The following is a 57,671-nucleotide window of genomic DNA, read 5'->3' as shown; positions in this document are numbered from 1 at the left end:
TTATCAGCTCGCAAGTATCTCCTTAAAGTAGGGCAAATTTTTCAAAATGCGACCGATCAGTTTATCAACGTTTCCGTTGCGGATGAAATCAATTTAAGCAAAAAGCAACGAACCAATAATTATTTCACTGATGACAGGATAAATGAGGCTTTAGCCACCCTTAAGCTTGATTCACTGCTCGATCACGTGGTTTATTCATTATCTGGCGGGCAACAAAAGAAACTGCAAATTTTACTAATGTTGATCTCCGATCAGGATGTATTGCTAATTGATGAGCCCCTTAATGGGTTAGATGCGGACTCCGCTACCAAGGTGATGGCTTTATTAAAAGAAAGTCAGAAAGCACGCAGTCAAACGCTTTTAATTATTAGTCATGAACTAAGGAATCTGGCAGATTGGTGTGACTATCACCTCATCTTTAAAGACCAGCATTTAACCTATGTGAATAAATGAGGTGTGATCATGAATCCCAGTTTTAAATTTTTTCTAGCACTGATTATTTCGATAGAAATATCTCTTAAATCAAGCTTGTTAACCAATCTTTTAATCATCTTTTTTTCCATAATTTATCTAATCTACAAACACATCAAAGTAAAGAATCTGCTTTTAACTTTATTAATGCCTTTAATTGCTGCATTTACGGTTTTTGCTACTTTATATTGGTTTGCACCTCAGCCTAATTTGCAAAATGCACTGAGTTTATCCAGTCGTATTTACGTCTATACGCTGACTATCTACTGTGTAGCAATAGGAACTACTGCCACGGAATTAGCACGTTCTTTTGAGCAGAATTTTCATTTACCCAGTAAGTTTGCCTATGGAGTTTTAGCCGCCCTAAACATCGTCCCCAGAATGAAGGAAGCAGTTAAACAAATACGCACTGCCGGCATGATGAGGGGCGTTTACTTGAGCTTTTGGTCACCTGTTTTATACTTTAAAGCTATTCTTGTTGCGCTTAATTCGGCAGAAAACTTAGCTCAGGGCATGGCATCTCACGGCTACCGTGAGAGTGCCCAGCGCTCAATTATTGCACCCGTTCCTGTTCAAAAAAGTGATTGGCTTAAGTCGATTGTTATCCTGTTTTTAGTTAACCTGGCATTATTCACATTAAAATAAAAAAGTGGACCTCCTGTGTCCACTTTTTCTTTAGCCTAATTTATTTTGCCATAGTATAGCCTGTGACATTTATTTTGACTGACTGATCTGCATTGACGAAAATCTGAGGTTTTTCAGAAGTATAATACCGTTCTGAAAATACCAGCTCACCGTCATTTATGAAAAACTCAATTGAACTGGTATCAATAAATACCTGGATTTTCAAATTTGGCTTTGGTCTTAATCTACCATAACGTCGAGAATCATCTGCCGGCTTATCAGCTCGAGTTAAAACCACTTCGTTATTCCTTTTGTTCCAAGTGAGTGTTACCAAATTTTTCTGCTTATTTTTGAGTACAAAATTAATCTCACTGCCAGACCAATTTTCAGTTTCAGCTGTCAAAAGCAATTCCAGATGCTGCGAATCGGAAACATTAATCTGCTTTAACGCAGTAATTAGCTTTTCCTCAATTACTTTTTCTTGCCGCAGCTGTTTTAATTCTTCAATGGGTTTCATATACAGCTGATTGTTCTTTAAAGTTAATTCTCTGGGCACGGTTAAAGCACCACACCAACCATCAGCCTGTTCGGGAAAATCTGCGTGCCACATATCAAGCCAGCCCAAGACAATGCGCCTATTATCATGCGTTAACATGGTTTGCGCTGCGTAAAAGTCGTGGCCATGATCAAGTTCTTGAAACGCTCCGTGTTCAAACTGGTTTTGGTGATAATCCATCTTGCCGATGAAATATCCCGTTTGGTAAAGATTAAGATACTTTTTACCTTTTGCTGCAATTCCCTGCGGTGAACATAACAGAACATCTTGCCCATTTAGTGAAAAAAGATCCGGACACTCCCAGGTATATCCTTCATTATCTCTTTCCTGAGAAACCGCAATTGGTCCTAAATATTCCCAGTGCAATAAATCAGTTGATTTATAAGTAATTGCACGACCCAAACCTGCCTTATCTTGACTGCCAACAATAATATAATATGAATCCCCATGTTGCCATACTTTCGGATCACGAAAGTGCTGTGAGTTATCAGCCGGTGGTACGGCAATCACTGGATTACCACTGTATTTTGTAAAATGAATACCATCATCACTATATGCAACATTTTGCGTTTGGCAAAAACGGCTGTGATCATTCACATCATAATAATGATTACCAGTATAGATCAGATATAAACGGCCATCTTTTGCAATCGCACTGCCGGAATAACAGCCATTGTCATCTTCAGGGCTGTCTGGTGTCAGCGCAATTGGTAGTTCTTCCCAGTGAATCAAATCTTGACTGCGATAGTGTCCCCAATGCATTGGTCCTCTTTCAGATGAATAGGGATAATACTGGTAAAAAATATGGTAGTAGCCTTGATAATACGAAAAGCCATTAGGATCATTCATCCATCCGGAAGGCGTTGAAACGTGATAATTAAGGCGATAACGCTCGTTGGTAATTTTTGCTGGAACCCGCATTTTTGTTTCTTCCTTATATTTATAAATTTCAGTTCACTTACTTGTTTAATTGCAAAATTAAATTGCCGTGATTTACTTCTGTATCCTTGTTCTTGATGGCAAAGCCATTTTTATATTCGGGGAATAATACCATGACGGTAGTTTGTTTACCAGCTGCTTGAATAGCTTTTAAATCCATCTTAGCCAAGGGATCGCCTGCTGCAATTTCTTGACCATCTTTTACTAAAATTGTGAAACCTTTGCCACCTAAATCAACAGTATCAATCCCCATATGCAATAATATTTGTACACCATTTTCACTCTTTAAGGTAATTGCATGCTTAGTCGGGAAAACAGATACTACTTTTCCATTAACGGGTGCAAAAATGTCACCGGTAGTCGGCTGAATAGCAAAACCATCTCCAACTAATTTTTGGGAAAAAGTTTCATCATTAACTTTTTCAAGGGGTAAATACTCACCATCAACAGGTGCTAAGACAGAATTATCATCAGTAGCAACTAGTATTTTGCTTTCTTTGTGGTCCACTCTTCTTTTGTTTTCCGGTAATATCGGTTTAAATTTATTCCAAACCAGAATAAAAATAATTGGCAAAACAAATGCAATGAGGTTACCAATAACATACGGTCCAATCGGTCTGGCAACCGTTAAACCGGGAAGTACAGTAAGACCCTGTGCTAAACCTTTAACATTTAACAACTTCATGTAAACTCCGCCAAATCCAGCTCCCAGAAACGAACATACGAAAGGCACAATACTGTATTTAAGATTAACAGCAAAGATAGCGGGCTCAGTAATTCCGACTAACGTAGGGATAAAACTGGAAATAGCAATATCACGATCTTTGGATTTTTGCTTTAAAATTAAGTACATCCCAATACAGCCACCACCTTGGGCAATAATGGAAACTGACCAAATAGGTTGAATATAATCAAATCCTGTCTGTACAATTAAATTAGCTTCAATTCCCTGGATAGCTTGATGCGTTCCAGTTACCACTAACGGTTGCAAACCTGCAGCAAAGACAAAGGCACCAAAAGCACTCATTTTCATATAAAGGAAATTAATAATGCCGCCTAAAATATTCCCAATCCAGAGACCAAGAGGTCCAAAAATTAGAAATAGTGATAAATTGGCCGCCAGCAAAGTAACAGCAGGCACGAGTATATACGAAACAACCTGAGGTATATATTTAGTAGCTATTTTTTCAACCTTGGCCTGAAACCACGCAGTTAAAATTGCCGCAAAGACACCGCCTTGAAAACCGACAGCAGCTATTTTTAGACCAAACAAATTCCAGTATGCTGGATGAACTTGTCCCAAGACAAAAGCATTTCTATCGGCCAAATCAGGTGAAATCATGACAAAGCCGACTAGTATCCCCAAAATTGGATTACCACCAAAGCGCTTAGTGGCTGAATACATTACTAAAACGGGCAAAATTTTAAATGTAGTGGCAATAACATTTAAAAATTTACAAAAATCGCCCACATACGCACTCTGCTGGGCCAGTGACTTGGTTATACCAAACATGCCCGGAGTAGCAAGCAGTGATCTTAAGCCTAAGATCATAGCAGCGCCAATAAAAGCTGGAATTATAGGAATAAAGATATCGCCAAAAACTTTAAATGCTTGCTGAAATTTATTTTTGTTTTTGATACCTTCATCTTTAATTTGATCGACTGATACTTCTTTAGTCCCAGAGATTTTTACAAAAGCATCATAAGCTTGTTCTACTGCTCCCGGACCAAATACTATTTGCAGTTGCCCGCTGTTGTATATTACTCCTTTAGTGCCCTCAATGTTATTAAGGGCATCTTGGTCGGCCTTATTAACATCTTTTAAAACTAGCCTTAACCTGGTAACGCAGTGGGTTGCACTAACTACATTATCTGCACCACCAACATTTTTTAAAACTTCTTGTGCAATTTTATTATAATCTGCCATTTATTTTGTTCCTCTTTTATCATTTACGATAATCATTGGAAAATTCAATTTGTTCAAGTCGAAGCGTTCCGTTAGTTACGGTCACACTTAAAGTATGACCGAACTTGTGGTAAACGCGAGCATTTAACGCAGTACCATTTAGATAAATCGTTAGGATATTATCATCCACAATTACTTTTAGATCATATACTTTACCAGCCTTTAAATCGATTGGTCTGTTAAGTCCTTTATTCATCATTTGGTACCATCTGTAACAAGGATTTTTATCCAAAGTTAAGTAGTTCTCATCCAAATTAAATCTAAACTCATAAGATTCATCTGTTACAGGATTTCGGTAAAGTCGAATAGAAAAATCACTAACAGATTTGCTAAAACTGATTTTAGTATGGAGATAAAAGTGTTCTCCCGTATCTTCAATAAGTTCTTTTTCTTCAAGAGTGTCTTTGGTTTGCAATTGCTGCGACGCAATTGCTGTTTTATTTGCAAAAGCTGCACAAATTTCTGCAACAGGACGCACACCCAGCGTATTATCCGCACGTTGGTAAATTTCTTGCGGTACAAAAGTACCGCCCCATTCATAATTGTTCATATCATTCAGGCCAACTTTAGTGGGAACCCAGCCAAAGAGTACTCGGCGCTTGCCGTCAAAAGCTGTTCTGGCAGCATAATAAGCTCGACCGTCAAAAGCTTCATCTTTAGGTTTGAGCCACGGACCATTCAGGCTTTTACTCATCCTGTAAAAGACCTTGTTTTTGACGCTATATTCTGAATAAAGCAGATACCACCAGTCACCCATTTTAAAAAGCTGCGGCATTTCAAACATGGTATATAAATTTGGAGCCCAGAAGTCACCCTCAAAGTGCCAATTTTCGAGGTCTTTTGAAGTATATTTGACAAGTCTTCCAGTCAACTGATGCTTATCTTGACCTTTACGCGCTCCTAAAATCAACAGGTATTCCTTTTTGGTATCATCATAAATGACTGATGGATCACGCCAATTACGGTTATCATAGCCGGGTTGTGGCTCAAGCTTTAAAGCATTCTTTGATTTCGTCCAGTGAATAAAGTCTTTGCTGGTGGCGTGCAGTAAGATTTGCGATGTCTTTCCTTCTTTTAAAAATTCCTTATTAAAACCTGTATAAAAGGCATGAATAGTATCTTTAGCTTTAAAAACAGACCCAGCATAAACAAATTGGTCCCAGTCTTGATTGCTGCCCCGCTTTAATACTTCCCCATAATCTTGGTAGTGCACAAAGTCTGTGGTGGTTGCCAGCGACCAGCCAAACGGATCAGTAATTGGGCCATGAATCCGTTTATCTCGTTGATGGTAAATATAAAACTTACCATCCTGAGCGTAAGGCATAATATCTCCCACCCAAACGTCTTTAGGTTGATAATAAATTTGTTGATTATTAGTCGACTTTAAATCCATCGTTTCCTCCTTGTTAGCACTTACATTTACTATTGAATATACTGCAACCCGTTACATATGTCAACCGGTTACATATATAAAATAAAAAAACCAGTTAAAAAAACTGGCTATTATTACACTGTGTGGCCTATATAAAGGCTTACAGGAAGGTCAAGGCAATCTGATTCTTTTTTACCGTTAATTTTATTTATTAATTTTTCCGTTGCTACTTGTGCTATTTGACCAATTGGTTGTCTGATTGTTGTTAATCTGGGATTATATAATAAAGTTTGCTTTGCCCCATCAAAGCCGATAACTTTGACATCTTCCGGTACTCTTTTACCATGCATCTCTAGATAAAAAATAGCTAGTGAAGCTAATAAGTCATCTCCAGCAAAAATGCCATCGATTTGGGGATGTTTCTGCAAATAATTTTCAATAGTTTCTTTCTTTTTAGCAGCACTCCACACAAATGGGACTTCCAGAACATTTTCAGGTAAATTATTCTTTTTCATCAAATCTAAATATGCAGTTGAGCGATCGTTAGCCGGCAATTTGACCGAACTATCGCCCCTAATATCCAGTATTTGCTTACACCCATGGTCAATTAACAATTGCACCGCCATTTTGCCACCAGCATAATTATCACAGGCAACAGTTGTAGTATTTTCTCCCAAGTCACGATCAATAGCAACTATGGGCAATTTAGAATTTTGATAGCCGGAAACATGCTTATTATGCGTGCCAACAATAATGCCGTCTACTTGATTTTTACGGAGCATTGTCAAATAAGCAATTTCTTTTTGGGGATTATTTAGACTGTTGCAAAGAAGCATTTTGTAGCCCTTTTGAGACAACAAATATTCAATATCCTGTATTAATTCAGCTTGAAAAGGATGAACATTTGACGGAAAAATGACACCGACTGTATATGTTCTTTTTTGATAAAGCGCACGAGCCAAATCGTTGGGATAATACTCTAATTTTTTCATAGCTGCCTGGACTTTATCACGAGTTTCTTTACTAATATAGCCCCTATTATTTAAAACTCGCGAAACCGTGGCAGTAGAAACTTGTGCTTCTTCAGCAACTTCGCGGATTCCAATTTTTTTCATACTAAAATTCCATCCTAAATATAATTTTAAAAATTAATCCTATGCACTTTATAAAATGCCACTTAGTTTACTTATGATAAGGACTGCCACTATTAATCATAAAGCCGCGATAAATTTGTTCAATTAAAACGACCCGCATTAACTGATGTGGCAAAGTCAACTTGCCAAAACTCAGCAGATCATTGGCCCGCTGGTTTACTGCTGGACTAGTACCTAAGCTGCCACCAATTACAAAAGTTAAATCAGAATGCCCATAAGTTGCCAAATCCCTTAGTTCACGAGCAAACTCTTCACTACTGCGCTGTTTACCCTTAATTGCAGTTACAAAAACGTATTCTTTGTCTTTAATTTTATTCAGGATCCTTTGCCCTTCGACTTCTTTGACATTATCCTGTTCTGCTTGACTAAACTTTTCCGGTGTCTTCTCATCGGCCACTTCAACCACCTGCACTTTGGCAAATCTACTCAGCCTTTTTTGGTATTCAGCAATCGCATCTTTAAAATATTTTTCTTTTAACTTGCCTACGCAAACAATTTTAATATTCATAATAGCTATTTTATCCCCCAATTCCCAAAGTTTCCACCTACTTTTTCCACAGCTGTGTAAAGTTCAAAACTACATTTTGTGGTTTTGACCTTTAGTAAGCGAACAAATTGTGTTTTGCAAATTTTTTGGTATTTATCATCCTTAACTTACCCACATACAGATTTTTCATAGTAGCTTTTCACAAACTTTTGGACCTCAAATACTGCTGTTAAGCCTTGAACAACTGTTTGTACTAATTAAATTTCACTATTATTTACACACAATTCACAGGTTGTCCACAATAAGTCCCAACCGTTTTTGCGCAGTTTATGCACAATCCACAAAGTTATCCACAGTTGTCAACAAAATTTTTAGCTATGTTTTTTGCTTGACAGCATTAAATTGCGAACTTTTTTATGTTTCCCATTATTAATGTTAATAAAAAGGCTACACTTATGTTTAGAATCGCATAGTATAGCCTTTTTATCACTTAATTCTAGAATATTATTTGCTTAATCAGATTGTAATTTTACGCGTAAATTAATCTCTTTACCGTTACGGTTAATGGTCAAATTGATGGTATCTCCGACTTTGTGATTATACAAAATGCTGTGTAACGAAGCCACATCTGACACAGACTTGTTGTCAACTTTGATAATCACATCACCAGTTTTAATTCCTGCCGCAGATGCTGCACTGTGCTTAGAAACCGAAGCAATGTAAATGCCATTTTTCAAATTAGACTTAATGTTAAGTTGCTTTCTGTTGCTAGAAGGTATGCCTTGCAAAGCAATCACTTTAACACCTAGCTGCGGACGGACAATCTTGCCTTTTTTAACCAGTTGATTAACTATAGTTACCACTTCATTTGATGGAATAGCAAAGCCCATGCCTTCAACCGATGTGCCGTCACTTGATTGTGAAAGCTTCATTGAGTTGATGCCAATGACTTGGCCTGCAGAATTGACTAGGGCACCACCCGAATTACCCGGATTAATAGCGGCATCCGTTTGAATAACTGTCTGCTGATTAGCAGAAGAAGTAGTGATACTCCGTGCCGGAGCCGAAACTATTCCTTGAGTAACCGTAGAAGCGTATTCGCTACCAAGAGGAGAACCAACTGCAATTACCGTTTGACCGGCCTGTAAACTCTTAGAATCGCCAAATTCAGCTGTTTGGGTTACATAGCTGCTATCAATGGAAAGAACAGCTAAGTCTGTTGTAGCATCCGTACCTACAATACGTGCATTAACTGTTTTGCCATTGGACAGCATGACTTGCACTTTGTCACTGCCAGAAACAACGTGATTATTAGTTACAATATAGCCTTTATTGCCAGATCTCTGGTAGATTACGCCTGAGCCCTCGCTATAGGTCTGCAATTTTCCCTTGCCTTTATTGTCATTATCGTCATCGCCAAAAATATCGAAAATCGAGTTGCTGCTGCTTGATTGCCGTTTCATATTAATAACTGAAACCACAGCACCTTTGACATCATTATAAGCTGGCGTCATTGTTCCGCTGGTTTTGGCACTATTTCTGGAAGTCTTGGCACTATTTGAACTAATACTAGTTTCAGCATTATTATTCATATTAGCGTTATTAATTTGATCTAAGGCCACATATGAAGCACCACCACCGATTAATCCGGCAACAACACCAACAATAGCAGTTTTCATAAAACCATGCTGCTGATGACCAGAGTTTTGATTATTCATCATTTAATCTCCTTTACACATCTTTTTACTATACTAACAAATCTTGAAAAAAGATAAAAAGTTTCCTTAAATTTGTACTAAATTAGTTGGCTGGATCGGATCGGTCAGAACAATTTTAACATCACTCGGCAAGTTAGCATCCCCGTCAACCATTATTTTTTTAGCAGCATTATAAGCCAATTTTGCTGTATTATTATGCTGACTTCTATGTGCTAAAAAAATGTGTTCGGTTTTACTTGTCACTACATCGAGCAAAGCCTGACCGGCATCATCATTTGATAAGTGACCAACATCTGACAGAATACGTTGCTTTAAGCCCCAGGAATACGGGCCATTACGCAACATCATGTCGTCATAATTAAATTCCATGAGATAGGCATCCGCATCCTCGATCACGCTTTTTACTTTACGAGAGACATAGCCGGTATCTGTCAAAAAAGCGATGCGCTTACCACCACTGGTGAAAACGTAATATTGCGGCTGGGCCGCATCGTGACTAGTCGCAAATGCTGTCACATCCAAATCGCCAAAAGTCTTGGTTTGCCCCGGCTCAATAATATTAATTTGTTCAACCGGTATTTGCCCAATTTTTTGTGTTTCAGTTAAATATTCCCAAGTACCACTGTTGGCAAAAGCCGCAATTTGAGGGTAGCGACGCATTAAAACTCCCAGTCCTTTGCTGTGATCTGAATGATCATGACTTAAAAAGACCATATCAATGTCTTTAATGTCAACGCCAACTTCACTCAATAAAGTCTTAATTTTTTTACCTGATAAACCTGCATCCATTAAAATTTTATGCTGACCAGTTTCAATTAAGCTGGTGTTACCAGTCGAACCGCTGGCTAAAACAGAAACTTGCACCGCATTATCCCTTCCTAATTTTTCTGTACATTAACATTATATGAGCTGCCCTGCAAGATTTGTGCTGTAAATGCATTAACTCTTTTAACAGTGATGTTCTTAGTAGTTTTATTTTCAACTTGAATTAACCATGTAGGTAATAAAATTGTGCTGCCACGAACATCTGTCAATCTAGAATAGCCTAAACTAACCCGCATTACCCGTGAATTGTTGGCAATTTCCCTGTCAGTATACATGGCCTTAACAGCATGCCACGCACTGATAATTAACTGCGGTTCTCGAACTGCTTTAATAGGGCCCATATAAGAAATAGTATAGTTAGTAATTTGATTATCGCGCACATTAATTGTTAATTGCGCGTCACTGTCATAAATGCGACCGTAATCGGTATTTTGCACATAACAATAGGTATTGTCACCAGACATGCTGGGTTCAAACTTAAATGTTTTACCATAAGGAACATTTTTAGGATCATTTTTAAAATCCTCCAGCTGCTGCATATTATTTTTACGATTGCCACTGAGCAAAATCATGGATTTGGGTGTACCAGTCAAAGAATTGTCACTTTTGGAATAATGTGTAGTAACTTGTGTGAGACCACTGCTTTTACCAGAAAGATAGTCACGATTTTTAACGGCTAAATAATAGCCGGACTGTTGTTTATGTGAAATATGCAATGGCACATCAATACCATCAGCACGCATCTCAGCACGAATGCTCGTTGCAGTAGAACCGGCAGTATTGCTCAAACTAATAGGCGAACGCCAAATTTCAATTCCTAAATAAATATCGATTAACAAGAAAACAATGAAAAACAACCATTCTATTCTTTTACGGTCCATCTTACTTCCCTTCTTCCGTTAATGTCTGCCTATATTTATTCAGGGCAAGAAAATCTACTTTCTCCCATTCGGCTAAACTCTTCCACTCATCATATGCTTTAACATAATATCCTGGTACTAGGTTAACCAGGTGGTCATGTGATTTGTCCTTTTCAACATTAAAGGCTACTATTATACGTTGAATTTCATTTTTTCTCATACCAGCATTTACTAATCTTTGCATCACTGCTGCGCTTGTCGGCAAAGTTTTCGTCTGCCCATCAAAAGGTATTGGAATTTGCAAATCTGTATTATTAAAATCAACTTTTACTGCATCTTCCGTGAAAGTTGTTGCAACCTGTGGACTGCTTTTATCCCAAAAGACTGGTATGCCTTCAATATAGTTAATGTAGCTTATAGAATCATTTATAGTATCAAAGTAACGCAAATCCTGCTCGCTTAAACCTAGTTTATGAACAAAATCTACGCTCTCTAGAAGCTGATCATTAAGTGATATGTCTTTGCGTTTCTCATAACGAGTATAGTGAAAATCGTGTCGTTCAGTTTTAGCCTTAGGGACACGCAAATTGGTATAGTAATTTAGCGAGTATGTAGTCCAACCCTTTTTATTGGAGCGGGTTGTCACGTTAGTAGTACCAAGGAGCCGAGATACAAAATATGAATCAGTTTGGGTATTAGTAAGGTAGCTGTATATTTTCCAATGGTCTTGCTTAGTAAAGAACACTTCATAACAATTTTTTAAACGTACAAACTCCACCGGAACTCTGCCTTGAGCCCTGCTGGCATAATTGCGTAGTTTAGAAAAATTGCCTTTAATTAAATGAACCCGGTAAACGGTGAAAGTCTTATCGTTTCCTAGATAAAGGTAATTATTGCTGTCTGTCACAAAAACGCGTCGAAATTGCACATCATCCTTTTTTACGTTTTTCCTAGTAAACAAGTTGATGCTAACCTCTTTAGGAAAGCTTAACTGAATACAATTTTCATCATGCAGCATTTTTTCATACTGCGTTTTACCCGTACTGATTTTATTAATACTGCGATATTTTACCCCTTTTACTTCTTTGACAAACTCCAGTGGCAAATTCTTTTTAGCATCATATAAACGATATAGCTGACCATTTCTAAAGCCATAAGAATTAGTAGGGATATACAGATTGGAAACAATGCGGTCACGCTTATTTTTTGCCTGTTCAGTTACTCTGCCCGTTTGATTAATATGATTAAAATACTGGTCATTAGTCATGATAAAAATCCAAAGAACAATTGAGAGAACGAAAACTGCTAACGTTCCCAGTAAAAGCAGCGCGTCACCGAGCTTAAATTTAGACTTCATCCCACTCATCCCCTTCGCTCATCGGTTCATAAGGCAGTGCAATATAAAAAGTAGAGCCATTGCCTTCACTACTATTTGCCCAAATATGACCATGATGTTCTTCCACAATTTCTTTAGCAATCGCAAGACCTAAACCGGTGCCTCCTTGAGCCCTTGAACGGGCTTTGTCAACACGGTAAAAGCGATCAAATATTTTAGTCAGATCTTCACGAGGAATACCTAGACCTTGATCAGCAATACTGAGAACAATCTGCTTTTGTTCAGAATGAAGTTTAACTGTGATTGTCCCACCATTAGGTGAATACTTAATTGCATTATTCATAATATTATCAATTACTTGAGCAAACTTATCAGTATCGATTTCTACCCACAATGCCTGCGTACCTAGTTCACGCTTAATAGTGTACTTTTTGTTTTCTTTTTTATCCGTTTTGACAATCATGTCAAAACGATCAAGGATATGAGCTACAAAGTCATTAAAATTAACCCATTCCACATCAACTTTAGAAACTCCTCTGTCCATGCGCGACAAGCTGAGCAGCTCGCTAATCATTCTAATCATGCGCTCGGTTTCTTCTTGTGTAACTTGCAAAAATTTAGGAGCAACATTGGGATCTTTCCAGGCCCCTTCATTTAAAGTTTCAATATAAGCATGCAGACTGGTAAGCGGGGTACGCAACTCGTGGGAGACATTAGAAACAAATTGCTTTTGCGAATTTTCATTTTTCTGTTGTTCGGTAATATCGTGCAAAACGCAAACACTACCGGAAACAAAGCCTGTCACCCTTTTAATAAGAGAAAAACTGGCATGTAAAATGACCTCGTCACGTGTTCCCTGGCCAATTGTAATCACAATTCCCTTTTGGCTGCCAATCAGATCCTGCGAGGATTCTTTCAAACCTAAAACTTCAGCAATTGGCTTATTAATAATTTCTTCTTCTGTTTGGTTTAAAAAGTTGAGCGCCATTTGGTTGACAACGTTAACATTGCCGTGCCTGTCAGTGGCAAGGACCCCATCACTCATATGGGACAGGACGCTGTCTAGTCTGCGCTGTTCACTTTCAGATTCTTCTTGCGAGCGTTCAATTCTGACAGACAATGTGTTAAAAGCCTGTCCCAATTGACCCAGCTCATCATTTGAATAGATTTTTACTTGACTTGAATAGTCACCGTCAGCAATACTAAGAGCCTGCCTTTGCATTTCCTCAATCGGTTTAGTAATCGCATGGGAGACAACTAGCGACAAAATGGCACCCATTACCGCCGCAATTAAAGAAGTAACCAAGAACATCAGTGAAATATTACGCAAATCATTGAAAACTCCCTGCATTGACGCTCGTACGTATATTGCGCCAACTATATTAGCAGAACCATTACCGGCACTTAATGGGGTAACCTGCACCATGTAGTCTCCATGATCATTAATTACTTTAGTTGCCTGTCTGCCGGTGGAAGTTACCTGCTTCACTAAAGTATTATTAACTCGTTGGCCAATACGATTTTTATCATTTAAATTTGATACTGCACGAATAATATCTTTATTATCCACCACAATAATTTCACTAATTGTGCCAATACCACTGCTATAATCGTTAACAATTCTGCTCAAGTTGCTGTCAGTATGTTTATTATCCTTTACTAACTGTGTCGACAACTGATTAGATACAATAGGCAAAACCTGAATCGAAGATTGAAAATTGTCAATACTGTTTTGCTCTAATTGACGGGTAAAATAGGCACCGATAACTTCAATTGTGGCAATAATCATCGCCATAAACACGATAGCTAAAGTGGTATTAATAGAAATAGTTAAATGTTTAAACTTATTCTTGATTTTTTTCATAGCTTTACAAAATTAAATAAAAAGAAAGCCGCGCTTGTTAAACATTGCGGGGCTTTCTTTGCTAGTCTTCATTAGGCTGTTTCACATAATAGCCAACACCGCGCCGAGTTACTAAAATCTGCGGCTGGATTGGATTATCTTCAATTTTTTCACGCAAACGGTGTACAGTAACATCGACTGTCCGGACATCGCCAAAATAGTCATAACCCCAAACAGTCTGCAAAAGATGCTCTCTGGTCATCACTTGGTCCATGTGCTGGGCTAAATAATAGAGCAACTCAAATTCACGGTGAGTCAGTTCGATTTTTTTGCCCTCTTTTTCGACAATATAAGCATCTGGCATAATGACTAAATTGCCAATAGTAATGTTTTTAGTTGAACTATCTTCACTGGCACTTTCATCTTTTTTAACGATATTGCGCCGACGCAAATTAGCCTTTACCCGCGCTACTAATTCACGGTTAGAAAAAGGCTTAGTCACATAATCATCTGCGCCCATTTCCAGACCCAAAACTTTATCAATTTCAGTATCTTTTGCTGTCACCATAATGATAGGCATATCATGAGTTTGCCTTACTTCACGTGCTACATCCAAACCGTCTTTTTTGGGTAGCATCAAGTCTAAAATCATTAAGTCAGGATTATATTCGTCAACTTTTTTGATAGCTTCTTCGCCATCATACGCAGTGTCGACGTCAAACCCTTCTTTTGTCAAATTAAATTTAATAATATCAGAAATTGGTTTTTCATCATCAACAACGAGAATTCTCTTTGACATCGAAAAGCCCCCTTTTGTGATCATTATACTGGTTTTTAGTTTATTAGCCAAAAAAGTCACCAAAATTTAATAAAAAAACTTGCATTTCAGTGAAAATAATAGCATAATAGTCTCCGTTGGTTATTTGTAATAACGCTTATGGGTGGCTAGCTCAGCTGGCAGAGCAACGGACTCTTAATCCGTGGGTCCAGGGTTCGAACCCCTGGCCACCCATTGATAATTAAAGGTAGTAATCACTTGGTTGCTACCTTTTTTGTTTGTCAAAAGACATTAAACCTTTATATAATATCAGATCATTTTTAGTTGTCAATTCGTGTTGATTTACTTTTGTTGCTGTTGAATAGTTTGATGATTTTCAATAGAAATACTGCCTTAACAGTATTTTAACTACTTATTTTATTTTGGGCTTACTTTTGCAAAATTTCAGGAAATTAGCATACAAAAGGGCAAGACTATAGCCTCTTAACCGCAAACTTTGCTTTAAGCAAAAGCTGAGTAGAATTCTTTATACTTTTTTATCCAAAAGCCTTGTCAAAAGCCAAATTAATTGTTATTATAATTAACTGTCAACAGAAATGGTGACGGGTGGCTAGCTCAGTTGGCAGAGCAACGGACTCTTAATCCGTGGGTCCAGGGTTCGAGCCCCTGGCCACCCACCATAATAAAAATAGCACTGCAAGTAGTCGGTGCTTTTTTTATTGCTTTTAAGGAGACTTTCTAGTCTCCTTTTTTGTTTTCATAATCTGCAATATCCGTCAAAATCTGTTCTGCCAGATCTTTAACACTAGCATTGGTCAGCTTGCGTTCCTGTTCACCAAGTGTATCCTGTTCAAGCCACCATTTTTCGAGATTAGCAAGTGAAAAGGGTTTTTCCTTTTCTTCATTATATTTTACGGTTTGCGCGAAAGGAACATCTAAGTAATAAACAAATGCTCCTGCACCAAATTCATGAATTATTTTAGTTAAAGCCGCGCCATAAATTCTTTTAGGCAAGATCCCTTCCAATATAATTATAGGATAGTATTGTTTGCCCCACTCAACCATTAATTCTATCAGACTGGCAGTTGGTGCCGTCTTTTTTTCCTTAACATGCAAAATATCAAGACGCAATAAGTCTTCATGCAAAAGTAAACATCTCTGGCGGCCGAAATGATTTTGCAAATAATTGGCTAAGACAGTTTTGCCACTGCCTGAATTTCCTCTAATTAAAATCAATATTGGTGTCATTGAATCTTTTTCCTTTCAATACTGGTGCTTAAAAGCTAACGCTATTATTTAAATTATATTATTAAGCTTTTACGTTTTTAATATTAGAATAATATATATAAGATATAATTAATACATCAAATTATCAAAGTAGGCAATATTAATGAAGAAAAAATGGTTAATAGGATTAAGCAGCATTTTTGTTTTATTATTAATAATAACCGTTCTGTTTCATACTTATGAACAAAAAAATTCGCATACGGCTACGGAAGAAGTCAGTTCTGGTAACATGAAAAAAACTCATTTTATAGCTACGCCTACCATTTATTTGCATGGCTATGGTGCTGGTGCTCATTCAAGTGCCGGGATGATCGCTTATGCCGAACGCCATAATGGTGCACACAAAGTTTTAACAGCTAAAATTTCCCCTGCCGGTAAGGTTGAATTACAGGGAAATTGGCCCCGTAAAACTAAAAGACCGCTTATCCAGGTAATTTTGCAAGATAACAAAAACAGTAACTATTATACAACGCGAGAGTGGTTTCACAACCTGATATTATGTTTAAAACAAAAATACCATATTAAGCAATATAATACCGTAGCTCATTCTATGGGAAATATCATGACTCTTTCTTATCAACTAAAATACGGGCAGGAGCGCAATTTGCCTCGACTAAAAAAGCAGGTCAATCTTGGTGCACCATTTAATGGTATTATTGGTTTAGATGAAAAGCCTAATCATAATTACCTGCTTAAAAATGGCAAACCAAAATACATGACCCAATCCTACCGGTATTTTTTAGCGCATCGTCATAACTTTCCAAACAATGTATCAGTATTAAATATCTTTGGCAATAAAGAAAATGGTACTAATTCTGATGATGACGTCAGTTGCGTTTCAGCCCAATCTTTACGATACTTGTTGCGCGGTAAAGTAAATTACCATGAAGTTGAAATTAAAGGTGCAGGTGGACAACACAGCAAGTTGCATGACAACTACAAAGTAGATCAGATTATTGGTCAATTTCTATGGCCTAAATAGTTGTTAATTCTATAAATAATTTTAATATTTTTTTCATAAATTATAGCGTATAATAAAAAGAAAAAGGATATATTTTAGTGACAGGAGAAACACGATGACTCCATTAATCGAAAATTTCATCTCCAAATTGGCTCTGAACTTGACATCTTTATCTCCATCAGAACAAAAATCTACGCTTGATTTCTACCGTGATTTTCTGCTCGACGGTGATTTTCAAACAAAAGAAGAAATAGTTAGAGAACTAGGAACCCCAGATGATTTGGCAAAAGAAATCAAGCAGGATTATGTTAAATTCCTAACAGCAGTTACTGCCTCTGCTAATGACCCTAATGCCAGTGATAATTATTTTAATGGATTGTGGGTTAAAAGATACCCTCGCAGAAAACGTACTATTACCCTAGAAAACTTTAATCAAGTAAAGCTGGCTGTTCACAACACCGATGTCGTCATCTATCAAGGCAGTCAGTTTCAAATAACAGTAGCAGACTACAGCAGCAGACCTGTAGAGGTAAATTTAGTCAAGCAAACGTTAGTTGTTAAAGAGGCTCCTGTTGAGGAAAAAAGCCATGTGATCATGTTCAACAGGCTCACTAATGCCAGTCGCGTGGAAATTACTGTTCCTAAAATAGATTCTTTAACTAAAATTAGCGGACATAACCACAATGGCAATATTATGTTGCAAAATCTAAGACTTAAAAGTATCGTACTTAATCTCCATAATGGTGACATATATATCAATAATGTTAGTGTCTCAGATGAATTTATTTTTTCCAGCAAAAATGCTGACTGCTTTGTTACTCAGTCAAAAATTGCTCAATTATCCAGTAAAGTTCAAAACGGAGATGGCAGTTTTAAACGCAGTATCCTTAAGCAAATAATTGCCCAAACAGATGATGGGGACATAGAAATTAACCAGTGCCATGCTAACATCAGTCTACAAGCACAAAATGGAGATATTCTGATCAGGAAAAGCCAGCTAACCGGTCAAAATAATGTTAAAAGTACGAATGGTGACTTGAAGTTAAGTCAACTTGCCCACGACATTAGCGTGCAGCTAAAGGCCAATGAAGGCGACATTATTTATCGCAATTCCAGTATTGGCAGTAGTTTTAATAGTCAAAGCATGCAAAGCGACTCGTTAAAAGCAACTCTAAGAGATGGGGATATAATCATCAAATAAAAATAAGACTCCACGGTGAGTCTTATTTTTTTGTATTATTCATCAAAAATTTTCACTTTAAGACTTGCTAATATTTTAAAGCTAAATTAAAATATTATATATCATATAATATTAGGGGAGGCAAAGCATGGCAATCCAAATACCAACTCGTTTGTTAGACGGTGCGGTTTTAGCTTTTCTAAAGCAAGAAGATCTGTATGGCTACGCTTTGACACAAAATGTGCAAAAGATTTTTTCTATCTCCGAGTCAACTATCTATCCTGTTTTACGCAGATTAAAAAAGAATAACTGCTTAACAACTTATGATGAGCCTTATCAAGGACGTAACCGGCGCTATTATCACATTACTGACGAAGGGATAAGGTTGCTAAATACAATTCAAGATGAATGGCAAGATTTTAGTGCAAGAGTTAATCAAGTATTAGGAGGGCAAAATGACCAAAGTAATTGATGATTATATTTCCGAACTAGAACAAAACTTAGCTGATTTACCTGCCAAAGATCGCGAAGATGTTGTCGAATTTTACCACGAATTTTTATTGGACGGCGACTTCATCAGACGTTCTACCATCGAAGCTGAACTAGGAACACCTAAACAATTAGCAATCAATATATTAGCCGATTATTCAAGCAAAGATGATTCTATTTCTCTAGCAAAGGAGACTCCGAAGTCAAACCTAAAGGCCAGCTGGTACATTTTATTAGGAATTTGTGCTGCTCCAATTGGCATCCCGCTCGCTTTAGCAATTTTATTCGTGCTCTTCTTTATACTAGCAGTTTTCTTTGGCTTATTTTTTACGATAATAGCCTTTTTGTTTAAATTCTTTGTCGGTGGTGGCTTAAACTTTCTTAAGTCATTAACCCTGCTATTCACTCACAACTGGCCAGTCGGCTGTCTTTATTTGGGTAAATCCTTAATTTGCATTGGCATTATTCTTTTATTACTCCCATTTATTATCAAATTAGGGAAAATTTTAATTGCCAAGTGTACCCAGTTTATGCGTAACCTTGGTAAAAATATTTTAAAGAAAAATTATTTTCAAACTAATACCGGAAAAAATACAGATAAGGAAAAATAAAAATGAAAAAGTTTTATAAAATTTGTGGACTAATCTTTGGACTGGTAGTGCTTATCGGGCTGATTCTACTAGTCGTATTTAGATTAAACGATAACCCATCACATGATTATAATGGTAAACACGCTCATTATAATGAAAGCAAGACTTTTTACGTGAATAAGTTCGACAATATTAAGTTAGCCTGTTACAGACCCGATATCCGAATTTCACTTAAGGATATTAACAAGTTTAAAGTGGTGGTTAGAGGTGGTCACGGAGCAGACATCAAAAAAATAAAAACTAATGTCTCTAACAATCAGCTCACTATTTCGGATCAGCCAGAACATCATTATAACGATGGTTATTATAGCGTTGATGTATATGTTCCTGCTAAAAGCGCCATAAAAAAGATAACTGGTTTCTGTGAAGAAGGCGATTTTTATATCAACAGTTTAATTGTTCCCCACATCAATTTGACAATAGAAGATGGCGACGTTTTGCTTAATAAGCTTACTGCGAAAAGCCTTGACCTAAAATCAAATGACGGTGACCTCAAAGTAAATCAGTCGACTTTTTCACGTAGTTCACTTAGCTTAAACGATGGCGATGCCAAAATTAGCGACTCACAAATACTAGGTAACAGCTCGGTTATGTTGAATGACGGTGACTTTTTAATGTCAAACGCCCCTAAAATCAACTATGTATTGACAAACCATTCGGATGATAAAATCATGTTTAAAGGCTCTCACCATTCGAATCATTTTGCAAAAAAAGTTAAAAATAAACCCGTACTAAAAGTTACCAGCATGGATGGCGATATTCTAATTAATTAGTAGGTAATAAAATTTTACTTAGATGTTTTCTTGGTTAGTAATACCCATTTTAAAATTAAAAACTTATCTAAAATAAGGAGATTCAAAATGAAAAAGTTTTACCTAATCAGTATTGCCATCATTACTATCGGTATAATTTTGCTTGGTATTGGTGAAACAAATGGCGGCAGAGAAGATATCAATAATATCCATTCAGGCATAACAACCAATATTGAAAACTTTTTTAATCGTAATCAAACTCACGCAGACTCACATCATGTACCAGCAAAATCCCGTACCTTCAATGTAGGCAAATTCTCTAAAATTAATATTGACGCTGAAGAACCCAACATCCAAATTGCTAAAGGAGACAACTTCCAAGTTAAAGTTAGCGGTCCTAATGTAAAAAAGATCAGTGCCAAGGTTCATGATGAGAAACTGACCATTTCAGACAATGGTGCTTATGAGGATGGTAATTATAAGGTAATTGTCACTGTTCCAGAAGCAAGCTCGCTAAAAGAAATAACTGGATCATCTTCTGAGGGCAATGTTCATTTAGCTGATTTGACAGTTACTGACCTCGACTTGCAGGTTGAAGACGGTAATGTCAGTGCTGAAAACGTTACAACTCACAAAGCCAATTTTGACCTGGTAAACGGTGACTTAAAAATTACTAATTCAACTTTAACAAGTGGTATCTTGAACTTGAGTGAAGGTAATTTAACTGTTACAAATAGTCAATTTAAAATTAAGGCAACTTTGGGTGACGGTGATGTCAGAGTCAATGATTCAAAATTACTGGCTGACAGTTCCTTTAATTTGAGTGAAGGAGATTTCCAAATGAGCAGGTCTCCCAAGATCAGTTACCAGCTTTCAACCGCTTCAGATGATGATCTTGTCTTTCATGGCAATAATCATCGCAAACACTTTTCTAAAAAATTAAAGGGTTTGCCTTTGCTTAAAGTTACAAGCGGGGATGGGGATATAGTTATTAATTAAAAATTCCAAAAGACTTGAGTTGGGAAGCTTTTGTCACATTAAAATAAATATAAGAATAAAAAAGGCATTATTTTTTATTTCTATATTGTCTAAATCAAGTTGTGGTGCTAATATTTACTAAATATAATATTAGATCTAGATTAAAGAAAGAAAATTACAATGAAAATTCATTTTAACGGGTCGCTTGACTTTCAAAATAAACCGGATCCTGAACCACATGAAATTGACCTATCTTCATTTACCAACATCATAACGGATCTTTATGCCTTTAGCATTGATATTCATTCTGGAACAAATTATCATGTAACAATTTGTGGTAATGACAAAGACTATGTAACTGCTGAAGTTAAAGAGCAAACTTTATTTATTCGTGAAAAAGGACATAATTCTCATAGTTTTACTTTTGATACTTCTTTCAAAATAAATAAAATAATAGTTACTGTTCCAGAGGATGCACCGCTTAACACACTGCAAGCAAACGAACATGCTGGAAGCGTTTTTTTATCTGGCCTTAATCTGCGACAGTTTAAATTAAAAAATGAAGCCGGTTCAACCAAATTGCTCAACGTTACTATAACTGAAGAGGCAAAACTTAATTTAGAAGCAGGCAGTTTGTCAATCAGCCACTGCAGTATAAACCTAAAAGCAAAACTTTCTGCTGGTTCGGTTAAAATTGATAATTTGCAAGGAAAAAGTCAATTTATACTCTCTAGCGGATCATTTAAAATGAATGACAACAATAATACTAAGACTGGTTATGATTTATCTGCTAATATCGGGACAATATATTTTCATGGTAATAGAGAAGGCCAGAGCTTTTATTGCCCAGGGGATGAGCAAAACCAAGTGACTGTTCAATGCGAAGTGGGCTCAATCAAAATTATATAAAAAGTCTTACCCTAACCTATTCAGGCAAAGGTAAGACTTTTTTGATACCAAAATTAGCGCTGGACATCAATGACAAACGAATTAATATCACCGCGGTATTCCGCAATTGAATATTCAATAGGTCGTTCATCGGCAGTTAGGCCTTGAGTATGAAAGTAAAAGATCGGCTTGTTAACTGCAATGTTAAGCAAGTTAGCAGTAGTTTCATCTGCTTGCATTACTTCCAGCTTTCTAATTACCCGTGTGACTTTTAAATGGTATTTTTCTAGAGTACTATATAAAGAATCCTGGGCAAAATTATAATTGATTAATTCCGGTATCCGCTGCTTGGGCACATAGGTTGCAACCAAAACAATCGGTTGGTCATTAGCATAGCGCAATCGTACCAACTTAAAGACCGGTGCTTTTTCAGGCAACTTTAAATTCTTGCTCACTTCAGGCGTGGCTTTTTCTTCATCAAAATAAAGCAAATTAGTTTTAGGGTATATTCCCTTGGCACTCATTTCTTCGCTATAACTTTCAATCAAATGAGTGAATTCTTGCTCAATTTTAACCTTTTTAACTAATGTCCCTCGTTTACGTCGACGTTCCAGATAGCCTTGATTAACTAACAATGAGATTGCTTGTCGCATTGTTGGCCTGCTCACTTGATATTTATCCGCTAATTCAGTTTCTGCTGGAATAATAGTATTTTGCGGATAAAAACCAGTTTGTATTTTGTTCAAAAGATCACTGGCAATTACTTGGTATTTAGGGAGTTCTTTTTCTGCCAATTAACCCCACCACTTTCATTCTGTTAATTATACCATTATAAAAATACTATACCATGCAAAAAATCAGTGTAAAGATCTGCAATCTACTACTTTACACTGACTTTTTATTTACGCTTAAATTTCAATTGCACTGATACCGTCTTTTTCAAACCTTTGCTTAAAGGTTTCAATGATTTTGACGCCAGAGCTTGTGCCTATCCGTTCGGCCCCAGCTGCAATCATTGCCAGGAAATCATCAGTATTACGGATTCCTCCTGCTGCTTTGACTTTAACATTCGGGCCAACATTTTCCTTCATCAGCTTAACATCTTCTACTTTTGCACCAGCAGTACCAAAGCCAGTTGAAGTCTTGACAAAATCAGGCTTCACCTCTTTTGCAATTACAGCTAGCTGCTTAATTTCAGCTTTAGTTAAGTAACAGGTCTCAAAAATAACCTTACATGGTACATCGTGATCATGGCAAAGCTTAACCATTTGAGTCATTTCATCTTCAATATAAGACCAATTATGAGCCCTCACTTGCGTTAAGTTAACAACATAATCAATCTCATTAGCACCATTTTGTAACGCATCTTTAGTTTCTGCCAATTTGCAGGCTACCGTTGTTTGACCCAAAGGGAAACTAATTGCAGCTCCGGTATCAATATCAGTCCCCTTTAACTGTTGGGCGCAAAATTCTGACTGGACCTCATTAATTGCTACCATCTTGAAATGATATTTTTTAGCTTCATCGCACAACTTTTTCATGTCGTCTTCAGTAGCATCCGCATGTAAGTTAGTATGATCAATTAATCGTGCAAAGTCATCTATTGTATATTTCATTGTTATTCTCCTTTTTGTAATTACATAAACTGATTTTAACCACAGAAATTTATAATGTCAACCGCCTGATTTTTTTATAAAAAATAGTGTTTGACTTATATAAAGCGATTACATATAATTGTGTTGTAAATTAATATGTATTTACAAAAGGAGTGATTTTAGTGAAAATATTATTAACTTCACATGGACATCTAGCACAAGGCATCGCTTCTGGTTTTGAATTTATTGCCGGCAAATCAGACCATATCATGACACTTGAATTAGATGAAAGAGGAATTGGCTCATACCGTGATCGTCTGCAAGAGCTGCTTGACAATGAAACAGAGTTAGTCTTAATTCTGGCAGATTTAAAAGGTGGAACTCCATACAATGAATCCTTTAAGTACTACTTAGCTCATACAGAAAGAATACGAGTAGTCAGTGGGTTAAATTTACCAATGCTTTTAGAACTTATCCCTCAGCTTTCTGACAACACAACGCTTGATGAAGCCGTGCAGACAGTTTTGCAGGCAGGAACCAATGGCATTGAAGTTGCTCAAGACCAGCAAGATGATGATGACGAGATTGAATTTTAAGTAAATAAGAAAGGTGTATTAATAATGAGTATTTCAGTAGTAAGAATTGATGATCGGGTAATTCACGGTCAAACTATGACCCGGTGGACAAAGGCACGTCCAGTGAATGGCATCTTAGTTGTCGGTGATAATATTGCCCACGACAAGCTGCGCCGCAAGGTCTTAAAAGCAGCTGCTAACGATTTAAAAGTTGGAATTTACACGGTTGCTGAGGCTGGCGACAAAATTAAAAAAGGAATTGAGTCTAAGAAGAAATTTTTCTTAATCAGTGACTCTCCCAAGACTTTTGCCCAAATGGCAGACATGGGAATTGATTTTGGCAAAGTATTAAATGTTGGTCCGATGAATACCCGTCCAGGAACTAAGGTGCTCGGACGAACCGTAGCTATTGATCAAGATGACTATAACGCTTTTGAAGATATTGCCAAGCATGGCATTGATATTCAATTTCAGCTATTACCTGATGATGAAATTAAGCCTTGGTCAACCATGAAAAAGAAATATGATTCTATGTCCTAATTTTTGGAGGCAATAAAAATGAATAATTTATTTTTTCCCGCACTTTTAACAGGAATTTTCTGTTACCTGGGAGCGATTGAAACACCTTGGCTATTTGGTATGTCCGGAGGTTTCTACATTGTTGGTAGGCCCTTGGTAGCCGGTTTACTAGTCGGCCTGGCCTTTGGTGACATTAAAAATGGTATTTTGTGCGGCTTAGCTGTCCAAGCGGTTTTCATTGCCAACCTGTCAACTGGAGGCGCCACTAACAGTGAAATTACTTATGCAGCTTATGGTGGCATTGGCTTAGCTATGGCGACCACTAAAAATCCTGCAATCGCTGTTACCTTAGCCATTCTTATTGGTCAGACATTTGGCTTAATTTTCTATAACGGCAGAATGGCTCTCTACTCTTTCTGGAATACCCGCGCAGAAAACGCTGCTCATAATAATGATGATCGCGGTATTGTTCTGAACCATCTAGTTTATCCACAAATCACTACCTTCCTTTTACGTGCTGTACCAGTTTTTCTGGCAATTTATTATGGCAAGGGTTTAGTCAATTGGTTAATTGACAGCATTCCCGCTATTGTAACCCACATTATTCAGGTTTTGGGCGGTGTTTTACCAGCCTTAGGTATTGCCATGTTAATGAGCATAGTAATCAAAAACAAATCACACTTTATTTTCTTCTTTGTCGGCTTTGTTTTACTTGCTTTTGCCAAATTAAGCATGATTGCAATTGTCTTTATTTCTGCTTTAGTCGCATATCTGTATTACATGTCAACTGGTAAAAGCAGTACTCCGACTGCTACCAGCTCTGCCAATAATGCAGAACAGGCGGTTGATAATGATGACGAATATGAAGATGAAGATCTATTTTAATGAGAGGTGTTAAAGATGGCTACAAAAGAAAATAATACTGAACCACAAAAGCTACTATCAAAGCATGAACTTAATCAAATTTGGTACCGGTGGGGGTTTACACACCTCAGTTCAATGAGTTATGAAAAGTTGCAGGGACATGCTTGGGCATATTCTTATTTACCATTTGCGCGCAAATATTATAAAAATGATCCTGAGAAAAAAAGACGCTTGCTTGAGCGTCATTCCATGTTTTACAATACCGAACCGCAAACAGGTCAAATTATTAATGGGATTGTTGCTTCCCTTGAAGAACAAATTGCTTTGGGTAACGATGTTTCTGAAGAAATGCCCGTTAACATTAAAGCCACTTTAATGGGTCCTTTAGCTGGCATTGGGGATTCAATTATTCAAGGCATTATCGTTCCTATTTTGTTATCAATTGCAATGAGCTTGGCTAAAGGCGGCAGTCCCGTCGGACCATTATTTTACATTATTGCTTATGGCATAATTGGGCCTACAATTTCCTACATTGCTTTTCACAGTGGCTATAAATTAGGTGTTGGCGCAATTGACACTATTGTAGGTGAAAATTCCAAGAGAATTACTGATGCGTTTAACATCTTAGGCGTAATGGTTGTAGGAGCCTTAGCCGCAAATACAATTGTCTTAAAAACTGTGGCTAAAATTCCTTTAGGAGGCAAATCACAGCCTTTACAAACAGTCCTTGACGGTATTTTCCCTGGACTCTTACCATTAGCTATGGTTATTTTAGGCTGGTGGCTTGTTTCCAGTAAACAAATGACAGCTACTAAAGTAATTATCATCATGGTTGTGATTGTAACTATCGGTTGTTTGATTGGGTTATTTTAATAAAAGTTCATTTTTACACTGCTTTTTGGCAGATAATAGAGTACACTTTGATTAGTGTGCTCTTTTTATATATAATATTTAAAATTACAAAAAATATTTTTTATTTCTATATATGTTGATAGATTAAATGGTAGTTTAAACTGGTTTAGCAATCTTTTTAATCTTGGACAATTCATGATAAAATTACTTAATGGCGTTATTGAAAGAAGGGTTCGATGGGCAAGCGAAAATTCTTCTATCATCATTTAACAGATGATTTGGTAGTTAGCCTGAACCAAGATTATCATTTACCAAATAGTTATGCTATTTTTCCGAAATCATTAGGTGGAAAAGTTTGGTCTAAGATTGTACGTCCTTTAGGACATCTAATTAGTATAGTCTATATTAATTTGATCCTAAGAGTACGAATAGTTGGCAAAGAAAAATTGCAAGCTATAAATGATCAGGGATTTTTTATCTATGGTAATCATACCCAAACTTTTGGTGATGTGGTTTTGCCACTCAGTATTGTTCCTGCAAAAAACTATTACGCTATTGCAGCACAATCCAATTGGGGTATTCCTATTTTAGGAAAACTAGTTTTACCATATTTTGGACTTCCTGTTGGTCAAAACATAGAACAATCTGCCAAATTGATTAAAGCAATCACTGCGGTTATTAAAGCCAAAAAGGTAGTTGTCATTTATCCTGAATCACATGTTTGGCCTTATTACACTAAAATCAGGCCCTTTCCAGTGAACAGCATGCATTTTCCTGTTGCACTTGATTCTGCCAGCTTTACTATGACTACAACTTATTCTAAGCCCAGATGGGGTAAGAAACCGCAGATAACTGTCTATATCGACGGACCCTTCTATCCAGATAAACGTCTTACTAAAAAGCAGGCGCAAGAAAAGCTGCATCAGCAGGTTTATCAGACAATGCAAAAACGAGCCTTAACAAGTGATTTCGAATATTGCATGTATCAAAAAATAAATTAAGGAGTTCTCAATGAATATTCTTTTTTGCGGTGATCATAACGCCGAAGATGGCATTCTTATCGCTACACTTTCATTAATAAAAAATAGCAGTGCAAAGGAACTCCATATCTATATCCTAACAATGTACACTCAAAGCTATCACAAGAAATTTAAGCCTTTCAGCAAGCATGCTGCCGACTATTTAAAAGAACTTTTGGTAAAACAAAATCCGCACAATACGTTAAAATTAATGGACTGCACGGGACTATTCGTCAGAGAGCCGCTAATAGCTAACATGAGTACCCATTTTACTCCTTATGCTATGCTCAGGCTCTTCGCTGACGAAATACCCCAGTTGCCAAATAAAATACTGTACCTCGACGCTGATGTAATAGTCAGGCGAAGTCTCGTTAGTTTTTACCAACAAGATCTAACTAATTATGAATTTGCTGGTGTTCTTGATTACTGGGGACGGTTCTTTTTCCACAATCTGCACGAGCATAAAGTATTTGACTACATTAATTCCGGCGTCTTGCTGCTTAATCTCCCAGAAATTAGAAAAACTAAATTATTCGCTAGAATCAGGCATCTTCTGCAAACCCGAACCGTATTAATGCCTGATCAAACTGCAATTAACCGTTATGCCAGAAATAAGAAAATTGCCCCGCGTCGTTATAATGAACAGTATAAATTACAGTCGGACACCGTAATTCAGCATTTTACTACCAGTTTCCGTTTCTGGCCCGTTTTTCATACTCTGACTGTTAAGCCCTGGGATGTTAAGCGGGTACATACAGTACTAAAATTGCACGAATATGATGACATTCTGAATTACTATCTCAATGTGAAAAGCAATTTAGTACAAAAATAATGTTTGGAGAAAATAAATATATGACAATTCCAGTTTTTTATGCAATTAGTGATGATTTTACAAAATACGCAGCAGTTTCGCTGAACTCTTTAGTAAAGAATGCTGCTGAGGATAAAGATTATACTATCTATTTTTTAAGTCAGGACTTATCAGCGCAGCACAAACAAGATCTATTAGAAATAGGTTCTTCTAATGTTCATGTTAAATTCTTTAAGATTAACGATGAAATAGTTGCACCAATTCAAAATCGTACCGAAAACTATTTACGGGCTGACTTCTTTACAATGTCAATTTTTTACCGCTTATTTATTCCTGATCTGTTTCCCCAATATGATAAGGCAATTTATATCGACAGTGACACAATCGTAAATGACGATATTGGTAAATTGTATGATACAGAACTTGGCAATAACCTCTTTGCAGCTTGTACCGATTCCTCCATTCAATTTGTAACAAAAATGGTTGCCTATATTAAAGAAGTATTAGTTCTTGATCCTAAAAAATACATTAATTCCGGCATGCTGGTTTTAAACTGTAAAGCCTTTCGCGATGAGAATTTCATTGATCATTTCATGCGTTTACTCAGTAAATATCATTTTGACTGTATTGCCCCAGATCAAGATTATTTAAACGAAATTGGCGATAAAAGAATTTTACACTTAGATCCCAAATGGGATGCCATGCCAAATGATAATACTGAGCCCTTAACTAATCCCAGTTTGATCCACTACAACCTCTTCTTTAAACCATGGCATTTTAAAAATGTTCAATATGAAGAATATTTCTGGAAGAGCGCAAAAGAAACAAAGTTTTATAATGAATTGCTAACTGGACTAAATAATTATACTGATAAGCAACGTGATGAAGATCGGCATAAATTAGATCACATGCTGGCTAAAGAAGATAAAACTATTAATGACCCACACAACTGGGCTAATGTGAAAAAGCAAGGACCTGTCAGTTTATGATTATTGGCGACAATCGTGAACAAGTTATTCAAAATATTAAAGAAGCCGTTAATAACGGCAAATGGGATGCTAAAGTCGAAGTTGGTGATCCTGTTCTTTCTATAAAGGAAAGTAAAAAACTAGTCAATGCTTTTTGGCAAGAGCAAAAAACTATTAAGGGAAAAGTTAACAATCGGATTGGTCATTTACTTTTCAATTCTTTGATGCACATTCTCACATCGTCCACGACATTTACCGGACTGGAAAATTTGGCTAATTTGCCACAAGGCGGAGCAATTATTACTGCTAATCATTTTAATCAAATTGATTCCCTACCTATTAAGCACCTAGCAAATAAAACCCACCATTCTTTAACTATTGCTATTGAAGATACCAACTTAAAATTGCCAGGTATATTATGTTACCTAATGAACTACGTTGGCACAATTCCTTTAATAGAAACTCCCAGCTATATCGGTAACGAATTTCCGCGTCACCTGCATGATGCGCTAGAACAAAACAGTTGGGTTTTAATTTATCCTGAACAAGAAATGTGGTGGAATTACCGCAAGCCCCGCGAATTAAAACGAGGCGCCTATTACTTTGCTGCCAAGCAAAATGTGCCGGTTATTTCAACTTTTATTGAAATTCAAACAACTGACAAATTAGAAAAGGACCACCCTAATTTTTACCAAACTAAATATGTAGTTCACGTTTTGCCACCTATCTTTCCTGATGTTAAACTGAATGCCAATGAAAATTCCAAGCTAATGATGAAGCGCGATTACCAACAAAAAGTAGCAGCCTATGAAAAGGCTTACCAGCGTAAGTTAGATTCAGCTTTTACCCCCTGGGATATTGCTGGCTGGCGTTTTAACTATAAAAAAAAATCAAAGTAAAAGTTAGACTTGTTGATTCTTTGAGCTATAATATAGGTGACAATAAGTAAGTGTATTTGGAAAGGGGATATCTCCAATGGAGAAGTTTACAAAAGAATCTTTAGCAAAATATGATGGTAAAAATGGTAATCCAGCTTATGTTGCTATTAAAGGTGTTGTTTATGATGTCACTGGTAATCCACACTGGACTAATGGTGAACACCATGGTAACTTGGCAGGACGCGATTTGACTGTTGCAATAGGACAATCACCTCATGGTGAAAGTGTCTTAGGCAACCTGAAAAAGGTCGGTACCTACGAAGATTAATTAGATAATATAAATAAAAAAACAGGCACATCAATGTGATGATATGCCTGTTTTTTTGATAATTAATAATTTAAGTCTTTTTCTGATAAATTATTGCCGTTACTTTGGATCACCCTCTTGTACCAATAAAATGATTTCTTTTTTAACCTTTTGCATGAGCCACTGCCATCATCATGCAGATCAACATAAATAAGCCCGTATCGTTTACTCATTTCTCCTGTTGATGAACTTACTAGATCAATGCAGCCCCAAGGGGTATAACCAATTACTTGGGCACCATCATAAATAGCACCACTAATTGCTTCAATATGCTTTTTGAGATAATCGATTCTGTAATCGTCATAAATTTTATTTAGGGCAGTTATTTTATCTTTAGCTCCGACACCATTTTCAACGATAAAGAGCGGTTTTTGGTACCGGTCATATAATTTGTCTAAAATTACGCGCAAGCCTATTGGATCTATTTGCCAGCCCCATTGAGTAACAGTTAAAAACGGGTTTTTAACACTTTGGGTTAGATTTCCTGGCACAATTTCTCGCTTGTTAATCTTATCGATAGTATTAGACTGGTAGTAGCTTAAAGAAATAAAATCAACAGTCCCCTCAGCAATTTCTTTAAATTCGGCTTTTGTCCAGTCAATACTTTTCTCTGTCAAACCATAATCCTGTAAAAACCTGTGCGTATAACTAGGATAATACCCTCTTACCTGAACATCTGAACAAAAGAAATTAAAATCTTGCTCTCTGTGTAAAGTTGCCAGCTGATTTTCTGGATTGCAGTCATAAGAATAATTGGCCGTAGAAAGAATCATGCAGCCCATTTTAATTTCTGGAGCCAATTGGTGCGCAAACTTAACTATTCTGGCACTTGCGACAAATTGATTATGCCATGCTTGAAAAACATTCTTAAAGTTTTTAGACCCAGTGCGAGGTATTAAAGCCTGAGAAAGAACTGGAAAATGCAATGCAGAATTAATTTCATTAAATGTAATAAAATACTTTACTTTATTTGCATACCTAGACAAAATCACCTGTGCGAACTTGACAAAATAGTCAATCATCTTTTTGTTTGCCCAGCTATTTAACTTCTTAATCAAATTTAAAGGAACCTCATAATGAGAAAGTGTAATAACCGGCTCAATCTGATATTTTAAACATTCATCTATTAAATTATCATAAAACTGCAACCCTGCATTATTAGGTTTTTCTTCATCACCATTAGGAAAAACGCGACTCCATGAAATAGAAAAACGGTAACATTTAAAGCCCATTTCTTTAAATAAACGAATGTCTTCTTGATATCTGTGATAGTGGTCAATACCAAAATGATTGGGATATTGATACTTCTTTTCATCTATTTGCCAGTTAAAATCGTTACGATTAACTATTTTTAATCTATCTTTTCCTCCAGGCATTGCATCAACCGTTGAAGGCTTTCTACCGTCCTCTAAATATGCACCTTCAATCTGAGATGCTGCAGTAGCACCGCCCCAAAGAAAGTTTTCAGGAAAGTTGTCATAATTCATTATCTTTATACTCCGTTTGTTGATTCAAAAAATTATATAATCCTCCATATAAGTTAGCATCGCTCAAAAAAGTGGTAGTTACGATTTCCGGTAGTTCGATGTTTTTAGCGATTTTGGGAGATTTTTCAACAGCAGTGAATAATTCCAATTTTATTTGCCTAAGCAAAACTGGCTGATTACTAATACCTCCACCAATTGCTACTCTTTGAATATCAATCACACTATGTATATTTAAGATGGTAGTCGCAATGGCCGCACAATAGTCTTTAAATATTGTCCAAATCGCTGGATCCTCGTTATTGATAGCCTCAAAAACTTTTTTACCATCATCAATATTGGATAAATTTTTATGTTTTGCACATTTTTCAATCATATTTAAAGCAGAACATAACTTACCGACAATATTATTTTGGTCAATAGTTTTTCCTAAAGTGATAAAACTAATTTCTCCAGCCTGATCATGAAAGCCACGCAAAATTTTACCATTTACTATTATTCCGCCACCTACGCCAGTGCCTAGAATAATTACTGCACCATTAGCAATATTATGCATACTACCGCGCCATATTTCAGCTAAAGTTGCAGCTCGACCATCGTTTTCTACTTCAACTGGAACATGATATTTATTTCCTAATATGTGTTTAAAATTAAATTGATCAAGATAGTGTAGCGAGCCCCCGTGATATACAATTCCAGTTTTAGAATCAACTTTACCTGGGACACTGACGGCAATTCCTTTTATATTAACCAAATATTTTTTTACGATCTTATCAATCGTTTTGCCAAAATCAGAAATATTATTAGGTGTGCTAGTATAATCTTTTGTTATTAAGTTTCCTGACTTATCAAATAAGCCAAATTTAATATTCGTGCCGCCTATATCTATACTAAGATATTTACACATATTACCTTTCCCATCTTTTATCTTACTTATAATACTTCTTTAACAAGTAAATTGGTGTGCAACTCCATGCATGACAATAACTATTTATTGCTAAATTATTATATGGCGAAAAGTCTAGATCATCTGGCTTAAAGGCTTCCCAAAAAGTATCAGCACCTAAGTCAAGCATACTTCCCCAATATTTTTTAATTAATTTTATAGCCAGCTCATTATTACCCGATTCAAAAAGCGCTGCGGCAATATGATGATACATATATGGTGTAGTAATATCTTTAAACGGATAAAACTTTTTCATACTTACAGCCATAAGTTGCTGATTTTCTTCATCTGTTAAAATGTGGGCTAACACCATCCAAACTTGGCTTGCTACGTTAATTTCTTTGCTTTTTCCACTAACAAAAAAGCCAGTTTTTTTATCATATAAATTATTAAGAGCAGCTTCTACGATATCTTGTAATTTATTAGTATAGTCTGTCATATCTTCATTAACAACCTGACCCAAAGAAATGAACTGCTTAAGTGCATAAATTAAAATAGCAGTTGCACATGTTGATTTATCAAAGTTATTACCAGAATCAACATATATTGGCCAATCCGATTTTAGCTCAACTAAATTTTGCTTATTTAAGTAAAGCAGTGCTTGTGCCAATTCTCGTTTAGCCGGAAGAAACAAATCTTTTACAGTCTCTTTGTCATGGTATTGTTGATAATAATCATACAAAGTTGAAATGAAAAATAAACCATAATCATATAAGAAAGTATCATCAGGAATAGGTTCTGAACCTGTAAATAAATTGCTGGTAATTCTGCCACTACTGGTCGGCAAAGCTCCAAATAAATATAAACACCGCTTTACTAAGTTCTGATCGTTAAAGGAAGCATAATTTGCTAATGCCTGCAAGCGCAAATCACCTAGCCACAGTCTTCGATCTCTTTTTGGCCCATCTTCAAAAACATCTTGCATACAGTCCTGCAAAGTTTTTGCACTTACTGCAATAATTTTATTTAATTGATCATCATCTGTTTTAAAAGTTGTTACATTGGCTAACGAAACTGCACTCTTAGCTTCAAAAGTGGGATTATGGAATACAACTTTCCATTTAGGCGAAGTATCGATTACTTCTAGTTTGATGTACCTGCATGAATATCTTCTATTTAATTTTAAAACTGTAGGGAGTTGGTCAACATGGACGTAGTCTTCTTGAAGCCAAGACTTACTGAGTGCGCCATCATATGGTTCTGTTATTTTTACAAACTCAACTGGTTGTTCAGCAAAAACCAAATGTAAAAATAAAGGTGCATCCATTGGCGAGCCTACAGAAGAAATTTCGACACTAAAATAGCCCACATGATGATTGCCTAAATCTAAAATAATAGAATCGCCTTTACCCAATTTAATGTGACTAAGGTTCTCCAACTTTTGATTTGAAGCTTTAATGGTTATATCGTCTATTCCCTTGCCTTTAGTAACGGTTACCAGTTTTTGCGGCACCACTGTTTCTGTTAACAAAGGTTTTTGTGCATCTTTAGCTTTTTCCAAAAACTTGTTATTTCTGACAAAATCTATTTTTTTACCTGTTTGAAAATGCATGAAATTACCTCCTTATACTTAATTTACAGTTTTTACTTTTCTAAAAGCTGCTACTAATGTAATTACTGCCAAAATAACTAAAATTATTCCAGCGTTAATAATAGCAAACTTGCCAGTTTTACCAATGAAACTACCGGCATATGGCGAAATGAATGAGCCAAAATTAGATCCAACTAAAGCTAAGGATGTATAAAATGGCGCATTTTGTGGTAAAGCAACTTCACTTATACGGTTAAAAATATACGGAGTTACATTAGAAGCAGCAAAACCAGTTAAAATATTTAACAAATAAATTATGCCCATTACCTTAGTAAAACCAATCATTATGAAACCTAGTCCTACTAATGCTAAACCGGCTGGTAATAAATATTGCCTTAAATGTTTGTATAAATAGCCAAAACACATTCCACCTAATAATCCGGCTAAATTATGGATACTCCAAGCTGTTGCTGCTTGAGGAGCAGTACCAATTTTGTTTTGAACTAGAAAAGTTGGTAATTTGACTGAAAGAATCATAAAGCAAACCATTGCCATAAACATGAGGAACATTAAAGTAATAAGTAGCCCTTTCCCTGTTTGACTTTGACCTGATTTCTTACCATCTGTTTCAGTATTACTTTCTTCATCTATGTAACCTTCCTTTTCAGGAACAGGTACGAAAATGACAAACAGAATAACGGCTGGAATAAACAATAAATAAACTAAATACGAAGCATGCCAACTAATTTTTAACAATTGTCCAGCAAAATAAGTCATAAGAGAGGTACCGACACCGGCAACGGCTGAACGCCAGCCCATTAGTTTTGCTCGTTCATCACCTTTGAAAAAGGTCCCGATTAAACTAATTGCTAAAGGGTTAGCTAAACCAATACCTATACCCAAAACTGCACGAGAAATTAAAACTACCATGTATGAATCAGAAAAAGCAGGAACAATTGAGCTCACGGCTGCTATTACCATCCCTAACAGAGCTGTTTGCTTTTGCCCTATTTTTTTAACAATTACTCCACTGACTAGTACAAATACTGTTACAAACATTGAGACAATAGTCGTTAACATTTCTACATTTGTTAGAGAAACATTACTAAAAGTCTTCGCCATGCCTGGTATAGTAGCAGTAATAACACTAGCTGCCTGTTCAACAATATTTAAAAACAATAATGCAATAATCAACATTATTTTTCTTGTTTTACTCAATATCTTCACCTTCCTATAAATATTAATTCTGATCAATCCCAGTGCACTTAGATTCTGCAATAACTATAGTCAAAATTTCACAGAAATATTTGCTCAATATTAATATTTTTTGTATTATATTATTATTAAAGAAGGCGCTTTCAAAAAATGGATGATTTAAAGTACGTATTAAAGCATTTTAGTTCAGCTTTTAAACTGCCAATACTCTTATTTGACAATAAAAAACATATCATTAAAAAATTTCAAAATAGTTTGACTCCAGTTTTTCCGAGATTATATTTGAATCGCATTAATCCGTTAGGTCAAACAAATACTATTTATTTATATGTTACACAAGAGCAGGACAGCTTCAGCGTCATTTATCTAGATAATCCCCAAAATGATATCATTGTGCTTTGGTCTAGTTCTCACAACTTGAACAACATGAAAACACCGATCTCTAATTTCACGGAAGTAAATATCGAATTGTTGATCGAGTATAGTACAATACTTTATTTTAGTATTTATCAGAAGAAGCCTATTATTAACCAGCCAATAAGCATCTTGAAACATGCATATCTTAGTAGTAATAAAAACAATAAAATAGTGCAAAATGAAATTAATACTGATCATGGAAATTATTTAAAAGAGCAGTCAATGATGAATGCTATTAAACTGGGCAATCCTGCTTTATTTGAAAGACAATTAAAAACTTTTATTCCGAGCGGATCACCTGGAAAAATGATTAAAGGTAATGATTTACGAGAAAAGAAAGACCTATTGATAGTATCAATAACTCTTTTTACCAGAGCTGCAATTCACGGAGGGATGCGCCCTGAAGCCGCATATGACTTAAGTGACTTATGTATTCAAAAAGTAGAGGCTTTAAGTACAATTGGAAATCATTATGAAATAATGCTTGATATAGGTAAACTTTTTATCAAACATATTAGAATTAACCAAGGCTATCCGCACTTTAAGCTAATCTACAGCATTCAAGACTTTGTATACCATCATTTAAATTCCAGAACCAACTTAACTGACTTGGCCCTACAATTAAATTATTCCAAAAATTATTTATGTGCGACTTTTAAAAAAGAAACTGGTAAAACCATTGTTCAATACATAAACGAATTAAGAATCACTGAAGCACAAAATCAGATTATTTTTTCGAAAAAGAACTTATCTGATATTGCTAATTCATTAGGTTTTACCAGTGAAAGCTATTTTTCTAAAACATTTAAAAAATATACGCACTTATCTCCTAAACAATACCGCAGTAAATTTCAAGCATAAAAAAACTCCGAAATATATTTAAGAGCATTCCGTATATTTCAATATTATACAAATTACAAAATCCTATACTCTAAAAACTAGTTAGTGTCTCTACTATAAAGTAGTGAGAAATTAAAAAACAACATTATTGTTTATACTGTAAATTTTTAGAAAAATAATGTACAATATTTGTCAAAGGAAGTGATGCTCATGTTACAAATTCGACCTGTTTCAGAATTAAGAAATTACAATAAAGTCCTTGATAAAGTTAAAAAAGATAATCCAGTTTTTCTTACCAAAAACGGCTATGGCAAATTTGCGCTCATAGATATTGAGGACTATGATGAATTTACTACTGCTCTTGAGCTGGTAACTAAGCTGAAAAAAGCTGAAAAATCAAAGCATTATAATTTTGATGAAATTAAAGGAAAACTATTCAGCTAATGTTCTCATTAAAATTATCTAGCCCTTCTAAAGAATATTTTGAAAACCTAAAAACATACTTATTGGCTAAGTTTGGTGAAAAAGTAAAAAAAGAAGTTTTGGCTAGGGAAGAAGAAAAACTGGAGAATTTAAAGTCATTTCCATATCTGGGCATTAAAGCTGCTAAGTTTTCTGAATTACTTAATGGTTATTATGTTCTAATTGATAAATATGAATATATCTTCTACCGTGTAGATGAAAAAGAGAAAATAATTTATATCGAACTTATATTAAGTACCAAAGAAGACCTCATTAAAAAAATCCAAAATTACTTTCATTAATTAAGGCGCATCCTAAATGGATGCGCCTCTTTTGTAGTGTTAAACCACAATATTCCAATTTTTATTATTTCTCAGCCAATTTTGCTGCCGCTGCAATATTTTGCTGTGCGGGCAAGGGGATCCTTCCTAAACCATCAAGCCCAATATTTAATAAATAATTGATTCCTAAGCTGTTTAAATATTTACGGTTGTAATAAATAGTTTCAGGGGATTTCCAATTTTGATCACGGTAAGAAAAGCCCCAAGAATCATTGGTGGTACCGGCTGACTCATATAACCCATATGGTGAAGGTTTAAGGCCATTGAGTGAGTTAAAATTATTATTTTTAGTTACCTTTTCTTTTTCACTTGGAATTTCATTATCGCCAAGGGAAACATAATCATATTTGCCGTTACCAAGACGTGAATTTATTAGGCAATTTGGTTGCAATTTTTTCACTGCCTCATAAATTTCCTGACTTTGGCTTGCAGTTAATGTCATCGGCACATCAAACCAAGCAGCAGCTATCTCCCCAAAATCACTCATTATTTCTTTAATCTGGGGCAGAATTTTGTCTGTAAAGCATTGATCATAATTCTTATTTTTCTGCGGAAAATCCCAGCTATTGTCCCAAGTAGTGCCAGAGGATTCAATATCATTTGAAAGGTAGCCTCCCCCATTTGGTTCATGCCAATCTAAATCTTGGGAATAATAAAGGCCCAGCTTTAAGCCGAATTTTTGGCAAGCTGTTGCAAATTCACCGATTACATCCCGCTGAAATGGTGTTGCATCATACACATTATATGAATCTACTTGTGAATGGTACATTGCAAAGCCATCATGGTGTTTAGTTGTAACTACCAGATATTTCATACCACATTTTTTAGCAAAAGATACGATTTTGTCAGCATCAAAATATATGGGGTTAAAAGCGGTAGCAAGCTGGCGGTACTTTGCAACAGGTATTTGCAGTTTAGACTGAATCCATTCAGCGTAATTGCTTGCAGATTTTCCTTCATATTCACCAGCAAGAAGTGAATATAAACCCCAGTGAATCATCATGCCGTATTTAGCATTTTTAAACCATTCAATATTCTCGTTTGCAGTCATACATTTCTCCATTACTAAAGTTACCCTAGAAATACATAGTGTTGTCATTAAAAGTTTAACACGTATTTTTCGTATAAATTTGATTTCATCAAAAAAGAGTTAGTCTCAATACTTAAAGCTAACTCAAAATATCTATTATCTTAATAAAATTTACTGTAATGCTAAGTAGTTTTCCGCATTACGCAGATCCTCAATTGATAACTGACCGGGTGCAGAAGTTTGACCAACAGCGCCAAAGGACAGACTTGAGCCGAAAACCTGGCCTGCTACTCTAGTGACTTTACCGATATCGCCCATAGCCATAGTAATCAAGGGATTAGCAATCTCTTTGTTCATTTCTGTCGTTGCTGTTAAAAGAGTTAAAACGTCAGAGGCACTTTGAGGCATGCAAGCTAACTTTGGCACATCAGCACCAAGTTGTGCCATTTTTCGTAAGCGAAATTCAATTACATCTTTAGCTGGCACCTTTTCAAAATCATGGTTACTCATAATTACAACAACATTGTAGTTATGAGCTAAAGTCACCAAAGACTTTATTCTTTTTTCATCATGAAAAAGTTCAATATCAACAGCATCACCCAGCCTGTTAATAATTACATATTCTACTAAATTTAAATACTGGTCCTCGTCGAGCTGACAAACTCCACCTTCATTTTTGGTACGAAAAGTAACTAAAACGGGTAACTCGCCGACTTCTTGGCGCAATTTCTTGGCTGTAGTATTTAATATATTAAAATCCTTAATCCCTGCAGCATAATAATCAATACGCCATTCCATTAAATCTGGTTTGGCAGCCTTAATCTTCTTAGCTGAAGCCATAATCTCTTTTTCAGTTGAACCGACATTTGGCACAGCAATCTTAGGCAGACCTTCACCTAAAACAATATTTCTAATCTTGACAGTAGCCATTATTTAATACCTCAACTAATTATTGTCTGAAAACATAATTTCACGAATATAATCAGTTGGCATCTCTTTACCGGTCCACAGCTTAAAGGAGGCTGCACCCTGATCAATCATCATGCCAATACCATCAAAAACATGCTTAACTCCAGCTTTTTGAGCCACTTTCATTAATTTGGTAGTTCTAGGAGCATAAACTGTGTCAAACACCACCATATCTTGATGGAACCAGGAAGGATCTGAAACTAGTGTCTTATCCTCAAGTGGCTTCATACCAACGCTTGTCGCATCACAATAAATATCACTTTCTGCAATTGATTGTTTAAATGCTTCCTGATCAGTCAATTCAGTTAAAGAAACTTGGCAATCAGTTTTTTCTTGAATAGTTTTGACGTTCTTTTCAGCCTGAGCCCACTTATCATCTTTAATGTTAAAAATTCTGATTTCTTTAGCACCATCTAAAGCCGATTGAACAGCTATCGGGGTTGCGGCACCGCCCGCACCAGTTAAAGTCATCACTTTGCCTTTAATGTCAATGCCTTCATCCTTAAGCGACTGGACAAAGCCGATGCCGTCGGTAGTGTAGCCCGTCAAAACGCCATGGTCGTTCACAATAGTATTAACCGCATCACACATTTCAGAAGCTGGCGACAATTTATCAAGGTACTGGATTACCTCTTTTTTATTAGGCATCGAAACGTTGGAGCCCCGCATATCTAAAGTGCGGATAGCGTCAACTGCACCTTTTAATTTATCATTGCCAATTTCAAAACAGAGATAAGTATAATTCAAGCCCAATTTAGCAAAAGCATTATTGTGCATTGTAGGTGACATTGAATGCCGAATAGGATATGCCATTAAGCCAATTAAGTAGGTATGACCATCTAGCCAGCCAGTAATCGGACCATTAACACCAGTAATTTTATTAGCCATCATTTTTCTCCTTTATTAAATTTAAAAATAAAATAATTAATCAACATTAATTTTTAGAAGCACCAGACACTGTATCAGTTGAATTGGACGCAGTTTTTGCCAGCTTTTGATAGTTAGCATTATCAGCAGCCTCTGTTCCGGCCACAAAACCTGAAGCATAGGACCAAGAATTCATCATACTTGGCATTGAATCATGACCATTAGCACCGCCAACAATCTCACCAGCGGCATAGAAATTGTCTAGTGCTTCAAAGTTTTGGTCTAAAAGCTGCATATGCCGGTTAGTCTCATAGCCACCAAGAGTAGTACAAAAGCGTAATTTCTGTTCAATCACAAAGTAGTTATCACCTTCATATTTATGCATAAACTGAGAAGGGCGACCAAACTCAGGATCATTACCTGAGGCAACATATTTTTCGTAGTCAGTTAAAGTCTTCTTTAGGTTTTCATAATCAATGCCAGCTTTTTGAGCCACTGTTTGCAAATCTCCGCTTACTAAAATCGGACTCTTCTTGCCGTCAAGATCAAAGAAACCTTGAACTTCATCTTTGGTAAAACCATATTTAAGAAGCAATTCATAGAATCTGTTCCATGTTCTTTCATCCATTACTACAAAAGCAATTTTATCCTTTTGCTCAGCAATAGCATCCCGAAAATGAGTGTATGGGGCAGATTCATTTACAATTCGCTTACCACTGGTATTGACAAAAATAGCACCCATGTCTGTAGCTTCTTTTGTTGAATAGGTGGTTAGTTTGGCGATACCAGGTTCAACTTCTAAACCATGAGGGTATACTTTATACCAGTCAAGATTGCGTGTAGCCAGATTCATATTTTTAGCAAAATCGAAATAATCACCAGTAGAAGTCATCGGACCGTAATAAGGAATATTAGTCTTATGCTGCCGATAATCACGAGCGCCCCAGCCACCAGCTGCCATAACTAGGGACTTAAAGTTTACAGTAACAGTTTCGTGCTTACCTTCAGCAACTAATGAAACAAGCTGACCCTGTTTGTTTTTATTAAGTTGTTCCACCCGAGTTTCAAGTAAAATTTTGCCACCCTTTTTGGTAAAGGCATTTGCCACTTTAGAAACTACTTCATAAGAACTCTCTGAGGGCATTTCAATTTGCCTGTCAACAGAATGCTCAATAGTCTGTGTTTCAGCTTTTTGATAAGTAAGGTCTGCAAATTCAGTGATAAAATCAACTGCTTTACCAATATTTTGAGCAAGTATATTTGAAAGTAGTGGATAATTAGTCCCCCGACATTCACGAACAATATCTTGAACCAGGAGCTGTGGAGAATCTTTTTTAGCTTCCTTGCCAAATAAAGCAGCTGCTAGTTTTGAACCAGTACCAACCACATTGGAACCATTAAGAATTGTAGCTCCACCGAGATAGCCATTCTTTTCAATTAAAAGAACGTTTTTACCCATTGATAGTGCCCGAGAAGCTGCCATCAAGCCTGCCATACCTGAACCAATTACAGCTACATCCACATCATAAGTTACATCTTGATGCGACTTATCACTAGACTTAGCAACAATATCTACACCATTTGCTTTTAACGCTTTCTTTCCAGAATCAAGCATGGCTTGTGTCATAATCGAAGCACCAGAAATGGCATCGACATTGAAACTTTGACTATTAATAATATTCTTTTTTAATTTACCTACAACCTGATTGAAGATACCCGGGGTTTCTGCAGTTTTGGTTACATTAATATCTGCAATTTGATTATTTTCAACTTTGATGTCAAAGTCAATTTGACCATTTCTTCCTTCTGCCGTTGCTTTAATTATTTTTTCTGTCATAACTTCACCTTCTACTTTATATTAATTTTTGATGTTGAAATTTTTACCACGACTAATTAAGACAACACACAGAACTACAGAAATAATCGTTATCACTGTAGTTATCCAAAATACCATGAGTGTACTTGCAGCATTGGCCTTTAATACAAATGCAGCTACAAGTGGTGCTACGAAGTAAACTACTGCTGGTGCAAAACTGTAGTATGATGTAATCTTTCCGTGACTTTGGGGGAAATAAGAAGTTAAAACTGAAAGTCCAACTTGCCATACTCCTCCTGCAGTAAAGAAACCAACAGCTAATGCGCCTATTTCCCCAGCTAATAGGGATGGCTTTAAGACCATAAACAGCAGACCAAGAGCAGTAATAGCTGAATAAACCATAATTAAATTCAATCTCTTTACCTTAGTAACTAGAGCTGATGTAACAAATACAGATATTAAGGAAGCAATTGAATACCATGATACAAGCTGATTGGCATTAGCAGCAGATTCATTTAAAACATACTGTCCGTAATAAGGAGCATAGAGTGAAAAAATATAAAATGTGAAGCAAAGCGTAAAGCCCAACCCAATGATCATTAGACCATCAACGGCTAACTTAGGTTGGTTTTGACTACTTAAACTGGTTTCTTTTTCTTCTTCTGTTTCAGTAGTCTCTTTTGCCTCAGCTTGGGGAGCAAAGGCAGTCTTCATTGTAAATACAACATCCAATAAAATAATAATAACTAAAATAAATGCTGTAATCTTTGGATTTTTAATTAGTTTCACACAAAAAGGAAACAGCATCTGCATCACTTGCATTGCAGCCTTAACAAATGAGTTCATTGTAGCTGTTTTATCTGGAAAAGCGTCTGCAAGTGCAGGGTAACCTGCTGTATCACCAAATGAATTAGTTGCCCCGAAAAACATAGCCGCTAGGCCAGCAACCCAGATATTGTTAGCAAAAACAGCGCCGAGAAGGAAAACTGCGTCACTGAGCAATGCAATTAACAAAGTTCTTTTCCGGCCTATCTTATCTGAAATAGCGCCGGCAAATAAAATTGTAATAATTCTGCCTAAGCCCACCATTGCGATTACTAGCGAGACTTGGGTTTCATTGGCATTCCAAGAGTGTGCCAGGATTTCTCTATATTGACTAATAAATAAGGTAGCTGCTCCAACAACCGCAAAATGGATGTACACAGAGGCAGCAACGCCAACATAATTTTTTTCTTTTTTCATAGCTTTACCTTTCAAAATTAAGATTTGCTAATAATTTCATAAATAAATATATCTTATTACAAAGAATATGAATAATTATTTATGATTACCAAATTATAAAAAATAACTATAACCACAAGCATTGGTATATCAATGCTTTCTTGCTTTATCAAAAAGTTAGTGTCTTGAATTTGGTGTTTATTGGGTAATTAATCGCTATAACTTGGTCCATAATTTATTAAATAATTTAATACTTAAATAGTTATAATTAATAGTTTTACTAATAAACAAATTAAACCAGGACCTCAACTCAAAATGACTCTATTTAATGCCAAATCTCTTTTTGACTGATTCAATATATTCTTTTTCTTCTGCATCAGTAACATGGTATTGCTCAATAGAACCTGAGATCGGCTCCAAGTTTGCATTAACTGCAACATAGGTAAATACCGCTTCACCGATTAATTCCGAACATGAATTATCAAGAGAAATTCTGTTCACTTCCGCATAAATAGTCATTGTTTTTGCTGTCGTTTTTAATAAAGTTACGCAAAAGCAAATATGATCACCAGCATAACTTTTTTTATGAAAAATAAATTTATCTATTCGACCAGTTAACGTACGCTTATGGCAATATGAATTTGCAAACAAGCCCATTGCTGAGTCTGCATTATCTAAGAGCGTTCCACCATGAGTAATTTCCATATGGTTAAGCATCCTTGGAGTTACAAAATAATCTGCCATTTGACGTTTAAAAAATTTATTCTTCATTTACTTTTTTACCTTCCAGCCAATTTTTTAAAAGATACTTCTTTATTTTGCCATTTGACGTTTTTGGTAATGAATCAACAACCCATAGCTTTTCAGGCCATAATTTTTTATCAACATGCTGCTTTTTTAATTCTGAAATTAACTCAGCTTTGGTTAATACTTTTTGGCCATGATTTAGAACAATAAAGGCACCAATTCTCTGTCCTAAACGGACGTCTGGGACTCCTAAAACTGCTACTTCCTCAATATTTTGGCAGCCCTTAATCTTATCTTCAACCATATGAGCGGAAATATTTTCACCACCACGAATAATTTTATCGCTATTGCGGCCATCTATTTCCAATAAGTTATCTTCATTATAGTGACCAACATCTCCAGTAACAAACCAGTCACCGTCAAATGCTTTAGCCGTTTTTTCAGGATCATCCAAGTAACATTTAAAAATGATCGGTCCAGCAACTTCAATTTGACCTTGTTTATTACTATCTGTAATTATATTTTTGTTCTTCACAAGTCTGACTTTAATATTGGCCATTGGCTTGACTGCCGTGGTCATTGCACCTTTACTTAAATAATAATCTTGAGGAGTATAACTAAATGGCACTGCTTCTGTCAGACCATAACAGTTGTAAAGGGGAATATTTCTTTTTTTAGCTTGAACCAAAATGCTTTCTTTAATTTTGTCACCTCCACAAATGAGCATCCGTAGCTTACCCAAATTTTGAACTTTAAATAGCAGATCATACATAATTGTAGGCAAACTATCAATATATGTAATTGGTTCTTCTTCAAGCATTTTTACCACTTGTTCAATATTATAATGTTTAATTATTGCCAAATGACTTCCTGCCATAATCGTTGAAATTAAGCCATGATGAAATCCAATTGCATGATACATCCCCGAAAGAATTAAAGTCATGTCATCTTTAGTGATGCCAAAAGCGTCGTTATATGCACTTTCTGCACTAATAATATTTTTATTGGTTAAAACTACGCCTTTATAAAGTCCACTAGTACCCGAAGTATTGAGAACCAGTGCAGGAGTATCTGATCCGTCACCTCCAATAAATTCAGATGGTAAATGCTTTTTTCTGGTAAATAATACCAGGTCCGCTATTTTTTTAGTCTGATAATTATCTAAATTAGCAATATTACTAAGAGTGTCACGACCACGCACGGATTTTTGCGAAATGATAGCATATGGCTTAAACCTGTTAATCATGCTATTAATCTCATCAATATCAAAATGCGGATTTAATGGATTAATAACCACTCCCATTTTGATACAGGCAATAATCGTTACAATATTTGCTAGATCCAGTTCGAACTGAATTGCAATTAAATCACCTTTCTTAATGCCATTATTCCGGAGCAAGTCCATCTGCTTATTGGCTAAAAAATCTATTTCTTGATAACTGTATTTACAACCATCTTCAGTGACAAAAGTACTTTGACCACTTTGCTTTAAGCGCTTTTGCCATAAATCATTTAAGGTTTGCACCTTTTTACTGGAAATCATTTTTATACCTTACAAAAGCTCATTTAATTGCTTTATTACTTGGTTGGCATCCCCGATAATACCGTAATTCGCTAATTTAAAAATTGGTGCTGCTTCATCGGTATTGACAGCAATGACACATTTTGATTTTGTCATTCCTGCAGTGTGCTGGACAGCTCCTGAAATGCCAAAAGCATAGTAAACATCTGGTGCAACAGACAAATTCGATATTCCAATCATGCGGTTCTTATCAATCCAGCCTTGATCTGTAACTGCCTTAGTTGCTCCCACGCTGGCATTTAATTTTTGGGCTAAAGTAGCTAACGGTTTAAATTTATCTGGGGAACCCAGGCCTTTACCACCAGCTACAATCACTTTTGCATATGCCAAATCATTATCAGAATTAGCTTCGGGTACATATGCGGCTCCATTAGTTTCTGTACATTCCCAGTCAATTATGTCAACTTCATTCTTACTATGGCTTACGACACCATTGCAAGAAAGAGATATTACCGCCTTGTCATCAAGAGTGACTTTTCTTAAGGCTTGTGTTTTGCCGATATCCTGATTAACTATTATATGATCTTGATCACAGCAAATATCTTTGGCATTATAAATAAATGGGACATTCAGTACAGCAGCTAATTGACTGCCAAGACTGTTACCTAAATTACTCTTATCAAATACTATTAAACTATTTTCCTTATCGACAAAAATTTTTCTAAGGGTATTAGTCACAGCTGGCAAGTTTGTCACACTAAAATTCTCATTTTGGTATATGGTAGTCTTGACTCCTGAAGAAGCATATTTATCTTTAATTTCACTAGCGTGATTACTGAAAACTAGTACTTCTTTCTTACCTTTAAAATTGCTGTCAAGACCCGCTAAGTTATTACTGTTATGACCTTCATCAATATTCTTATCTTCTAACTGAATATAATAAATTGGTACCATTTTTCTACCTCAACATCCCGTTTTGCTTAAGTATTTCAACCAGTTTTTGCGTAGCTTTAGGATCTTGATCCAGATTGAAAATAGTTTTTTCATTTTTAACTGGTTTAGCTACAATTTCACTTGTAACGCCTTCATCACTAGTTTTAAAACTTACGTTATTAATACTTGAATTTATTGCTGTACTTAACGACGTGAAACTAGCAAGGCGTGGCACATTGATTGAATCTAACGTGGCAATTACAGCTGGCAAGACACATTGCCCAGTAATTTTGCCTTTTTCAAGTTTCATTTCATAATTGAGGGAAGTATCAATCATAGAAACATAGTCATAAAATGCTATCCCTAATCCTGCAGCAATAGCAGCCGGAAAAGCTGAAGATGTTGTTTTTCCCGTTAAAATCAAGTCATAATTTTCATTATTTTCTTTTAAGTAATGGACAAATTCACTTGCAATTTGATTTTGCAGTAAAGGATCATTGATATTACCTGCTGAAATTTTAGTAGCTGTTGTTGCTCCCATAGCCAGTGCTTCATGCAAAATCCGTTCAGCTACTTCACTTTGTTCAAAAGTAAAGACATCAATAGCACCTTTTTTTAACTCTGTTAATTGCAGGGCAAACTCAAGGGCATTTTTGTCTTCTTCACTCAGAAATAAATTTTCTGGATGATAAGTTACTTTGTTCTTATGAGAAGTATAAGTTTTAGGATTATCTGCTTCAGCCTTGGCAATTAATGCAATTTTCATTATGGTACCCTCCTAGTCCTGATATTTTTTGCTAACTTCACGTGCAATTGTCATTCTCTGAATTTCATTAGTTCCTTCCAGAATTTGAAATCCTTTGACATCACGCATTAGCTTTTCAACCGGATAAGCTCGGGTATAACCATAACCACCAAGAATCTGAACCGCATCAGAAGTTACTTTTTGTGCCACATCAGTGACATAAAGCTTGGTCATTGCTCCTTCTTGACGTACAGACAAATCTTTATCCATCATTTTCATTGTGTTATTGACTAATAAGCGGGCTGTTTCAACTGCCGTTGCCATATTAGCAAGTATATTTTGCACAGATTCAAATTGAGAAATCGGTTGATTAAATTGTTCACGTTGATTGGCATATTTGGCAGCTTCATTAAGTGCCCGTTGCATAACACCAACGGTCAAAGTAGAAACGTACGCACGTGAGAGGTTAAGGCTGTTTAACGCAATATTAATTCCTCTTCCTTCTTGGCCAATCAGATTTTCAGCTGGCACGTGTACATTTTTAAATCCTAACGGTACTGTATTTGATAAACGCAGTCCCATTTTATCTTCATGCTTTCCTACCCAAATACCTGGCGTATTTTTATCAATCATGAAAGCTGATAAGCCGTGATTACCATTATTAGAGGTTCTAAAAATCCCAATAAAAATATCAGCAATTCCACCATTAGTAGCAAAAGCTTTATTTCCGTTTAAAATATATTCATTGCCTTGCCGAACAGCTGTTGCTTTCACAGAACCTGCGTCAGAGCCAGCATCTGCTTCTGACATTGTAAAGGCAGCGAAACGGCCTGGTCTGATGACATCGGCAAATCTTTGTGCTTGTTCTTCAGTACCAGCTAACATTACGCACCGCAATGCAACAAATGAGGTAATTAAAGTAAGTGCATAACCTGCATCATATTCAGCCAGTTTTTCAAAAACGAGGGCAGAATCTTCATAAGAAAGGCCAGCACCACCATATTCTCTGGGGATCTCAAGCATATGAAGGCCAATTTTAATTGCAGGCTCAAACAAGCTGGAAGGACAATCACCTTTTAAATCATATTTCTTAATAATTTCAGGGGTTAGATACCGATCTCCAAATTCTTGTGCTAAATGAATATATTCTTTTTGTTCTTGTGTATAAAGTAATGTCATTTTAATACCTATTTAATTGGGTCTCCTATATGACGCAGGCCACTGGCAGCACCACTGGCAAACATCTCACTGATTTTTTCATCGCTGTAGCCTAACTCATCTTTGAGTACTTCGCGTGTATCAGATCCCTGAGCACGAGAAGGAGTTAGCGTAGGCTTGCCTTGAGATGAAAAGCGTACTGGATTAGTGGGAATAAATCTCTTATTTCCAGATGGAAATTCCATCAGTCTAATTTCATCATTATCCAAAGCCTCAGGATCCTGGTATATTTCCGTTGGTATCTGACAAGCCTCAAGCGGTAAGTCTTCCTTATTAAAGAGGTCTATCCAATACTGCAACGGTTTTTTCTTAAAAGCATCTTCTAAAATGGCAATTACTTCATTGCTGGTACCATTAGCATTCAAAGTGTCCATTTTGTTATATCTTTCATCGCCTTTGACATCATCACGACCAATGTCATGCATTACTTTGTCAAAATCACGGTCATATTCGGGAACGCATAGTACAAACCAGCGATCATCAGAGGTTTTATAAGTGTCATTAAAAGGATTAGTAACTTCTTTACGACTCTTAGGATATACATTGCCATATTGTGCAGAAACCATAGCGATATTTTGCATAAATATCGCTGCGTGATTCAAGTTAACGACAACCTTATCACCCTTCCCGGTTCTTTGAGCTCTCAGTAAGGCTGCACAAATACCTGCGGCTAAGGTCATTGATACTTGGAAATCACCATAGCCATTTACTGGATTATATGGATTCCCTCCTTTATCTACCGTTGTTCCCTGAACTCCGCCACGTGCTTGATAAGCAGTTGCGTCATAGCCGGCAGAATCTTTTTTAGGACCAAATTCACCATATCCGCGATCTTGTGCAAACACTAATTTAGGAAATTCTTTATGCAGCTCTTCCCAAGTGATTCCCATATGAGCTAAACTCTTTGTTCTCACTGATGTTAAAAATACATCTGCGGTTTTTAATAGGTCTTTAAAAGCTTGCATCCCTTCAGGAGTTTTCATGTTTAAAGTAATGAATCTTTTATTCATATTAGAAACATCAAAGCCCAAATTCTCATCATCTTCATACTTCATGCCAAAAACTGCACCTTGGGTTCTTCCAGCATCACCCTTAGGAGCTTCAACTTTAATAACATCAGCTCCCCATTCTCCAAGGACTCGTCCTACGGTTGGGGCTGCCAAAAATTGTGTGAGATCAATAACTCTTATTCCTGATAATATTTCGTTAGCCATTTTTTTCTCCAAAACTATATACAACAAAGAGGATTGAACCTTGCAAAGTAAGTTTTAGATTCAGCCCTCCTTGATTTATTTACTCAAATTAATTTAATTGATTACTTTAAAGACTTGTTATTGGTGTATTGCCACCGTCTTTAATTAATAAACGACCTGCAGTTAGTCTTTGAACGGAACGAGGTCCTTCTTCTAACCACATAGCACGACAATCACGGTAAAGTCTTTCAGCAGGTCCATAAGGATTGTCCTGGAAGTAGCCAATACCACCAAAGATTTCAAGCATGTAATCAGAAACTAATTTGACAGTATTGATGCTTTCCAGTTTGGCTAGAGAAGCTTTCTTGGTAATATCCTTTCCTTCGTCATAATCTTTTGCCAAGTCCCACAACATTAACCTAAGGGCATGAATGCGTGCACCCATGTCAGCAATTTCAAAAATGATTGATTGCCGTTTACACAGTGGCTTACCAAAAGTTACTCGGTCTTTAGAATAAGCAATGGACATTTCTAACATCCGTTGCGCCATACCTAAATTGGAGTCAGCAATATGAGCACGAGAAAGTGAAAGTGAAGAAATAGCTACTTTCATACCCTCTCCTCTCTTGCCAAGCATGTACTTATCAGGTACTCTCATATTAGTGAATTTCAAATCGGCATGTCCAGCACCACGACAACCCATCATTAAAGGCATCTCGTTGGATTCAAATCCCGGTGTATTTGTTGGGACAAAGAAAGCTGATAACCTTTCATCCCCTTCTTTATCTGGGTCAGTAACCACAATTAAGTAGGTAAAGTCTGCAACATCTGCATGAGAAATCAGTGTTTTTTCACCGTTTATTACCCAGTCTTCACCGTCCTTAACAGCTAAAGTATGAAGGTCTGCTCCAGTACCACCGCTCTTTTCGGTTAAAGCAAAATTGGCATAAATTGATTTGTCTTGGAACTTGTTCATGTACTTATCTTTAAGTTCTTGACTACCAAAATTATCCAAAATCCGCCAGTTCATATCTGAAGCATGGTGCAAGTGCATTCTAATTCCACCCTGAGTTCTTGAAAATTCTTCTTGAACTTGCAGAATTTGTTTTTCACTAAGACCCCAGCCGCCGTATTCTTTAGGCAGTGCAAAACGATATAAATCATGCTTAATTGCAATTGGGAAAAAGTCTTGCGGAAACTTGCGATTTTCCTCTATGTATGGGGTCATTCTGTCAAACTCGTTTTGTGCCAAGTGACGAATTTCTTTTAAGTAGTTTTCAAAGTCTTCTTCAGGCATTGATTCACCTGGTTTAGTTTTGTGCATAATCGGAGTTTCTTCATATGGTGGTAATACATGTAATTTCTTTTGTTCTGTCATAATACAATCTCCTTTTAAACTTTCAGTAAATGCTTTTGAAAGCGTTTTTCTATCAACAGCTGTATTATGTTTTAAAAAGTTTAGATTGTAAAATTGATAACAAAGTCAGAACTATTAATTTTATAAATACCTTTATGGCTAAATATATTGAAAAAGGTGGAATTCTATTATTATTACCTGCACAAATTAAAAAGACTCACCAAATTTAGGGAGTCAAATCACAATAAAATCAACATTAATAACCTAATATTAATTTTATCAATATTATTATAAATAATTTTTGTAAGCGTTTTATAAAAAATAGGTATAGCATTTATTTATATAGGTATTGAATATTAAAATAATTTTTGAGGTAATATCATGAATTTAAATCAACTTTACTATTTTCGTGAATTGGCAGATCAAAAACAATACACTAAAGCAGCAGACAGCTTATTTATCAGTCAGCCTACCCTCTCAGTATCGATTAAACAACTTGAAAAAGAATTACACTGCCAACTGTTTAAACACAATGGTCATTACGTGCAGTTAACTGAATATGGACGTATTTTTTACGATACTGTAACCAAATCTTTAGACTCTTTAGATCGCGGCAAAAAGAAAATTGAACAGCGTATCAGTCAGGATCAAGGCAATATACATATTGCTGGTATACCCACTGCAATTGGAACCATTTTGCCTAACTTAACTAAGCAATATCAACAAGAAAGTAATATTTCACCTCATTTTATATACCACGATAACCCTTCATATCAGATTTGCGAAGGTATCAAAAATGGCTGGTATGATATCGGAATTTCTTCTTTCGTACCTGAATTTAGTTATTTTACTTACATTCCCCTTTACACTGAAGAAATCATTGCCATTGTTTCAAAGGAAAATGATCTAGCAAAAATAAATGAAATCTCTCCCGAAGAATTACAGGGTGAGTCAATTATTACCTATTCTAAAAAAATTCAAATTGGAAAAGACATCACTAATGCTTTACTGGCTAATGCCTCTGATCTGAATATTACGAACAGGCTTCATGATGAGCTAGCAATTGCAGGACAAGTTTTGACCAACGATATCGTTGGTGTAGTAGCAAAAACTATTTATTTGAGCGGTTTCGACATCCACATCATCAAACTGGATTTGCCCAAAAATACTCGTCAGGTTTACCTGGTATATGATTCAAGTCAAAACTTTTCACCAGAAATAGTTGATTTCATTGACTTTCTTAAAGGCCATAAACCAGATATTCAGAAAATCGTCGATAATATTCCTGTCAAATAAGATTTTAAAAGGTATAAAACTAATGAATAAAATTTGTCAATTATTGGGAACAAATTACCCTATTGTTCACGAACCTATCCACACCTTAACAGATGGCAAACTAGTTGCTGCTATTTCAGAATCTGGTGCACTGGGCATTTTAGGTATTAATGCAGGCTATAAGGTTAGAAGCGACGCGACATCAAGCGCTTCTATTTCTAATTCAAATAAAATAGGTACCATTAGCAACAATTCTTTGCTTGATGCCATGACAGAAAGAAACTTGATGAATGAGCAAATTGATCAAACTCTATCTAATACCTTTAGGTCTTTTGGAGTGGAAATTGCTAGCACCTCATCTAACCCGGAAGATGATCATAGAGCAACCGAATTAGTAGAATTAATGCAAAAAAGAAGGTTAACTATTGCACTGTTTGAAGGTTTTGGAAGAGTTGCATCTAAAGCATGGGTAAATCTACTACATAATAGTGGCATTAAAATTATGCAAGTTATTAATAATATTAATAATATTCGTGCAGCTCAAAGTAATGGTATTGACATTTTAATCTGCAAAAGTAACATCGAGCTGGCAAATTTCGTTCATCAAGCAGGAAAAACACCTGTTTTAGCTGGGTATGATACTACTGACTCGCATGTTTTGAAAGACGCATTGACAAAAGGTGCACAAGGGGTTTTTCTTAAGACAGTTTTTGCACTTGCTAAAGAAGCTCCAACTTCACCAATAATCAAAGGCAAAATCATAAATGCACAAAAACATGAACTAATTAGTTTTAAAATGAACTCGCGGACTATCTATTCTTTACCTGGAAAATTGCCCCAGAAACTGGCAAAATTAACACAGGATAACGAAGACGAAAAGCAAATTTTTACTGCTGCAGACGGTTATCAGGGATTAATAAACGGTATGGCAAAAGGTGATCTTGAAATGGGGTATACTGATATTGCAGCAGACAGTTATAACATCAAAACTATTAAAACTGCTCATGAAACTATTGCAGAATTAACTAATAACAATTAAATTTATACATATGACTAATTCAATTACAAAAAATGCTCTACGCTCACTCTTATATGAAGTTGTTACCGCGCCAAAACCTGGTTTAGTAGATCCTATCAGCCAAGGGCCGCATCCCGATATGAATATTTATACTTTTATTGACAGCAGTTTAAGCTTGGAAACATATTTTGCTACTGCTGTTGAAATTGGGCAAACCTTTCAGTCGACTGATTTAACGCAAATGTTTCAGCAATTAAGGAAAAGAGGCATCACTGCTGAAAAAGAAATGTTTGCTGCAACGCACGGCGCTAATACACATAAAGGGGCAATTTTTGCTCTAGGCATTTTTGTTTGTGCTGAAAGCTACAGTATGACAAACAATACTGAACTATTTCTGACTATCAGCAAGATGTGTAAAGGACTTGTACAGCATGATCTGATTCAAAATAATGAGTTACAAACAGCAGGTGAAAAAGAATTTGAACAGTATCATATTGGTGGGGCTCGTGCTCAGGCGGAACAAGGCTATCCCATTGTACGTGAAGTAGCTTTACCTTTTTTAAAAAACAGTAAGGGAACGCTCCAAACGAGACTCCTTGATACCCTAATGAAAATAGCAACAGTTACAGTTGACAGTAATCTGATCAAGCGAGCTGGAAATTATAATGTAATTGATTGGCTACATCAAGCAGCCAACAAATATTTAGAGCTAGGTGGTTATGTTTCTCCAGCTGGGAAAAAATGTCTGCAAAAATTAAATGATGACTGTCTAGAACAGAATTATAGTTTAGGCGGCTGTGCAGATTTGTTAATTGTTACCATTTTTGTAGCTCTAGAACGTGGATACATATAAAAAAGGAAGGCTCGAGCCTTCCTTTTTTAAAATCAAGATAATTTTTATTCCTTTGATGCACCTGTCACCACATCATTATCTGCAATTTCACTACAGGCAGTGTCAGCAGCAATGCGACCAAAGGTAAAGATATCAGCTAGTGAATTACCACCTAGACGATTACCGGCATGTAAGCCACCAGCGACTTCCCCTGCTGCATAAAGACCAGTAATTACTTGTCCATCTTTATTTAATACTTGTGCTTTCGGGTTGATCTTTAAGCCACCCATTGTATGGTGAATAGCCGGCTTACGCGGAGTGGCATAAAACGGTGCAACTTCACATTTAAGGTTAAACGCGCTTTTACCAAATTCTGGATCATTACCTGCGTCAACATATGAATTATATTTTTTAATAGTATTGACCAAAGTAGCTGGATCCATACCGGCTTTTTCAGCTAATTCCTCCAAAGTGTCTGCCTTTAACAAAGTACCCGCTTTTACCTGAGCCTCAAGTGATTCTTCGGTTGTGTTATAAGCTGTAGCTTTTATTTTTTCATCAGCTATTAAGTAGAACAAAGTGCCATTGGCAATAGCGGCCTTAGCCAAAGTATCGCGTTCAGCAAATTCATTTACAAAACGTTCACCTTTTTGATTGACCATAATAAAGTTTTCGGGCGGAGTTTGAATACCAGTAAATAATTCACCAGTCTTTGGATCAGAGACAGGCATTAATTGAATAAATCCCATCCCCACTAAATCAGCACCAGCCTCTTGACCTAAGGCAATACCGTCACCAGTAATTGCAGGTGAATTAGTAGTAGCAATATCGTCATCAATGTGTTTCCAGTAAGTGTTATATTTTTGCACCATTTTAGTGTTGGCACCAAAACCGCCAGAAGTTAAAATTACTTTTTGCGCATGAATGGTAACTTTACTACCCTCACTGCTTTGAGCTACAACTCCTGTAACTTTACCGTCTTCAATAATTAAGTGTTGGGCCCGGGTTTCTGTTAAAACTGTAGCACCATGTTCTTTTACCCAATCACCCAAAACGTGAATAAAGGCATAGCCCATAGGTTCAACTGGCTTGTGACCGCGCCGCCACAAAGCTCCAACCGGCATGGTGACATCAGAGCGGTCAAACTTCACTCCTAAATCAGTTAGCCACTTAACTGAATCAAGTACATTATTAACAAGTTCAGTAACTAGAGCATAATTGCCGTGAATTTCATTACCATTTAAGTCAGTTCTTTTACCACCTAAATAAGTCTGTATTTCATGTAGTAAAACCGAGTCAAACAGATAATTTTTACCAGAATCTACATAAGCCTTAATTTGCTTTTGCAATTCTTTAAAGTCATCACGATATTCTGGATCAATTTCAGCAATTGGCGTAGCGGCTAATTTTTCCAAGCTTTCTTTTTCACCAGGTAAGGCTTTAAATTTATTTTGCCACTCTGGTTCAGCAGCGTTCAAAGGGCCACCAGCCCTTGTAGTATTACCACCAATTTGAGGGAATTTTTCTAATACAATTACTTTTTTACCATTTTGAATGGTTCTGGCGGCTGCAGTGAGGCCCGCACCACCTGCTCCAACAACTACAACGTCAGTTTGGTATTCTCTGTCAGAATCATTAGCAGCCTGAGGCTTTGGTCTGTTAAGCCATTCTTGTGCATTTCCACCAGCTTTTGTAATCGCCTGAGCCACACCATCTATCACGCCATGACTGGAAATTGTAGCTCCACTAACAGCATCAACATTTAAAGTTTGATTAGCAATAATTTGCTTGGGCAGACGTTTAAAGACTTCATCTGCTACACCTGCAGTTTCACCACTGGAATCAATATCTATTTCTTTGATTTTATCTTCAGAAAGTGACACCTTCATAGGCATAAAACTAGAGCCATGACCTTTAGCTTTTACTTCATAAGTTCCTGATTTCATCATTAATATACTTCCTTTCTTTTAATGCTCATTAGTTAAATTTTACTAACTTTTCTGATTAAAAGGAAATAGTTTTCTAGCAAGCAGGCTATAATAAAATTGTTATCGGAGGCAAAATATGAACAATCCTGAAACCGTCCTACATTTTATTGATGTGCTATTAAAAGAAAGTAATTTTACTAGAGCTGCCAGCGAATTATATATATCGCAGCCCTATTTAACGCAACTAATTAAACGAATCGAACGTAAATTGGGAACTGAAATAATTGATCGCGAAACAATACCATTTACGTTAACTCAGGCAGGAGTAATTTACTATAACTACTTAGAAACTAAAATCACTAATAAGCAAAAGTTAGAAGAGCAGTTAACCCCATATGTATCACCTGATCAAGAATTAATCCGAATCGGAGTATTGGAAAGTTTGGGAACGTTTTTACTGCCAGAGCTTTTACCCAACTTTATGCTGGAAAATCCTAATATCAAAATTCAGCTTGCAGAAAATTCACCTCGTGTGAGTGAAGCGCATCTTTTACATGAACAAATTGATTGTTATTTGGGGCAAACTCCTGAATCTCTTAACCAAGGATTAGATTTTTACGTTAATGGTGGAGAAAACTATTTTGTAATCATTTCACCAAGATCAAAGTACTTTAAAAACGGGCGATTCATACTTGAGCCAAATGAATATAACATTGAAGATATTTTACAAGAACCATTTGTTGTTAGTTCAAACAGCTCCGCAATTCGCCATCAAGTTAACGGAATATTTCAGAAGTTCCATATCAAACCTAATATTATTTTAGAAAGCAGCAGCATTATTACTGCAACCAACTTAGCAATAAAAGGAGTAGGCTTAACTATTTCAGCTGCAAGCATTATTAAACGAATGGCGCAAACACCTATTAACTTACTTCCAGTTGATCATAATTTGATTCAAATTAAATATTTTATTGCAGTTAAACATGGACAAAAAATAAATCCCGGACTTCAAAACTTAATTTCAGCGTTTAAGAAACTTAAGATAGAACCAAATATAAGTTAAATATCAAATTTATACACAAAAAAGAGGACCAAATGGTCCTCTTCTCTTTGCTCGCTCCGGCTGTCAGACTCGAACTGACGACATCTTGATTAACAGTCAAGCGCTCTACCAACTGAGCTAAGCCGGAATACTAAAAAGC

General features: G+C 36.1%; 55 protein-coding genes, 3 tRNA genes and 2 pseudogenes (1 of these 60 running past the window's edge). 27 read left to right on the top strand and 33 right to left on the bottom strand.

Annotated elements, in window-relative coordinates; translation table 11 throughout:
* A protein-coding gene (locus H3U49_RS05015) for an ATP-binding cassette domain-containing protein (protein WP_198180167.1) crosses the window boundary here: on the top strand, positions 1-453 show its final stretch. The gene continues 906 nt to the left of window position 1, outside the view; the window shows 453 of its 1,359 coding nt (coding positions 907-1,359); its start codon lies off the left edge, out of view; it ends in the stop codon at positions 451-453.
* A gap of 9 nt (positions 454-462) precedes the next feature.
* Positions 463-1,116, top strand: a complete 654-nt coding sequence (locus H3U49_RS05010; protein ID WP_198180165.1) for an energy-coupling factor transporter transmembrane protein EcfT — start codon at positions 463-465, stop codon at positions 1,114-1,116.
* Positions 1,117-1,156: 40 nt separating this feature from the next.
* Here H3U49_RS05010 and H3U49_RS05005 read toward each other — a convergent pair whose 3' ends face one another.
* From H3U49_RS05005 to yycF, 12 genes and pseudogenes are all read right to left on the bottom strand, one after another.
* The gene (locus H3U49_RS05005) at positions 1,157-2,572 is read right to left on the bottom strand and encodes a sucrose-6-phosphate hydrolase (protein WP_198180163.1); all 1,416 of its coding nucleotides are present in this window, start codon (positions 2,570-2,572) and stop codon (positions 1,157-1,159) included.
* 37 nt (positions 2,573-2,609) lie between these two features.
* Positions 2,610-3,041, bottom strand: a pseudogene (locus H3U49_RS10030) (PTS glucose transporter subunit IIA); the annotation flags it as partial.
* 57 nt (positions 3,042-3,098) lie between these two features.
* Positions 3,099-4,517 (bottom strand): annotated as a pseudogene (locus tag H3U49_RS05000) (PTS transporter subunit EIIC); the annotation flags it as partial.
* Positions 4,518-4,536: 19 nt separating this feature from the next.
* Complete coding sequence (locus tag H3U49_RS04995; RefSeq protein ID WP_198180159.1) at positions 4,537-5,949, bottom strand: family 43 glycosylhydrolase; 1,413 nt, start codon at positions 5,947-5,949, stop codon at positions 4,537-4,539.
* 113 nt (positions 5,950-6,062) lie between these two features.
* Positions 6,063-7,043: a LacI family DNA-binding transcriptional regulator gene (locus H3U49_RS04990; RefSeq protein ID WP_198180157.1), complete on the bottom strand. Its 981-nt coding sequence runs from the start codon at positions 7,041-7,043 to the stop codon at positions 6,063-6,065.
* Positions 7,044-7,110: 67 nt separating this feature from the next.
* Entirely contained in the window at positions 7,111-7,590 is a 480-nt protein-coding gene (gene rlmH / locus H3U49_RS04985; protein WP_198180155.1) for a 23S rRNA (pseudouridine(1915)-N(3))-methyltransferase RlmH, read from the bottom strand.
* A gap of 491 nt (positions 7,591-8,081) precedes the next feature.
* Positions 8,082-9,290, bottom strand: coding sequence for a S1C family serine protease (locus H3U49_RS04980; RefSeq protein WP_198180153.1), 1,209 nt, complete (start codon positions 9,288-9,290; stop codon positions 8,082-8,084).
* Between the two features lie 63 nt (positions 9,291-9,353).
* A complete protein-coding gene (locus H3U49_RS04975; RefSeq protein ID WP_109585719.1) occupies positions 9,354-10,151 on the bottom strand; it encodes an MBL fold metallo-hydrolase in 798 nt (265 codons plus the stop codon).
* A 14-nt stretch (positions 10,152-10,165) separates the two neighbouring features.
* The gene (locus H3U49_RS04970; protein WP_198180151.1) at positions 10,166-10,993 is read right to left on the bottom strand and encodes a two-component system regulatory protein YycI; all 828 of its coding nucleotides are present in this window, start codon (positions 10,991-10,993) and stop codon (positions 10,166-10,168) included.
* A 1-nt stretch (position 10,994) separates the two neighbouring features.
* The gene (locus H3U49_RS04965; protein ID WP_232347633.1) at positions 10,995-12,329 is read right to left on the bottom strand and encodes a hypothetical protein; all 1,335 of its coding nucleotides are present in this window, start codon (positions 12,327-12,329) and stop codon (positions 10,995-10,997) included.
* A complete protein-coding gene (gene walK / locus H3U49_RS04960; RefSeq protein ID WP_198180149.1) occupies positions 12,319-14,172 on the bottom strand; it encodes a cell wall metabolism sensor histidine kinase WalK in 1,854 nt (617 codons plus the stop codon). The genes H3U49_RS04965 and walK overlap by 11 nt, the downstream gene beginning before the upstream one ends.
* Positions 14,173-14,233: 61 nt before the next feature.
* Positions 14,234-14,950, bottom strand: a complete 717-nt coding sequence (gene yycF, locus H3U49_RS04955; RefSeq protein ID WP_198180148.1) for a response regulator YycF — start codon at positions 14,948-14,950, stop codon at positions 14,234-14,236.
* Positions 14,951-15,090: 140 nt separating this feature from the next.
* Here yycF and H3U49_RS04950 point away from each other — a divergent pair.
* Together H3U49_RS04950 and H3U49_RS04945 are read left to right on the top strand one after the other, a co-directional pair.
* Positions 15,091-15,163, top strand: a tRNA-Lys gene (locus H3U49_RS04950).
* Positions 15,164-15,533: 370 nt separating this feature from the next.
* Positions 15,534-15,609: transfer RNA gene (locus H3U49_RS04945), tRNA-Lys, on the top strand.
* A gap of 58 nt (positions 15,610-15,667) precedes the next feature.
* On the opposite strand, the gene H3U49_RS04940 is transcribed toward H3U49_RS04945, so the two are convergent.
* Positions 15,668-16,177: a zeta toxin family protein gene (locus H3U49_RS04940; RefSeq protein ID WP_198180147.1), complete on the bottom strand. Its 510-nt coding sequence runs from the start codon at positions 16,175-16,177 to the stop codon at positions 15,668-15,670.
* Positions 16,178-16,319: 142 nt separating this feature from the next.
* Between H3U49_RS04940 and H3U49_RS04935 the strand changes: the two genes are divergently transcribed.
* The 7 genes from H3U49_RS04935 (at position 16,320) to H3U49_RS04905 (ending at position 22,135) form a co-directional block, all read left to right on the top strand.
* Entirely contained in the window at positions 16,320-17,198 is an 879-nt protein-coding gene (locus H3U49_RS04935; RefSeq protein ID WP_198180146.1) for an alpha/beta hydrolase, read from the top strand.
* 94 nt (positions 17,199-17,292) lie between these two features.
* A complete protein-coding gene (locus H3U49_RS04930) occupies positions 17,293-18,378 on the top strand; it encodes a DUF4097 family beta strand repeat-containing protein (RefSeq protein ID WP_198180145.1) in 1,086 nt (361 codons plus the stop codon).
* Between the two features lie 127 nt (positions 18,379-18,505).
* The gene (locus H3U49_RS04925; protein WP_198180144.1) at positions 18,506-18,829 is read left to right on the top strand and encodes a PadR family transcriptional regulator; all 324 of its coding nucleotides are present in this window, start codon (positions 18,506-18,508) and stop codon (positions 18,827-18,829) included.
* Positions 18,813-19,457 carry a DUF1700 domain-containing protein gene (locus H3U49_RS04920; RefSeq protein ID WP_198180142.1) on the top strand — a complete coding sequence of 215 codons (645 nt, stop codon included), beginning with the start codon at positions 18,813-18,815 and terminating at the stop codon, positions 19,455-19,457. Before H3U49_RS04925 ends, H3U49_RS04920 begins: the two co-directional genes overlap by 17 nt.
* Positions 19,458-19,459: 2 nt before the next feature.
* A complete protein-coding gene (locus H3U49_RS04915) occupies positions 19,460-20,269 on the top strand; it encodes a DUF4097 family beta strand repeat-containing protein (protein ID WP_198180140.1) in 810 nt (269 codons plus the stop codon).
* 87 nt (positions 20,270-20,356) lie between these two features.
* The gene (locus tag H3U49_RS04910; protein ID WP_198180138.1) at positions 20,357-21,247 is read left to right on the top strand and encodes a DUF4097 family beta strand repeat-containing protein; all 891 of its coding nucleotides are present in this window, start codon (positions 20,357-20,359) and stop codon (positions 21,245-21,247) included.
* 159 nt (positions 21,248-21,406) lie between these two features.
* Positions 21,407-22,135 carry a DUF4097 family beta strand repeat-containing protein gene (locus tag H3U49_RS04905; RefSeq protein WP_198180136.1) on the top strand — a complete coding sequence of 243 codons (729 nt, stop codon included), beginning with the start codon at positions 21,407-21,409 and terminating at the stop codon, positions 22,133-22,135.
* A gap of 53 nt (positions 22,136-22,188) precedes the next feature.
* Here H3U49_RS04905 and H3U49_RS04900 read toward each other — a convergent pair whose 3' ends face one another.
* Both H3U49_RS04900 and deoC read right to left on the bottom strand, forming a co-directional pair.
* Entirely contained in the window at positions 22,189-22,908 is a 720-nt protein-coding gene (locus tag H3U49_RS04900) for a GntR family transcriptional regulator (RefSeq protein WP_198180134.1), read from the bottom strand.
* Between the two features lie 114 nt (positions 22,909-23,022).
* Positions 23,023-23,730: a deoxyribose-phosphate aldolase gene (gene deoC / locus H3U49_RS04895; protein ID WP_198180132.1), complete on the bottom strand. Its 708-nt coding sequence runs from the start codon at positions 23,728-23,730 to the stop codon at positions 23,023-23,025.
* Between the two features lie 161 nt (positions 23,731-23,891).
* On the opposite strand from deoC, the gene H3U49_RS04890 reads away from it, so the two are divergent.
* The 9 genes from H3U49_RS04890 to H3U49_RS04850 all read left to right on the top strand — a co-directional run bounded on the left by H3U49_RS04890 (position 23,892) and on the right by H3U49_RS04850 (position 30,523).
* Entirely contained in the window at positions 23,892-24,305 is a 414-nt protein-coding gene (locus tag H3U49_RS04890; RefSeq protein ID WP_198180130.1) for a PTS sugar transporter subunit IIA, read from the top strand.
* 24 nt (positions 24,306-24,329) lie between these two features.
* The gene (locus H3U49_RS04885) at positions 24,330-24,824 is read left to right on the top strand and encodes a PTS sugar transporter subunit IIB (protein ID WP_198180128.1); all 495 of its coding nucleotides are present in this window, start codon (positions 24,330-24,332) and stop codon (positions 24,822-24,824) included.
* 18 nt (positions 24,825-24,842) lie between these two features.
* Positions 24,843-25,688 (top strand): PTS sugar transporter subunit IIC, encoded by an 846-nt coding sequence (locus H3U49_RS04880; RefSeq protein ID WP_198180126.1) that lies wholly within the window; start codon positions 24,843-24,845, stop codon positions 25,686-25,688.
* 15 nt (positions 25,689-25,703) lie between these two features.
* A complete protein-coding gene (locus H3U49_RS04875) occupies positions 25,704-26,540 on the top strand; it encodes a PTS system mannose/fructose/sorbose family transporter subunit IID (protein ID WP_198180124.1) in 837 nt (278 codons plus the stop codon).
* A 215-nt stretch (positions 26,541-26,755) separates the two neighbouring features.
* The gene (locus H3U49_RS04870) at positions 26,756-27,520 is read left to right on the top strand and encodes a 1-acyl-sn-glycerol-3-phosphate acyltransferase (RefSeq protein ID WP_198180122.1); all 765 of its coding nucleotides are present in this window, start codon (positions 26,756-26,758) and stop codon (positions 27,518-27,520) included.
* A 10-nt stretch (positions 27,521-27,530) separates the two neighbouring features.
* Entirely contained in the window at positions 27,531-28,370 is an 840-nt protein-coding gene (locus tag H3U49_RS04865; protein WP_198180120.1) for a glycosyltransferase family 8 protein, read from the top strand.
* A 20-nt stretch (positions 28,371-28,390) separates the two neighbouring features.
* Positions 28,391-29,338 carry a glycosyltransferase family 8 protein gene (locus tag H3U49_RS04860; protein ID WP_198180118.1) on the top strand — a complete coding sequence of 316 codons (948 nt, stop codon included), beginning with the start codon at positions 28,391-28,393 and terminating at the stop codon, positions 29,336-29,338.
* Entirely contained in the window at positions 29,335-30,216 is an 882-nt protein-coding gene (locus tag H3U49_RS04855) for a lysophospholipid acyltransferase family protein (protein WP_198180116.1), read from the top strand. Before H3U49_RS04860 ends, H3U49_RS04855 begins: the two co-directional genes overlap by 4 nt.
* Before the next feature lie 76 nt (positions 30,217-30,292).
* Positions 30,293-30,523 (top strand): cytochrome b5 domain-containing protein, encoded by a 231-nt coding sequence (locus H3U49_RS04850; protein ID WP_045927361.1) that lies wholly within the window; start codon positions 30,293-30,295, stop codon positions 30,521-30,523.
* Between the two features lie 62 nt (positions 30,524-30,585).
* Here H3U49_RS04850 and H3U49_RS04845 read toward each other — a convergent pair whose 3' ends face one another.
* From H3U49_RS04845 to H3U49_RS04830, 4 genes are read right to left on the bottom strand one after another with little or no spacing between them, the layout of a single operon-like run.
* Positions 30,586-32,049, bottom strand: coding sequence for a glycoside hydrolase family 1 protein (locus H3U49_RS04845; RefSeq protein ID WP_198180114.1), 1,464 nt, complete (start codon positions 32,047-32,049; stop codon positions 30,586-30,588).
* Complete coding sequence (locus tag H3U49_RS04840; RefSeq protein WP_198180112.1) at positions 32,039-32,953, bottom strand: ROK family protein; 915 nt, start codon at positions 32,951-32,953, stop codon at positions 32,039-32,041. Before H3U49_RS04840 ends, H3U49_RS04845 begins: the two co-directional genes overlap by 11 nt.
* Positions 32,954-32,975: 22 nt before the next feature.
* Positions 32,976-34,544: an alpha-rhamnosidase gene (locus H3U49_RS04835; RefSeq protein WP_198180110.1), complete on the bottom strand. Its 1,569-nt coding sequence runs from the start codon at positions 34,542-34,544 to the stop codon at positions 32,976-32,978.
* Positions 34,545-34,562: 18 nt separating this feature from the next.
* Positions 34,563-35,750 carry an MFS transporter gene (locus H3U49_RS04830; RefSeq protein ID WP_370567304.1) on the bottom strand — a complete coding sequence of 396 codons (1,188 nt, stop codon included), beginning with the start codon at positions 35,748-35,750 and terminating at the stop codon, positions 34,563-34,565.
* Positions 35,751-35,888: 138 nt separating this feature from the next.
* On the opposite strand from H3U49_RS04830, the gene H3U49_RS04825 reads away from it, so the two are divergent.
* The 3 genes from H3U49_RS04825 (at position 35,889) to H3U49_RS04815 (ending at position 37,759) form a co-directional block, all read left to right on the top strand.
* The gene (locus H3U49_RS04825) at positions 35,889-37,016 is read left to right on the top strand and encodes an AraC family transcriptional regulator (RefSeq protein WP_198180108.1); all 1,128 of its coding nucleotides are present in this window, start codon (positions 35,889-35,891) and stop codon (positions 37,014-37,016) included.
* 189 nt (positions 37,017-37,205) lie between these two features.
* On the top strand, positions 37,206-37,439 hold the full coding sequence (locus tag H3U49_RS04820; RefSeq protein WP_198180107.1) for a type II toxin-antitoxin system prevent-host-death family antitoxin: 234 nt from the start codon (positions 37,206-37,208) through the stop codon (positions 37,437-37,439).
* Positions 37,439-37,759, top strand: coding sequence for a type II toxin-antitoxin system RelE/ParE family toxin (locus H3U49_RS04815; RefSeq protein ID WP_198180106.1), 321 nt, complete (start codon positions 37,439-37,441; stop codon positions 37,757-37,759). Before H3U49_RS04820 ends, H3U49_RS04815 begins: the two co-directional genes overlap by 1 nt.
* 64 nt (positions 37,760-37,823) lie before the next feature.
* On the opposite strand, the gene H3U49_RS04810 is transcribed toward H3U49_RS04815, so the two are convergent.
* From H3U49_RS04810 to H3U49_RS04755, 12 genes are all read right to left on the bottom strand, one after another.
* Entirely contained in the window at positions 37,824-38,849 is a 1,026-nt protein-coding gene (locus H3U49_RS04810; protein WP_198180105.1) for an alpha-L-fucosidase, read from the bottom strand.
* 150 nt (positions 38,850-38,999) lie between these two features.
* Entirely contained in the window at positions 39,000-39,758 is a 759-nt protein-coding gene (gene aroD / locus H3U49_RS04805) for a type I 3-dehydroquinate dehydratase (RefSeq protein ID WP_198180104.1), read from the bottom strand.
* 15 nt (positions 39,759-39,773) lie between these two features.
* Positions 39,774-40,685 carry a shikimate dehydrogenase gene (locus tag H3U49_RS04800; protein ID WP_198180103.1) on the bottom strand — a complete coding sequence of 304 codons (912 nt, stop codon included), beginning with the start codon at positions 40,683-40,685 and terminating at the stop codon, positions 39,774-39,776.
* Between the two features lie 46 nt (positions 40,686-40,731).
* Complete coding sequence (locus H3U49_RS04795) at positions 40,732-42,501, bottom strand: FAD-dependent oxidoreductase (RefSeq protein ID WP_198180102.1); 1,770 nt, start codon at positions 42,499-42,501, stop codon at positions 40,732-40,734.
* Between the two features lie 21 nt (positions 42,502-42,522).
* On the bottom strand, positions 42,523-43,722 hold the full coding sequence (locus H3U49_RS04790; RefSeq protein ID WP_198180100.1) for an MFS transporter: 1,200 nt from the start codon (positions 43,720-43,722) through the stop codon (positions 42,523-42,525).
* A 300-nt stretch (positions 43,723-44,022) separates the two neighbouring features.
* Positions 44,023-44,472: an acyl-CoA thioesterase gene (locus H3U49_RS04785; RefSeq protein WP_198180099.1), complete on the bottom strand. Its 450-nt coding sequence runs from the start codon at positions 44,470-44,472 to the stop codon at positions 44,023-44,025.
* Positions 44,462-45,991, bottom strand: coding sequence for an AMP-binding protein (locus H3U49_RS04780; RefSeq protein ID WP_198180098.1), 1,530 nt, complete (start codon positions 45,989-45,991; stop codon positions 44,462-44,464). Before H3U49_RS04780 ends, H3U49_RS04785 begins: the two co-directional genes overlap by 11 nt.
* A 9-nt stretch (positions 45,992-46,000) precedes the next feature.
* Complete coding sequence (locus H3U49_RS04775; RefSeq protein ID WP_198180097.1) at positions 46,001-46,924, bottom strand: electron transfer flavoprotein subunit alpha/FixB family protein; 924 nt, start codon at positions 46,922-46,924, stop codon at positions 46,001-46,003.
* A gap of 4 nt (positions 46,925-46,928) precedes the next feature.
* Positions 46,929-47,669: a hypothetical protein gene (locus tag H3U49_RS04770; protein WP_198180096.1), complete on the bottom strand. Its 741-nt coding sequence runs from the start codon at positions 47,667-47,669 to the stop codon at positions 46,929-46,931.
* 12 nt (positions 47,670-47,681) lie between these two features.
* Positions 47,682-48,827, bottom strand: coding sequence for an acyl-CoA dehydrogenase family protein (locus tag H3U49_RS04765; protein ID WP_198180095.1), 1,146 nt, complete (start codon positions 48,825-48,827; stop codon positions 47,682-47,684).
* A gap of 8 nt (positions 48,828-48,835) precedes the next feature.
* Positions 48,836-50,080 (bottom strand): CaiB/BaiF CoA-transferase family protein, encoded by a 1,245-nt coding sequence (locus H3U49_RS04760; RefSeq protein WP_187154772.1) that lies wholly within the window; start codon positions 50,078-50,080, stop codon positions 48,836-48,838.
* 106 nt (positions 50,081-50,186) lie between these two features.
* The gene (locus H3U49_RS04755; RefSeq protein ID WP_198180094.1) at positions 50,187-51,437 is read right to left on the bottom strand and encodes an acyl-CoA dehydrogenase family protein; all 1,251 of its coding nucleotides are present in this window, start codon (positions 51,435-51,437) and stop codon (positions 50,187-50,189) included.
* Between the two features lie 360 nt (positions 51,438-51,797).
* Between H3U49_RS04755 and H3U49_RS04750 the strand changes: the two genes are divergently transcribed.
* The 3 genes from H3U49_RS04750 to H3U49_RS04740 are packed head-to-tail and all read left to right on the top strand — an operon-like array spanning position 51,798 to position 54,562.
* Positions 51,798-52,712 carry a LysR family transcriptional regulator gene (locus tag H3U49_RS04750; RefSeq protein WP_198180093.1) on the top strand — a complete coding sequence of 305 codons (915 nt, stop codon included), beginning with the start codon at positions 51,798-51,800 and terminating at the stop codon, positions 52,710-52,712.
* Between the two features lie 22 nt (positions 52,713-52,734).
* The gene (locus tag H3U49_RS04745; protein ID WP_198180092.1) at positions 52,735-53,730 is read left to right on the top strand and encodes a nitronate monooxygenase; all 996 of its coding nucleotides are present in this window, start codon (positions 52,735-52,737) and stop codon (positions 53,728-53,730) included.
* A 10-nt stretch (positions 53,731-53,740) separates the two neighbouring features.
* Positions 53,741-54,562 (top strand): triphosphoribosyl-dephospho-CoA synthase, encoded by an 822-nt coding sequence (locus H3U49_RS04740; RefSeq protein ID WP_198180090.1) that lies wholly within the window; start codon positions 53,741-53,743, stop codon positions 54,560-54,562.
* A 44-nt stretch (positions 54,563-54,606) separates the two neighbouring features.
* Here H3U49_RS04740 and H3U49_RS04735 read toward each other — a convergent pair whose 3' ends face one another.
* Positions 54,607-56,487, bottom strand: a complete 1,881-nt coding sequence (locus H3U49_RS04735) for a flavocytochrome c (RefSeq protein WP_198180494.1) — start codon at positions 56,485-56,487, stop codon at positions 54,607-54,609.
* Positions 56,488-56,605: 118 nt separating this feature from the next.
* On the opposite strand from H3U49_RS04735, the gene H3U49_RS04730 reads away from it, so the two are divergent.
* Positions 56,606-57,532 carry a LysR family transcriptional regulator gene (locus H3U49_RS04730; protein ID WP_198180088.1) on the top strand — a complete coding sequence of 309 codons (927 nt, stop codon included), beginning with the start codon at positions 56,606-56,608 and terminating at the stop codon, positions 57,530-57,532.
* A gap of 54 nt (positions 57,533-57,586) precedes the next feature.
* Here H3U49_RS04730 and H3U49_RS04725 read toward each other — a convergent pair.
* A tRNA-Asn gene (locus H3U49_RS04725) sits at positions 57,587-57,659 on the bottom strand.
* Positions 57,660-57,671: the final 12 nt, after the last annotated feature.

This window comes from Lactobacillus sp. W8174, from assembly GCF_016100975.1.
In the GTDB taxonomy this organism is placed as follows: Bacteria; Bacillota; Bacilli; order Lactobacillales; family Lactobacillaceae; genus Lactobacillus; species Lactobacillus juensis.
Note: the sequence above shows the minus strand (reverse complement) of the source record. Positions and strands in the feature narration are given on the sequence as shown.

Coding starts and splice junctions, on each gene's coding strand:
- H3U49_RS05010 (WP_198180165.1), top strand. CDS start 463: ATGAATCCCAGTTTTAAATTTTTTCTAGCACTGATTATTTCGATAGAA.
- H3U49_RS05005 (WP_198180163.1), bottom strand. CDS start 2,572: ATGCGGGTTCCAGCAAAAATTACCAACGAGCGTTATCGCCTTAATTAT.
- H3U49_RS04995 (WP_198180159.1), bottom strand. CDS start 5,949: ATGGATTTAAAGTCGACTAATAATCAACAAATTTATTATCAACCTAAA.
- H3U49_RS04990 (WP_198180157.1), bottom strand. CDS start 7,043: ATGAAAAAAATTGGAATCCGCGAAGTTGCTGAAGAAGCACAAGTTTCT.
- rlmH (WP_198180155.1), bottom strand. CDS start 7,590: ATGAATATTAAAATTGTTTGCGTAGGCAAGTTAAAAGAAAAATATTTT.
- H3U49_RS04980 (WP_198180153.1), bottom strand. CDS start 9,290: ATGATGAATAATCAAAACTCTGGTCATCAGCAGCATGGTTTTATGAAA.
- H3U49_RS04970 (WP_198180151.1), bottom strand. CDS start 10,993: ATGGACCGTAAAAGAATAGAATGGTTGTTTTTCATTGTTTTCTTGTTA.
- H3U49_RS04965 (WP_232347633.1), bottom strand. CDS start 12,329: ATGAAGTCTAAATTTAAGCTCGGTGACGCGCTGCTTTTACTGGGAACG.
- walK (WP_198180149.1), bottom strand. CDS start 14,172: ATGAAAAAAATCAAGAATAAGTTTAAACATTTAACTATTTCTATTAAT.
- yycF (WP_198180148.1), bottom strand. CDS start 14,950: ATGTCAAAGAGAATTCTCGTTGTTGATGATGAAAAACCAATTTCTGAT.
- H3U49_RS04940 (WP_198180147.1), bottom strand. CDS start 16,177: ATGACACCAATATTGATTTTAATTAGAGGAAATTCAGGCAGTGGCAAA.
- H3U49_RS04935 (WP_198180146.1), top strand. CDS start 16,320: ATGAAGAAAAAATGGTTAATAGGATTAAGCAGCATTTTTGTTTTATTA.
- H3U49_RS04930 (WP_198180145.1), top strand. CDS start 17,293: ATGACTCCATTAATCGAAAATTTCATCTCCAAATTGGCTCTGAACTTG.
- H3U49_RS04925 (WP_198180144.1), top strand. CDS start 18,506: ATGGCAATCCAAATACCAACTCGTTTGTTAGACGGTGCGGTTTTAGCT.
- H3U49_RS04920 (WP_198180142.1), top strand. CDS start 18,813: ATGACCAAAGTAATTGATGATTATATTTCCGAACTAGAACAAAACTTA.
- H3U49_RS04915 (WP_198180140.1), top strand. CDS start 19,460: ATGAAAAAGTTTTATAAAATTTGTGGACTAATCTTTGGACTGGTAGTG.
- H3U49_RS04910 (WP_198180138.1), top strand. CDS start 20,357: ATGAAAAAGTTTTACCTAATCAGTATTGCCATCATTACTATCGGTATA.
- H3U49_RS04905 (WP_198180136.1), top strand. CDS start 21,407: ATGAAAATTCATTTTAACGGGTCGCTTGACTTTCAAAATAAACCGGAT.
- deoC (WP_198180132.1), bottom strand. CDS start 23,730: ATGAAATATACAATAGATGACTTTGCACGATTAATTGATCATACTAAC.
- H3U49_RS04885 (WP_198180128.1), top strand. CDS start 24,330: ATGAGTATTTCAGTAGTAAGAATTGATGATCGGGTAATTCACGGTCAA.
- H3U49_RS04880 (WP_198180126.1), top strand. CDS start 24,843: ATGAATAATTTATTTTTTCCCGCACTTTTAACAGGAATTTTCTGTTAC.
- H3U49_RS04875 (WP_198180124.1), top strand. CDS start 25,704: ATGGCTACAAAAGAAAATAATACTGAACCACAAAAGCTACTATCAAAG.
- H3U49_RS04870 (WP_198180122.1), top strand. CDS start 26,756: ATGGGCAAGCGAAAATTCTTCTATCATCATTTAACAGATGATTTGGTA.
- H3U49_RS04865 (WP_198180120.1), top strand. CDS start 27,531: ATGAATATTCTTTTTTGCGGTGATCATAACGCCGAAGATGGCATTCTT.
- H3U49_RS04860 (WP_198180118.1), top strand. CDS start 28,391: ATGACAATTCCAGTTTTTTATGCAATTAGTGATGATTTTACAAAATAC.
- H3U49_RS04855 (WP_198180116.1), top strand. CDS start 29,335: ATGATTATTGGCGACAATCGTGAACAAGTTATTCAAAATATTAAAGAA.
- H3U49_RS04850 (WP_045927361.1), top strand. CDS start 30,293: ATGGAGAAGTTTACAAAAGAATCTTTAGCAAAATATGATGGTAAAAAT.
- H3U49_RS04845 (WP_198180114.1), bottom strand. CDS start 32,049: ATGAATTATGACAACTTTCCTGAAAACTTTCTTTGGGGCGGTGCTACT.
- H3U49_RS04840 (WP_198180112.1), bottom strand. CDS start 32,953: ATGTGTAAATATCTTAGTATAGATATAGGCGGCACGAATATTAAATTT.
- H3U49_RS04835 (WP_198180110.1), bottom strand. CDS start 34,544: ATGCATTTTCAAACAGGTAAAAAAATAGATTTTGTCAGAAATAACAAG.
- H3U49_RS04825 (WP_198180108.1), top strand. CDS start 35,889: ATGGATGATTTAAAGTACGTATTAAAGCATTTTAGTTCAGCTTTTAAA.
- H3U49_RS04820 (WP_198180107.1), top strand. CDS start 37,206: ATGTTACAAATTCGACCTGTTTCAGAATTAAGAAATTACAATAAAGTC.
- H3U49_RS04815 (WP_198180106.1), top strand. CDS start 37,439: ATGTTCTCATTAAAATTATCTAGCCCTTCTAAAGAATATTTTGAAAAC.
- H3U49_RS04810 (WP_198180105.1), bottom strand. CDS start 38,849: ATGACTGCAAACGAGAATATTGAATGGTTTAAAAATGCTAAATACGGC.
- aroD (WP_198180104.1), bottom strand. CDS start 39,758: ATGGCTACTGTCAAGATTAGAAATATTGTTTTAGGTGAAGGTCTGCCT.
- H3U49_RS04800 (WP_198180103.1), bottom strand. CDS start 40,685: ATGGCTAATAAAATTACTGGTGTTAATGGTCCGATTACTGGCTGGCTA.
- H3U49_RS04795 (WP_198180102.1), bottom strand. CDS start 42,501: ATGACAGAAAAAATAATTAAAGCAACGGCAGAAGGAAGAAATGGTCAA.
- H3U49_RS04790 (WP_198180100.1), bottom strand. CDS start 43,722: ATGAAAAAAGAAAAAAATTATGTTGGCGTTGCTGCCTCTGTGTACATC.
- H3U49_RS04785 (WP_198180099.1), bottom strand. CDS start 44,472: ATGAAGAATAAATTTTTTAAACGTCAAATGGCAGATTATTTTGTAACT.
- H3U49_RS04780 (WP_198180098.1), bottom strand. CDS start 45,991: ATGATTTCCAGTAAAAAGGTGCAAACCTTAAATGATTTATGGCAAAAG.
- H3U49_RS04775 (WP_198180097.1), bottom strand. CDS start 46,924: ATGGTACCAATTTATTATATTCAGTTAGAAGATAAGAATATTGATGAA.
- H3U49_RS04770 (WP_198180096.1), bottom strand. CDS start 47,669: ATGAAAATTGCATTAATTGCCAAGGCTGAAGCAGATAATCCTAAAACT.
- H3U49_RS04765 (WP_198180095.1), bottom strand. CDS start 48,827: ATGACATTACTTTATACACAAGAACAAAAAGAATATATTCATTTAGCA.
- H3U49_RS04760 (WP_187154772.1), bottom strand. CDS start 50,080: ATGGCTAACGAAATATTATCAGGAATAAGAGTTATTGATCTCACACAA.
- H3U49_RS04755 (WP_198180094.1), bottom strand. CDS start 51,437: ATGACAGAACAAAAGAAATTACATGTATTACCACCATATGAAGAAACT.
- H3U49_RS04750 (WP_198180093.1), top strand. CDS start 51,798: ATGAATTTAAATCAACTTTACTATTTTCGTGAATTGGCAGATCAAAAA.
- H3U49_RS04745 (WP_198180092.1), top strand. CDS start 52,735: ATGAATAAAATTTGTCAATTATTGGGAACAAATTACCCTATTGTTCAC.
- H3U49_RS04740 (WP_198180090.1), top strand. CDS start 53,741: ATGACTAATTCAATTACAAAAAATGCTCTACGCTCACTCTTATATGAA.
- H3U49_RS04735 (WP_198180494.1), bottom strand. CDS start 56,487: ATGAAATCAGGAACTTATGAAGTAAAAGCTAAAGGTCATGGCTCTAGT.
- H3U49_RS04730 (WP_198180088.1), top strand. CDS start 56,606: ATGAACAATCCTGAAACCGTCCTACATTTTATTGATGTGCTATTAAAA.